47 protein-coding genes, 1 other RNA gene and 1 pseudogene (1 of these 49 running past the window's edge) are annotated in these 57,671 nt (G+C 53.2%); 34 read left to right on the top strand and 15 right to left on the bottom strand.

Features of this window, described 5'->3' with window-relative positions:
- The 10 genes from NP589_RS05710 to NP589_RS05665 all read left to right on the top strand — a co-directional run.
- A protein-coding gene (locus tag NP589_RS05710; protein WP_256606121.1) for an ATP-binding protein crosses the window boundary here: on the top strand, nt 1-925 show its 3' portion. 335 nt of this gene lie to the left of the window's left edge; only the last 925 of its 1,260 coding nucleotides appear in the window; its start codon lies beyond the left edge, outside the window; it ends in the stop codon at nt 923-925.
- A gap of 3 nt (nt 926-928) precedes the next feature.
- Nucleotides 929-4,969 (top strand): NACHT domain-containing protein, encoded by a 4,041-nt coding sequence (locus NP589_RS05705; protein WP_256606120.1) that lies wholly within the window; start codon nt 929-931, stop codon nt 4,967-4,969.
- A gap of 537 nt (nt 4,970-5,506) precedes the next feature.
- Entirely contained in the window at nt 5,507-5,824 is a 318-nt protein-coding gene (locus tag NP589_RS05700) for a hypothetical protein (RefSeq protein ID WP_256606119.1), read from the top strand.
- Between the two features lie 162 nt (nt 5,825-5,986).
- Nucleotides 5,987-6,673: a molybdate ABC transporter permease subunit gene (modB, locus tag NP589_RS05695; protein WP_064036162.1), complete on the top strand. Its 687-nt coding sequence runs from the start codon at nt 5,987-5,989 to the stop codon at nt 6,671-6,673.
- Nucleotides 6,670-7,761, top strand: coding sequence for a molybdenum ABC transporter ATP-binding protein (gene modC / locus NP589_RS05690; RefSeq protein ID WP_256606118.1), 1,092 nt, complete (start codon nt 6,670-6,672; stop codon nt 7,759-7,761). The genes modB and modC overlap by 4 nt, the downstream gene beginning before the upstream one ends.
- A gap of 253 nt (nt 7,762-8,014) precedes the next feature.
- Nucleotides 8,015-10,051 (top strand): TonB-dependent receptor plug domain-containing protein, encoded by a 2,037-nt coding sequence (locus tag NP589_RS05685; RefSeq protein WP_256606117.1) that lies wholly within the window; start codon nt 8,015-8,017, stop codon nt 10,049-10,051.
- Nucleotides 10,052-10,078: 27 nt separating this feature from the next.
- Nucleotides 10,079-11,167, top strand: coding sequence for a lipocalin-like domain-containing protein (locus NP589_RS05680; RefSeq protein WP_256606116.1), 1,089 nt, complete (start codon nt 10,079-10,081; stop codon nt 11,165-11,167).
- A gap of 528 nt (nt 11,168-11,695) precedes the next feature.
- Complete coding sequence (locus tag NP589_RS05675; protein WP_256606115.1) at nt 11,696-12,361, top strand: YfiR family protein; 666 nt, start codon at nt 11,696-11,698, stop codon at nt 12,359-12,361.
- A gap of 4 nt (nt 12,362-12,365) precedes the next feature.
- Nucleotides 12,366-15,398: a hybrid sensor histidine kinase/response regulator gene (locus NP589_RS05670; RefSeq protein ID WP_256606114.1), complete on the top strand. Its 3,033-nt coding sequence runs from the start codon at nt 12,366-12,368 to the stop codon at nt 15,396-15,398.
- A 2-nt stretch (nt 15,399-15,400) separates the two neighbouring features.
- Nucleotides 15,401-16,324 carry a diguanylate cyclase domain-containing protein gene (locus tag NP589_RS05665; RefSeq protein WP_256606113.1) on the top strand — a complete coding sequence of 308 codons (924 nt, stop codon included), beginning with the start codon at nt 15,401-15,403 and terminating at the stop codon, nt 16,322-16,324.
- A 39-nt stretch (nt 16,325-16,363) separates the two neighbouring features.
- Here the strand turns inward: NP589_RS05665 and NP589_RS05660 are convergent, their stop codons facing one another.
- Nucleotides 16,364-17,218, bottom strand: coding sequence for an SIR2 family protein (locus NP589_RS05660; RefSeq protein ID WP_256606112.1), 855 nt, complete (start codon nt 17,216-17,218; stop codon nt 16,364-16,366).
- Nucleotides 17,219-17,690: 472 nt separating this feature from the next.
- Between NP589_RS05660 and NP589_RS05655 the strand changes: the two genes are divergently transcribed.
- Both NP589_RS05655 and NP589_RS05650 read left to right on the top strand, forming a co-directional pair.
- Nucleotides 17,691-18,875, top strand: coding sequence for a WD40/YVTN/BNR-like repeat-containing protein (locus NP589_RS05655; RefSeq protein WP_256606111.1), 1,185 nt, complete (start codon nt 17,691-17,693; stop codon nt 18,873-18,875).
- 5 nt (nt 18,876-18,880) lie between these two features.
- The gene (locus NP589_RS05650) at nt 18,881-19,159 is read left to right on the top strand and encodes a ubiquitin family protein (protein WP_256606110.1); all 279 of its coding nucleotides are present in this window, start codon (nt 18,881-18,883) and stop codon (nt 19,157-19,159) included.
- Between the two features lie 39 nt (nt 19,160-19,198).
- Here NP589_RS05650 and NP589_RS05645 read toward each other — a convergent pair whose 3' ends face one another.
- Nucleotides 19,199-19,750 (bottom strand): hypothetical protein, encoded by a 552-nt coding sequence (locus tag NP589_RS05645; RefSeq protein WP_256606109.1) that lies wholly within the window; start codon nt 19,748-19,750, stop codon nt 19,199-19,201.
- A gap of 159 nt (nt 19,751-19,909) precedes the next feature.
- On the opposite strand from NP589_RS05645, the gene NP589_RS05640 reads away from it, so the two are divergent.
- Complete coding sequence (locus NP589_RS05640) at nt 19,910-20,392, top strand: YajQ family cyclic di-GMP-binding protein (RefSeq protein WP_256606108.1); 483 nt, start codon at nt 19,910-19,912, stop codon at nt 20,390-20,392.
- Nucleotides 20,393-20,584: 192 nt separating this feature from the next.
- Nucleotides 20,585-21,241, top strand: a complete 657-nt coding sequence (locus NP589_RS05635; RefSeq protein ID WP_256606107.1) for a thioredoxin domain-containing protein — start codon at nt 20,585-20,587, stop codon at nt 21,239-21,241.
- 233 nt (nt 21,242-21,474) lie between these two features.
- Here NP589_RS05635 and NP589_RS05630 read toward each other — a convergent pair whose 3' ends face one another.
- Complete coding sequence (locus NP589_RS05630; RefSeq protein ID WP_256606106.1) at nt 21,475-22,215, bottom strand: hypothetical protein; 741 nt, start codon at nt 22,213-22,215, stop codon at nt 21,475-21,477.
- Between the two features lie 491 nt (nt 22,216-22,706).
- On the opposite strand from NP589_RS05630, the gene NP589_RS05625 reads away from it, so the two are divergent.
- The 5 genes from NP589_RS05625 (at nt 22,707) to NP589_RS05605 (ending at nt 27,466) form a co-directional block, all read left to right on the top strand.
- Nucleotides 22,707-24,215, top strand: coding sequence for a helicase HerA-like domain-containing protein (locus tag NP589_RS05625; protein ID WP_256606105.1), 1,509 nt, complete (start codon nt 22,707-22,709; stop codon nt 24,213-24,215).
- An 82-nt stretch (nt 24,216-24,297) separates the two neighbouring features.
- Nucleotides 24,298-24,672: a VOC family protein gene (locus tag NP589_RS05620; RefSeq protein WP_256606104.1), complete on the top strand. Its 375-nt coding sequence runs from the start codon at nt 24,298-24,300 to the stop codon at nt 24,670-24,672.
- A 49-nt stretch (nt 24,673-24,721) separates the two neighbouring features.
- On the top strand, nt 24,722-25,408 hold the full coding sequence (locus NP589_RS05615) for a helix-turn-helix transcriptional regulator (RefSeq protein WP_256606103.1): 687 nt from the start codon (nt 24,722-24,724) through the stop codon (nt 25,406-25,408).
- A gap of 119 nt (nt 25,409-25,527) precedes the next feature.
- Nucleotides 25,528-26,946, top strand: coding sequence for a phosphomannomutase (locus NP589_RS05610; RefSeq protein WP_256606102.1), 1,419 nt, complete (start codon nt 25,528-25,530; stop codon nt 26,944-26,946).
- Between the two features lie 73 nt (nt 26,947-27,019).
- Entirely contained in the window at nt 27,020-27,466 is a 447-nt protein-coding gene (locus NP589_RS05605; RefSeq protein WP_256606101.1) for a hypothetical protein, read from the top strand.
- Nucleotides 27,467-27,541: 75 nt separating this feature from the next.
- On the opposite strand, the gene cysN is transcribed toward NP589_RS05605, so the two are convergent.
- The 5 genes from cysN to cysD all read right to left on the bottom strand — a co-directional run bounded on the left by cysN (nt 27,542) and on the right by cysD (nt 31,179).
- Nucleotides 27,542-29,167: a sulfate adenylyltransferase subunit CysN gene (cysN, locus tag NP589_RS05600; protein ID WP_256606100.1), complete on the bottom strand. Its 1,626-nt coding sequence runs from the start codon at nt 29,165-29,167 to the stop codon at nt 27,542-27,544.
- A 56-nt stretch (nt 29,168-29,223) separates the two neighbouring features.
- Nucleotides 29,224-29,448 carry a type II toxin-antitoxin system death-on-curing family toxin gene (locus tag NP589_RS05595; RefSeq protein WP_305890940.1) on the bottom strand — a complete coding sequence of 75 codons (225 nt, stop codon included), beginning with the start codon at nt 29,446-29,448 and terminating at the stop codon, nt 29,224-29,226.
- A gap of 135 nt (nt 29,449-29,583) precedes the next feature.
- A complete protein-coding gene (locus NP589_RS05590) occupies nt 29,584-29,787 on the bottom strand; it encodes a hypothetical protein (RefSeq protein WP_256606099.1) in 204 nt (67 codons plus the stop codon).
- 18 nt (nt 29,788-29,805) lie between these two features.
- The gene (locus tag NP589_RS05585) at nt 29,806-30,237 is read right to left on the bottom strand and encodes a DUF4124 domain-containing protein (RefSeq protein WP_256606098.1); all 432 of its coding nucleotides are present in this window, start codon (nt 30,235-30,237) and stop codon (nt 29,806-29,808) included.
- Nucleotides 30,238-30,270: 33 nt separating this feature from the next.
- Nucleotides 30,271-31,179, bottom strand: a complete 909-nt coding sequence (gene cysD / locus NP589_RS05580; protein ID WP_036277398.1) for a sulfate adenylyltransferase subunit CysD — start codon at nt 31,177-31,179, stop codon at nt 30,271-30,273.
- Between the two features lie 90 nt (nt 31,180-31,269).
- On the opposite strand from cysD, the gene NP589_RS05575 reads away from it, so the two are divergent.
- Together NP589_RS05575 and NP589_RS05570 are read left to right on the top strand one after the other, a co-directional pair.
- Nucleotides 31,270-31,692, top strand: a complete 423-nt coding sequence (locus tag NP589_RS05575) for a hypothetical protein (RefSeq protein ID WP_256606097.1) — start codon at nt 31,270-31,272, stop codon at nt 31,690-31,692.
- A gap of 115 nt (nt 31,693-31,807) precedes the next feature.
- Entirely contained in the window at nt 31,808-33,178 is a 1,371-nt protein-coding gene (locus NP589_RS05570; protein WP_256606096.1) for an O-linked N-acetylglucosamine transferase, SPINDLY family protein, read from the top strand.
- Here NP589_RS05570 and trxC read toward each other — a convergent pair.
- The 4 genes from trxC to NP589_RS05550 all read right to left on the bottom strand — a co-directional run bounded on the left by trxC (nt 33,173) and on the right by NP589_RS05550 (nt 35,882).
- Nucleotides 33,173-33,607, bottom strand: a complete 435-nt coding sequence (trxC, locus tag NP589_RS05565; protein WP_256606095.1) for a thioredoxin TrxC — start codon at nt 33,605-33,607, stop codon at nt 33,173-33,175. The two genes, NP589_RS05570 and trxC, sit on opposite strands and share 6 nt — an antisense overlap.
- Nucleotides 33,608-33,668: 61 nt before the next feature.
- Nucleotides 33,669-34,622, bottom strand: a complete 954-nt coding sequence (locus NP589_RS05560) for a zinc metalloprotease HtpX (RefSeq protein WP_371929642.1) — start codon at nt 34,620-34,622, stop codon at nt 33,669-33,671.
- A gap of 3 nt (nt 34,623-34,625) precedes the next feature.
- Nucleotides 34,626-34,934, bottom strand: coding sequence for a chaperone modulator CbpM (locus NP589_RS05555; protein WP_256606094.1), 309 nt, complete (start codon nt 34,932-34,934; stop codon nt 34,626-34,628).
- Nucleotides 34,935-34,937: 3 nt separating this feature from the next.
- Complete coding sequence (locus NP589_RS05550; protein WP_256606093.1) at nt 34,938-35,882, bottom strand: DnaJ C-terminal domain-containing protein; 945 nt, start codon at nt 35,880-35,882, stop codon at nt 34,938-34,940.
- A 258-nt stretch (nt 35,883-36,140) separates the two neighbouring features.
- Between NP589_RS05550 and ssrA the strand changes: the two genes are divergently transcribed.
- The 13 genes and pseudogenes from ssrA (at nt 36,141) to NP589_RS05485 (ending at nt 54,510) form a co-directional block, all read left to right on the top strand.
- Nucleotides 36,141-36,521: a transfer-messenger RNA gene (gene ssrA, locus NP589_RS05545) on the top strand.
- A gap of 162 nt (nt 36,522-36,683) precedes the next feature.
- The gene (locus tag NP589_RS05540; protein ID WP_256606092.1) at nt 36,684-36,992 is read left to right on the top strand and encodes a nucleotidyltransferase domain-containing protein; all 309 of its coding nucleotides are present in this window, start codon (nt 36,684-36,686) and stop codon (nt 36,990-36,992) included.
- Nucleotides 36,989-37,447, top strand: a complete 459-nt coding sequence (locus NP589_RS05535; RefSeq protein ID WP_256606091.1) for a hypothetical protein — start codon at nt 36,989-36,991, stop codon at nt 37,445-37,447. The genes NP589_RS05540 and NP589_RS05535 overlap by 4 nt, the downstream gene beginning before the upstream one ends.
- 56 nt (nt 37,448-37,503) lie before the next feature.
- Nucleotides 37,504-38,475, top strand: a complete 972-nt coding sequence (locus NP589_RS05530; RefSeq protein WP_256606090.1) for a class I SAM-dependent DNA methyltransferase — start codon at nt 37,504-37,506, stop codon at nt 38,473-38,475.
- A 270-nt stretch (nt 38,476-38,745) separates the two neighbouring features.
- Nucleotides 38,746-39,249, top strand: a pseudogene (locus tag NP589_RS05525) (N-6 DNA methylase); the annotation flags it as partial.
- 30 nt (nt 39,250-39,279) lie between these two features.
- Entirely contained in the window at nt 39,280-39,963 is a 684-nt protein-coding gene (locus tag NP589_RS05520; RefSeq protein ID WP_256606138.1) for an endonuclease domain-containing protein, read from the top strand.
- Nucleotides 39,953-41,392 carry a restriction endonuclease subunit S gene (locus NP589_RS05515; RefSeq protein WP_256606089.1) on the top strand — a complete coding sequence of 480 codons (1,440 nt, stop codon included), beginning with the start codon at nt 39,953-39,955 and terminating at the stop codon, nt 41,390-41,392. Before NP589_RS05520 ends, NP589_RS05515 begins: the two co-directional genes overlap by 11 nt.
- A gap of 311 nt (nt 41,393-41,703) precedes the next feature.
- A complete protein-coding gene (locus NP589_RS05510) occupies nt 41,704-41,997 on the top strand; it encodes a helix-turn-helix domain-containing protein (protein ID WP_256606088.1) in 294 nt (97 codons plus the stop codon).
- A complete protein-coding gene (locus NP589_RS05505) occupies nt 41,987-43,279 on the top strand; it encodes a type II toxin-antitoxin system HipA family toxin (RefSeq protein ID WP_256606087.1) in 1,293 nt (430 codons plus the stop codon). Before NP589_RS05510 ends, NP589_RS05505 begins: the two co-directional genes overlap by 11 nt.
- Nucleotides 43,280-43,304: 25 nt before the next feature.
- A complete protein-coding gene (locus NP589_RS05500; protein WP_256606086.1) occupies nt 43,305-46,463 on the top strand; it encodes a type I restriction endonuclease subunit R in 3,159 nt (1,052 codons plus the stop codon).
- 386 nt (nt 46,464-46,849) lie between these two features.
- Complete coding sequence (locus NP589_RS05495) at nt 46,850-48,022, top strand: methyl-accepting chemotaxis protein (RefSeq protein WP_256606085.1); 1,173 nt, start codon at nt 46,850-46,852, stop codon at nt 48,020-48,022.
- Between the two features lie 21 nt (nt 48,023-48,043).
- Nucleotides 48,044-49,024 carry a nitrate- and nitrite sensing domain-containing protein gene (locus NP589_RS05490; RefSeq protein WP_256606084.1) on the top strand — a complete coding sequence of 327 codons (981 nt, stop codon included), beginning with the start codon at nt 48,044-48,046 and terminating at the stop codon, nt 49,022-49,024.
- 323 nt (nt 49,025-49,347) lie between these two features.
- The gene (locus NP589_RS05485; RefSeq protein ID WP_256606083.1) at nt 49,348-54,510 is read left to right on the top strand and encodes a RecQ family ATP-dependent DNA helicase; all 5,163 of its coding nucleotides are present in this window, start codon (nt 49,348-49,350) and stop codon (nt 54,508-54,510) included.
- 116 nt (nt 54,511-54,626) lie between these two features.
- Here the strand turns inward: NP589_RS05485 and gatB are convergent, their stop codons facing one another.
- The 3 genes from gatB to NP589_RS05470 form a co-directional block, all read right to left on the bottom strand.
- On the bottom strand, nt 54,627-56,066 hold the full coding sequence (gene gatB, locus NP589_RS05480) for an Asp-tRNA(Asn)/Glu-tRNA(Gln) amidotransferase subunit GatB (RefSeq protein ID WP_256606082.1): 1,440 nt from the start codon (nt 56,064-56,066) through the stop codon (nt 54,627-54,629).
- An 18-nt stretch (nt 56,067-56,084) separates the two neighbouring features.
- Nucleotides 56,085-56,687 (bottom strand): Uma2 family endonuclease, encoded by a 603-nt coding sequence (locus NP589_RS05475; protein WP_256606081.1) that lies wholly within the window; start codon nt 56,685-56,687, stop codon nt 56,085-56,087.
- 12 nt (nt 56,688-56,699) lie between these two features.
- On the bottom strand, nt 56,700-57,671 hold a 972-nt coding region (locus tag NP589_RS05470; protein WP_256606080.1), incomplete at its 5' end, for an amidase family protein.

The following is a 57,671-nucleotide window of genomic DNA, read 5'->3' as shown; positions in this document are numbered from 1 at the left end:
AATCCAAAAAATCGAACATTGGTCCGACATCGTCAAAGGCCTATGGGATGCCGACCGTGCCAACGGCATACCCATGCATGTGGTGTTGCTGGGTTCCGCGCCGCTGTTGATGCAAAAAGGCTTGTCGGAAAGTCTGGCCGGACGTTACGAAACCTTGCCGGTCAGTCACTGGGGCTTTGCCGAAATGCAAGAAGCCTTTGGGTTGACGCTGGAACAATACGTCTATTTCGGCGGTTATCCCGGCAGCGCCTGGCTGATAAAAGACGAAACTCGCTGGCGTCGTTACGTGCGAGATAGCTTGATTCAACCTAATATTGAAAAAGACATCCTGCAAATGGTGCGCATCAAAAATCCGATGCTATTGAAGCAGTTGTTCGAACTGGGTTGCCACTATTCCGGGCAAGAACTGTCGTTAACCAAAATGATAGAAAGCATTATCGAAGCCAAACACACCGAAACCCTGGCCGACTACCTGCATCTACTGAGCGAAACCAAGTTATTGGCCGGTCTGCATAAATACGCGGGCCAAGAAGTCCGCAAGCGCAATTCCGCACCCAAGCTGCATGTATTCAACACCGCCTTGATGTCGGCACTGCAGGATTACAGCTTCGCTGAGGCGCAAGCCGACCGAAGTTATTGGGGGCGTTTGGTGGAAAGCAGCGTCGGTGCTCACCTGCTCAATACCATCGACGAAGACACCAAGCTCTACTACTGGCGCGAAGGCAATCAGGAAGTCGATTTCGTGTTGGCCAAAGGCAAGAAGCTGGCGGCGATAGAAGTCAAGAGCGCGCCCAAGCCGGTGGTATCGGCGGGGTTGAGCCTGTTTGCCGAAAAATATCCCCACGCCAAAAGAATTCTGGTGGGAACTGGCGGCGTGCCGCTGGCGGAATTCCTGTCTCAACCGGCCGACGATTGGCTGGAATAGTTCATGCTGTTTCGCGTCCCCCGCACCGTCACCGAAAAAACCACGGAAGACGTTTCCGCCGAAAGCCGTCCCATCGCCGACTACAGAGGTCGGCCAGTCTATGTGTTGCTGGGCGAACCGGGTGCCGGCAAATCCACGTTGTTCGAAGAAGAAGCAGGCAACACCGGAAACGGCTATTACATTTCCGCCAGAGACTTTATCGATTTGGATAATGACGAATGGCGGGAGAAAACCTTGTTCATCGATGGCTTGGACGAAGCCCGAGCCGGCAAAGACGATGCCCGAACGCCACTGGGCGCCATTCGCGGCAAACTCAATAAACTGGGTTGCAAACGGTTCCGCATTTCCTGCCGCGAAGCCGATTGGTTGGGGGCGCTGGATAACAAGGATTTAGCCAAAGTCAGCCCCTCCCAAGAAATTACCCAATTATATTTAGACTCGTTAAACAGCGGTGACGTAAAGACGATACTCGCCAACGACGGCCGTGTCGGCGATGCCGATAGTTTCATCGCAAAGGCGGAAAGCTTCGGCCTGTCCGGTTTGCTGGACAATCCGCAAACCCTGGATATGTTGATCGACGGTGCCAAGGGCGGTCGGGAATGGCCGTCCACCAAACAACAGGTTTTCCAGTTGGCTTCGGAGCAATTGGCGGTGGAATTTAACGACGAACACCGGGTTGCGGAAAAATCCCCAGTTAATATTCCAACCTTGCTCGAAGCAGCCGGTTTGCTGTGCGCGATTCAACTGCTTGCCAACCTGTCAGGCTTCAGCGAAGGTTGCTCTCAACCGGGCCGCATCAGCCTTGATTCCATCGACCTTCCACCGTCGGCGTGTACCGCCTTAAAAACCCGCCTGTTCAGAAAGGAGGGAGACGAATACAGCTATGTGCATCGTAGCGTTGCGGAATATCTGGCGGCGCAATTCATCGCCGGCAAGATCAAGAATGGCTTATTGGTCAATCGAGTATTGGCGCTAACGACCGGCGTGGACGGCGGCATCGTCGCCGCATTGCGCGGCTTGATGGCTTGGTTGGCGGTATTGTCGGAGCCTGCGCGTGATAGGTTGATTGAAATCGATCCGTTGGGTTTGGTGGTGTATGGGGATGTGCAGTTGTTTTCGACGCAAACGAAATCCAGGTTATTGCAAGCCTTGATCCGGGAAGCGCAAACCAGCGGTTTTCCCAACCGCGATTGGCATACCACGGCGTTTTCCGCATTGTGTACAAAGGATATGGCGGGCGATTTAATGCAAGTGCTCGTCAGTCCAGGGCGTGGCGATGGCGAGCAATATTTGCTGTATTGCCTATTGCAAGGGCTTAGCTATTCAGAATGCGCTCCGGATATCAAGTTTCAATTACTCGCAATTGTCAGGGATAACACGTATTGGGAAGCCACTAGAAATTACGCCTTGAATGCTTTTTGCCAACTATATTCAGATGATTACGAAAGTTTATTGCGCTTGGCGGAGGAAATTCATAATAAAGTCGTTATGGATGCACGTAATGATTTATTAGAAGTTTTATTAAGAAAACTGTATGTATCAAAAATAAAACCTGTGGATATCATTCGATTCATAGGCAGGCAGAATGATGGCAACAGAATCTCTTGTATTCGCTTTTGGAAAAATCAATTTTTGCACAGTATAACTGACGGTGAATTGCCTGAGGTTTTAGACAGGCTATTTTGCATTGGAACAGAGAGGATATATGCCATATTAGATGATTTGTTTAGTGTGGCTGGTGACTTATTGGTTCGAGGATTGACTCTGCATGGCCTATCTGTTTCTGATGAAAGGCTTTATTATTGGTTATCGATCGGTATTGACGAATACGATGAATGCAAGTTGCCGCAAGAATACAAAGCGAAAATATCGGCATGGCTGGAAGCAAACCCTGAAAAATTTTTTAATCTGATCTTGGAAGGTTTGAAACGAATAGAGAACAAGGAAAATATAGAATATTCGATTTCTTTGATATTTAAGCGTTTCCGAAATGCTGCTCCGCCGAAAAATTTGGGTGCCTGGTGGTTAAGCACGGCATTGACCGAAATCGATCCAGACAAAAGAATCTCTTATTTCAAACTGGCATTCTCGACACTCAATAAGCAAGACAGCGTTTTGACTCTTGACGACTTAACCGATTGGGTCTCTCAGCATCCTGAGTTCATTCAGGTTTTTAATGAGCAAAAGTTTCGCCCCATTCCTGAATGGTGGAAAAAACGAGTCGAATCCAAAGCTAAGTGGCAAGGTCAACGCGAACAACAGTTGGCTGAGAAATTAAGTTTTTTTTATAAAAATTTGGATGACATTGCTGCTGGCAAGGCTGAACCTTTTGTTTACGACCAAATTTCACAATATTTCGATCATCGAGTTAGTGTAGGCGGGAAAACCAATGAGCAGCGATTAGCGGAGTATCTAAATCACAACGAGGTTTTGATTTCGGCAGCGAAAAGCGGATTGCGAAGAATGTTGGATAGAACTGATATTCCTGATGCGGAAGAAATATTGGCAGCTGATGTAAAAAATAAATATCACCATATCAGGCGACCGTTCCTAATATGCATTGAAATTTTGTATTTGGAGGACAATAACTTTTTAGAAGGCTTAAGCGATGACTTAATCAATAGCGCGCTTGCATTTTGCTTCACACAGGGTACGTTTGAAGATGAATGGTTCAAGGCATTATGCCATTCTCGGCCTGATTTTGTTGCTAAAGCCTATACGGATTATATTGCGACCTTTCTAAATGCCAAGGCTAAATATATTCATGGCATTTCTTATCTTACCGGTGCCGCACATCTCTTGCCTATAGCAAATCGAATAGTCTTACCGTTGCTCGAAAAATATCCGATACGCGGTTACAAAGATCACATTCACCATCTTAAATACTTATTGAAAGCCGCTATTGCCGAGGCCGATAGGATTGAATTACATGCACTTATTGAGAAAAAACTGGCTTGCAAAGGCATGGATTTGGCGCAACGCATTTATTGGCTTGCCACGGGTTTAATCATTGAGCCAAGTATTTACGATACGAAGATCAAACTGGAGGTGACCGGCAGCACCACCCGGATCAATCATTTGTCTTCGTTCTTGTTACCGATGCATGGCAATGAACCCTATTTCAACATCGATCTGGTTTCGACTCAACGCATGTTGATAGAGTTATTGGCACCGCGTTGTCAGCCAAATTGGCCTAGAGGTGGCGGATGGGTTACGCGAGCAATGGAAGAGCGGGATTACGTTCGCTCCTTGTTAAACAACTTGGCGGCGAACCCCGGCGAAGACGCCGCAAAGGTTCTGGCCGATTTGCTCGAACAACCGAAACTAGCCGCCTGGCACCCATTAATCCGCGACGCCCAACAAACCCAACAAATCAGCCGCCGCGAAGCCTTGTATAAACATCCCGACGCTTGCCAAGTCATCGAAACGTTGAATGACCAAAAGCCGGCCAATGTCGCCGATCTGGCCGTGCTGGCGATGGATTGTTTGCGGCAATTGGCGGAGGAAATGCATGGCGGCAGTACTAACCGCTACCAACATTTTTGGAATTTAAAGGGCAAGGAAACTTTAGCCCCAAAAGAGCCTTACCCCGCGGAAGACCCTAGATACGAAGAGGTTGGCCGCAATTATTTGGTTGATCTCCTAAAACCGATGCTGACGAAATACGGTGTCGCCGTCGAACCGGAAGCGCTACAAGCCAATGAGAAGCGCGCCGACATCAAATTGTGCTTCATCCATGATGGCCGAACATATTACCTGCCCATCGAAATCAAGCGCGATTACCACCGCGAACTATGGAAAACCATTCATCAGCAATTAATACCGCGCTACACCATCTCCCCGGAAACCGAAGGCCGTGGCTTGTATTTGGTGTTGTGGTTTAACTTTAAAAGGCTGCCGACACATCCCCAAGGCCTGCCGCCGCCCAAGTCAGCCGCTGAACTGGAAGAACGGCTGAAGGCCACATTGACACCGGCGGAGAGAAAATTAATCGACGTCTTCGTGCTTGACGTTTCTGCAACAACACCATCAAAACCGAGCTAAAACTGCCTACAACCGATTTCAAACCAATACTGATGTTTAGCTAATCCAAGGACTTTCAGGGTTTGTGTCCAAGCATGCGCAAATCTCGTAGACGGTCGGACGATGTTTTTGGATTTTGGCTTTCATTGGTGTCACAAGCTACTGGGAGTGCGGTTGTGTAACAGCCATTAAAATTCTGGACGACCGTTTGGCGTAGAATTCGAATCACTTCCTTTATGCTGACCTAGGTCTGGTTTTCACCGGAACAGCTGGCGGTTTTAAATTGGAACAGGTGGCTGAACTGCGGTGGAATATACAGTCGAATCACTAACAATTTTCCCTGGTTGTTGTGCGGTTGTCGCAATCCTGTCTCAAAACAATACACGCAAACTGTGATACATCCTTGAAATTCCTGGTATTCCGGGGCTTGCGGGCGTTGCTTTCCATGGCATTGATATTGCTGTGGGTCAATTGAAAACCATTGGGATTTTCAAGAGGGCAGCAGGCGCATGCCAAAGCCTGTCGCCGATTTTTTGGCAATGTCATTAAGGTGATGAGATGAGCGAAGTTCTATGGGTGGGTTTGATTATGTTGATTGTGGCGGCCTGTGCGTTCGCGCCCTTGGGTTGCATGTTGTCGGCTTATGCAAAGTCGAGTAAATCCGCCGGTGCCAGTAAAGCCGTGGCAGGCGATGCCGGCGATGCCGGGAGGGGCGTGCCTGAGGATTCCATCCTCAAACGGCATTTTTTGACGCAATTGCAAAGCGAGATTGAAGCAACCTTGTTTCCCCGGCCAACCGATTCGATGCTGCAGCGGCATTACGATTCATTGGTGGCGGCCAAGGTAGAACACCGTTTGCAGCTTATCGGAAAATAACCCTCTTTCCGTCGGTGTAGGTGCGGATAATTTCGCACCTATCTTCCGGTTTTTTCTGCGCCATCGTGTATTTCGCTGGCATTCTCCTCGTCCGATTAGCGAAAATAGACCGCAGATGTGTCGCCTTGCGGCGATTCCCCCGTCACTTAATCCAGGCTTTGCATGCTAAACGCCGCCGATCTCGACACCTTGTTTTTGACCTTTCGCGTCGCCAGTCTGGCTACCTTACTGTTGCTGTTGTTGGGCACGCCGCTGGCTTGGAAGCTGGCGCGCAGCCGCTCGCGCTGGAAAGGCGTGATCAATAGCGTGGTGGCGTTGCCTTTGGTGTTGCCGCCGACGGTATTGGGTTTTTATTTATTGGTGTTGATGGGGCCGGCCGGGGTGGTGGGGAAATTTACCCTGTGGTTGGGTATCGGCACCTTGCCGTTCAGTTTCGGCGGCTTGGTGGTGGCATCGGTATTGTATTCGCTGCCGTTCGTGGTGCAGCCTTTGCAAAATGCCTTTGTGGCGATGGGCGAGGCGCCTCTGGAAGCGGCCGCAACCTTGGGGGCGGGGCCGCTGGATCGGTTTTTCAGTGTGGCCCTGCCTTTGGCGAAACCGGGGTTTTTAACCGCCGGCGTGTTGGGATTTACCCATACCGTCGGCGAATTCGGCGTGGTATTGATGGTTGGGGGCAATATCCCCGATAAAACCCGCGTGGTTTCCGTACAAATTTATAACCATGTCGAAGCACTGGAATACGGGCAAGCGCACTGGCTGGCCGGCGGTTTACTGATCTTCTCCTTTTTGGTGTTACTGCTGCTCTACAACAGCCAACAAACCCAAACGCTGACACAATCCTTGAAATGACAATGGCCCCAGTTCAAAGCATTCAGGCCCGCTTGCGTCTGGCTTACGACCAATTCGATTTAGATGTCGATTTAAACCTACCTGCCAGCGGTGTGACGGTGTTATTCGGTCATTCCGGCTCCGGTAAGACCACGTTGCTGCGTTGTATCGCCGGCTTGGAGCGGCCAACGCAGGGCTTTTTGAAAATCGGCGACACCCTTTGGCAAGACAGCGATAGCGATTTTTTCCAGCCTACCCATCAGCGTAATTTGGCCTACGTATTTCAAGAAGCCAATCTGTTTCCGCATTTATCGGTGCGCGGCAATCTGGACTATGCCGTGCGGCGCTTGCGCGCCAAGGATCGGGTGTTTTCATTAGAACAGGCCATCGAATTGTTGGCGATAGGGCCATTGCTTGAGCGTTTGCCGGCCCGACTATCCGGCGGTGAGCGGCAGCGCGTAGCGATTGCCAGAGCCTTGGCCGCCAGTCCGGATGTGTTGTTGATGGACGAGCCGCTGGCTTCGCTAGACGAACAACGCAAGCAGGACATCCTGCCTTACCTGACCGGCTTGCATCAGAATCTGCAAATACCGATTCTGTACGTCACGCATTCTTTGCAGGAGGTCAATCAACTGGCAGACCACCTGCTGGTGATGGCCGCCGGTAAAGCACTGGCCTGCGGTCCGCTGGCGGAAACCCTGACTCGGCTGGATGGGCCCATGGCTTTGGATCGGCAAGCGGCCAGCGTCTGGCAGGGCAAGTTGATCAGCCACGAAGCCGAATATCACCTCAGCCATGCCGAATTCGCTGGCGGCAGCTTGAGTTTGCCGTATTTGGACATGCCGGTCGGCAGTCCGGTCAGAATCAGAATTTATGCCCGCGATGTCAGCATTACCTTGCAACCGCCGGAAGCGTCCAGCATCTTGAATATTCTGCCGGCCCGGGTGCTGGCGCTCAGCGAAATGGGGCAGGGCCAAACTGTCGTACAGTTGGCGGTGGGCGATGAGGTTTTATTGGCGCATATCACCCAAAAATCGGCGATGTTGTTAGGTGTGCAGCCCGGCATGGCCGTATACGTACAAATCAAAGGTACTTCCATAGTACGGTAAGCAATACCGCTCATTTTTACGGTTTGGCAGTTAGCTTGCCGAGTCTATTTCTTGTCGCTAGGGCGCATTTCTGCCGTATGAAATGTGATAGCCCTCAAAAAACGCAATGAATTTTTCGATGTTGGAGGGTTGCGAACGCCTTATCGGCATTTAGCGACTATCTTGTAAACGGTTTGCCGGAGAGGGTATCGCCGAATGGATAGCCGACGGCCCCCCGCGTCAAAATAGTTGTCACCTCAAAATAATAAAAAAAATGAAAGCAAAGATATGGCTTTATGGTCGGTATCAAATTCAAGCGACGAATCGATTAAACCTATTTCTGTTAGGTATGGCGCTTAACGTCACTATTCCGGGTAGCGCTGTGGCCGAAACCGCACCGGATATCGAAGATTTTTCCATCAACGAACTGATGCAAATGGAAGTGTCGTCGGCTTCCAGAAAGTCGCAGACTGTATCCGATACCGCCGCCGCGGCGTTCGTGATTAGTCAGGACGACATTCGCCGCTCAGGCGCCACGAGTATTCCCGATGCACTTCGCCTGGCGCCCGGCCTTGAGGTGGCGCAAATTAACGCCAGCGTCTGGGCGGTTACCGCGCGGGGCTTCAATGGCCGTTACGCCAATAAATTGCTGGTACTGATGGACGGCCGCAGCGTTTACACGCCGTTATTTTCCGGGGTGTTCTGGGATTTACAGGATACTTTGATGGAAGACATCGAGCGTATCGAAGTGATCCGCGGTCCGGGCGCGGTGATGTGGGGCGCCAACGCGGTAAACGGTGTGATCAATATCATCACCAAGAAAGCCAAGGACACCCAAGGCAATCTGTTTGTGGCTGGCGGCGGCAACCAGGAGCGCGGCTTCGCCGGATACCGGCATGGTGGCCGAATCGGCGACGACGGCAGTTATCGGGTGTATGCCAAAACCTTTGAACGCGACACCTTTGTTAACTCAGCCGGAGAAGGACTGCACGACGATTGGCGCTCGGTGCAGGGCGGTTTTCGTATCGATGACCGCATCTCCAACGACAGCCGCTACACGGTGCAAGGCGATGTGTACCGCAAGACCATAGGCAACACCGTGGTGCCGCAAACCGTACTGCCGCCGTTTAACCGCGAGTTCAACGTCGACGAGCATGCCGATGGTGCCAACCTGTTGGCGCGCTGGGAGGGCAATTTCAGTGACGGCTCCGAATTTATGCTGCAAGGCTACTATGACCGGGTCAATTTCAACGCTGCGGCGCTGTCGGACAATCAAGATATGCTGGACATCGATTTTCAGCATCGCTTGCATCCCAATGCCGATCACGATTTGATGTGGGGCGCCAGTTACCGCTTTATTCACAGCACCACCGTCAATACATCGGCCATCGCCTTTACCCCCAACAGCTTGGGTTATCACAACGGCAGCGTGTTCGTGCAAGACGACATCACGCTGATAGACGATACCTTGCGCTTGACGCTAGGCACCAAGCTGGAAGAAAGCCATTTCGGTAACACGCAGGTACAGCCCAACGCCCGTTTAATGTGGACGCCGGATCAAGTGCATTCGGTGTGGGCTTCGGTTTCCAGGGCGTCGCGCACGCCGGCGCGCGGCGAAGCGCAGGCAAACGTAGCGTTGGGCGGTGTACCGACCGGTTTGCCGGCGCCGTTCGATCAGGTTCAAGTCATCGCCCAGCCCAACCCCAATCTACGCGCCGAAAAAATCTTTGCCGCCGAAATCGGTTACCGCGCTCAGTGGACCGAAAAATTCTCCACCGACATCACCGCCTTCAGCAATCACTACAGCGATTTGGTGCTATTCCGCAGGGGGGAGTTGGTAGGGCTTACCCAGTCCTTGGTCTGGAGCAACGCCCAGCAAGACTTCACCACGCGCGGTATCGAGATCGCCAGTGAGTGGCACGTGTTGGATTGGATGCGCTTCAGCGGCAATTACAGCCACCTGAAAATGGAAATACCCCAGGATCCGCTCAATCCGGATATCGCCGGGCTGAGTCCACGCCATCGCGGTTCCTTGCGTTGGCAGATGGACTTGCCGGAAAAAATAAAGCTCGACTTTACGCTACGCCATGTCGGCCGCTTGCATTCCACCAGTCAGGCCGTGCCGGCCTACACTACGTTTGACGCCAGACTGGCTTACGAGCCCTATAGCGGCGTGGAGTTTGCCGTCATCGCTCAAAATCTGTTCTCGCCCAGCCATCCTGAATATAAAGATTCATCCGCGCTGTCCTTGCCCAGTAGCGCCGTGGAAGTGCCGCGCTCTATCTACGGCAAACTCAGCTGGCGCTTTTGATTTTTCAACCCGTAAAGAGTATCGACCATGCGTAAGCTCTGGAAAAAATTACCCTGGATTATTGCCGGGATTGTGCTGATTGTCGGCCTGCTGAAGCCATCGTTATTGCCTTGGCTATTGTTAGTGTTAACCGTGGCCGCGTGTTTGTTCCTGCCGCGCCGTGGCTTGATAGGTCCGGTCGAATTGCCGGCCGACGATGCCTTTTTACCCAGCGAACAAGTGCAATGGTGGTATTGGACCGGGCATTTATTCACCGACGACGGCCGCCGCTTTGGCTTTGAAATCGTGTTTTTCTCGTTCGACAGTTTGGTGATTTTTCGCGATCAGCTGGTGCAGGCGGCAGTTACCGATGTGAATGGTCAGCGGTTTTCGTTCGAAGAATTCGTTGAGTTTCATCTACCCAAGCGCACACCCAATGGCTTCAATCTGACTTCCGGTTCAGACAATAAAGTCACGGCGACCGGTGGCGACGGCCATGATCGTTTGCACGCGCAAGTCGGCGACTATGTGCTGGATCTGGAACTCAATGCCACCCAGCCTCCGGCACTGCATTACGGCGGCGATCCTCATCCTTACCGGTTCGGCGGCTACACTTACTACTACTCTCGGCCGAAAATGGCGACCACCGGGACTATCAGTATCGGCGGCCAGACTTTTCAGGTCACCGGCAATAGTTGGTTCGATAGACAATACGGGGAACTCTACCAAGCCATTCTGCAAGGCTGGCAATGGTTTGCGATCGAATTGGCGGACAACCGGCAAATCATGCTGTTCGACTTTAAGGGCAGCGACACGTCGGTAGAAAAGTCCGGCTCGATTACCGATGCCCAAGGGCAAACCGTCACGCTGGCGGCGCACGAATTCACAGTAAGCGTGCTGGGCGAATGGACCAGTCCCAACACCGGCTGTACGTATCCTTCCGGCTGGGAAGTCGAGGTACGAGGGGAGAAATTTACCGTGCAGCCTTTGGTGCAGGATCAGGAATTGCGCGCGCAGCATTCTCTTTGGGTTGGGCCTACATATTGGGAAGGCGCGTGCAGCGTGGCCGGTGCAGCTGCCGGTAATGCCTACGTGGAGTTGAACGGTTTTTGCCGTTGCCCCAGTAGAGGCGGTTGAGTATTGAGGTTTCTAAAAATCAAAGAAATTCCATTCTCCCTGTGGTACGGAGGGAAAATGGACTGTTTCGCTATGACGCCACCCTAGAGGCATAGGAAGTTTTTAGATGTTCCGTTATTAATTCTACTTTGTCAGATTAGAAGGAAGTCTGTCATACCCGCCGGGATACCCACAGGGCGCAAGAGCGGGTATCCATGCCGGAATGACGACCTTCGGCAATGTGATGCCCGGAATCTGACAAAGTAGAATTAAGCAGGCCCTTAAATTCCCTGAATTCGTCATACCCGCGAAGGCGGGAGCCGTTAGACTGCGCAGCGAATCCAGGGTAGCCGCTGAGCTCCCGCCTTCGCGGGAGCGGCGATATTTAAGGGCCGGGGCAATAAATGATTTACGCTTCGCCTAGAGACGCAAGCCTGTCCCGGGCAAAGTTGCTGGGCTTGTGTCTCTGTACATTAACAAGCATGATTGCGGGTACGCTCCAATCAAAAATATCGCAAATCTACCCGGACGTTTCTTGACCAACACCTGATGCAAAAAGGACCACGCATATATTACGAAACGACCAACGTGAAAAGTCTGCGCTGCGCACCTGGCGTAATGCTGGGTATGGTCAAAAGCTATCTGCGCAAGCGTTTTTTTGCGCCGCAATCCAGACGCTATTCTACGTATAAATGGGTTCTCGCCTGTTTTTGCCTGCTGGTGCCTGGCTGGCAGGTATTGCCGGCCGCCAGTCTGTCGGAAGCGCAGATCAAAGCCGCCTATCTATACAATTTTGCCAAATTCGTGGAATGGCCCGCCGACGTATTGCCGCCCGGTGCGGACATTTTGCTATGTGTGGTCGGCAATAGCGTGCTGGACGGTGAATTGCAAGCTCTGGACGGACGCAAGGCCGGCGAACGCACCTTGCGGTTTGTCCAGCATAACTATACCGATGCCGACCTGAATAATTGCCATCTGTTGTTCCTCGGCAGCTCCGAGAAAGCGCACTTTGTGGTGACCTTAAAAGCGCTGCGCGATGCGCCGGTGTTGACCTTATCCGACATCGACGATTTTGCCGAAAAAGGCGGCGGCATCAGCTTGCTGTTTCGCGACAACAAGGTGGTATTTGAAGTTAATCTGGAACCGATTCGTAACGCACGGCTGCATTTACCCGGCCAACTGTTGAATATTGCCGCCATTGTTTACGGGAGATAGTTTGATGCGCGTTTTGCCCAATTTTGCCAACTGGTCCCTGCGGCGCAAACTGGTGTCCATCATCATGTTTAGTTGCGCGGTATGCCTGTTTGTCAGTCTATCGGTAATGGTGGTTAGCTCGGTGGTAAGTCGCTATCGGGGCGTGTTGCACGAATTGTCGAGTTTGGCCGACGTGTTAGCCGAAAACGGCCAGGCCGCGCTGGTGTTTGCCGATAAAGCCGAAGCCAGCAGGTTGTTGGAGTCGTTGAAAGACCGGCCGGAGCTATATGCAGCCTGGATGGTGTCCGCTGATGGCGGGGTGCTCGCGTCATGGAGCCGGGGAACGGCGGATATTGGCATACCCAGCGACTACCGCCGACCCTTCCGCGAACTGCGCACCAACTTCTGGAGCAGGCGCGCCGAGCTGTTCACGCCGGTGATCAAAAATACCGAACTGATTGGCTATGTGTTATTGCAAGCCGATTTCACCGCACAATGGAACGATCAACTGGCCGACTTGGGCAAGAGTTTGGGGGCCGCGGGGCTGGCGCTGATATTGGTCTATCTGTTGGCAATACGCTTGCAACGCATCATTTCCAAGCCGATAGAGGAGTTGGCTACGGCCGCGCGGCTTATCGCCGAGGATAAAAATTACGCGTTACGCGTGGCGCAGCGCGACCGGGACGAGATTGGCGATTTGGTGCAGGCCTTTAATACCATGTTGGGCGAGATCCAATTGCGCGACGAAACCCTTACCGGCCATCGCGACCGTCTGGAAGCAGAAGTGGCGCAACGCACCGAAGAATTATTGCAAGCCAAAGAGGAAGCAGAAGCCGCCTCGCGCTCCAAGGGCATGTTCCTGGCGAATATGAGCCATGAAATCCGTACACCGATGAACGCGATCATCGGGCTGTCGGATTTGGCGTTGAACAGCGATCTGTCGCCCAAGCTGCGGGATTATCTAAGGAAAATCCACACCTCATCGCTGGCCTTGTTGGGGATTACCAACGATATTCTCGATTACTCCAAAGTCGAAGCCGGCCGCATGGAATTGCAGACCGAAGCGTTTAGTTTGGAGGATGTGTTGGAAAATGTGCTGAATCTGTTCATCGTCCGCGCCGAGGAAAAAGGCCTGGAACTGGTGCTGGAACTGGATTCAGCTTTGCCGCCGCGCTTGATTGGCGACGCGTTGCGCTTGGGGCAGATATTGAACAATCTGGTCGGCAATGCTGTGAAGTTTACCGAGGCCGGGGAAATTCATATCAAGGTTTCGCAGTTGGCAAAAACCCACGGCTACTCCACCTTGAGTTTTTCGGTGCGCGATACCGGTATTGGGATGTCGGCTGAACAGCTTGAGCATTTGTTTCATGCCTTTACCCAGGCCGACGGTTCGATTACCCGCCGCTTTGGCGGTACCGGGCTGGGATTGACCATCAGCAAGCGGCTGGTGGAAATGATGGGCGGTAATTTAGCGGTGCAGAGTCAGCTTGGCGAAGGCAGCTTATTTGAGTTTACGCTGTTGCTGCCGTTTCCATCCGAGCAGAAAGCGCGACCAATTCCCGGCCATCTGCAAAGTATGCGGGTGTTGATCGTCGATGATTTGGACATCTCCCGGCAGATGTTGCGCGATATTTTGCTGGCCTGGGGCTTTCAGGTCGAGGAAGCCGCGGCCGGGGCCGAAGCCTTGGATGCGCTACGCGCCGCCAACGATGCCAATCGGGATTTCGAGTTGGTGTTGCTGGATTGGAAAATGCCCGGTCTGGATGGCGTGCAGGTTACCCGGGAAATTCGCGAGATGGTGCGCCGTACCGAGATTCGTAGCGCCCCGGTCGTAATTATGGTGACCGCCTTCAGCCGCGAGAAATTATTAAGCGCGGCGGGCGATGCGATACCCGACGATATTTTGGTCAAGCCGGTGATGCCTTCGACCTTACTCGAGGCCTTGACGCGTTTGCAGGGCGGCAATACCGAGCAGGACATTGAAAAAAGCCGGCCGCTGCTGGCTGGCATGGCGGCCTCAATACGCGGCGCCCGCATCCTGTTGGTGGAGGACAACGAGGTTAACCAAATGGTCGCCAGGGAATATCTGGAAAGCTCCGGCTTGCACGTCACCGTGGTTAATAACGGCCGGGAAGGGGTCGAAGCGGTCAGGAAAACCCGCTACGACGCGGTGTTGATGGACTTACAAATGCCGGAGATGAGCGGTATCGAAGCCACCCGGCTGATCCGCCAGGATGCGCGCTTTGCCGAATTGCCCATCATTGCCATGACGGCGGCGGTGCAGGAGCGCGAGCGCAACGACTGTTACGCCGCCGGCATGAACGACCATATCGGCAAGCCGGTGTTGCCGCAGACTTTGATGGCCGCCTTGTTGCGCTGGATAAAACCGTTGGGACGCAGCGCATCTGTCGAGCCGGCGCCGCCGAAGTCAGAGTCTATGGTCTCCGGCTTATCCAGTGAATTGCCTGGATTCGATATGGAGTATATTCGGCTTATGATCGGCGAGGACAGTCGTAAATTACAGCTTTTGTTCGAGTGTTTTAGAGATAAGTTTGCCGATACAATGCAACGCCTAAGAGCGTTGCACAGCGCCGAAAAAACCGAGCAGGCGGTGGATTTGCTGCACAATTTAAAGGGAGCCGCCGGCGTGCTGGGCGCTGTCGAACTGAGCCGGGCCGCGGCGAATCTGGAGGATGCTTTGCATGCCGGTATGCCGTTCGACGCCGGCCTCAGCGCTTGCGAGACCAGTCTGGCGGCAACCCTGCGCACGATTGCTGATTTCACCGCGACGGTCGCCGTTGCCGACGCGCGGAATGAAGCTGCGGATTGGGTGGCGGCAAACGAGTTGGCCGGCCAGTTGCGCGGCTTGTTGGAGGGTAGCGATTTTGTACCCAATGACTTGATCGAGCAATTGAAGAGTGCGCTGCCTTGCCCGGAAACTCGGTTACTGATAAAAAAAATAGAAAAACAGGTCGGCAATATCGACTATGGTCAGGCTAGAGTGACGTTGGCCGAGTTGCAAACCTGGATAGCGTCACAGCGACAAAACAGAGGATAGTCATGACTACCGAGATCTCCAAGCCCTTGATTTTGATCGTAGACGATACGCCGACCAACATTCAGGTATTGGCGGAAAATTTGATCGACGAGTATCGAATCAAGGTCGCGGTCAGCGGCGAAGCGGCGCTGGAGGCCATCGAGCGGCAAGGCCCGCCCGATCTGATCCTGCTCGACGTGATGATACCCGGCATGGACGGATATGAAGTCTGCCGGCGTCTGAAAAGCGACCCACAAACAGCGGCTATTCCGGTGATATTTGTGACGGCGATGAATGCGGCCACCAACGAAGAATACGGCCTGAATCTCGGCGCGATGGACTACATTACCAAGCCGTTTTATTTGCCGGTGGTTAAGGCGCGGATCCGTAATCATATTCGCCTGAAACGGATGACGGATATGTTGGAAGCGATGGCCTGGATGGACGGCCTGACCGGCATACCCAATCGGCGGCGCTTTGATCAGGTCTTGGAAAACGAATGGAAGCGGGCGCAGCGCAATCAGTTGCCGTTGGCCTTAGTCATGGTGGATGTCGATTACTTTAAAGCCTATAACGACTGTCATGGTCATGGCGCGGGCGATATTTGCTTGCGGCAGGTGGCAACGATATTGGCGGCCTCGGTGAGTCGCTCCGGCGATTTGGTGGCGCGTTACGGTGGAGAAGAGTTTGTGATGCTGATGCCGGAAACCGACGCCGAAGGCGCCCAACGCGTATCCGAATTGCTATGCCGGCGCGTTGAAGCGCAGCAAATTCCGCATACCGGCTCCAGCGCTTCGCCTTGGGTGACGATTAGCGCCGGTTTTGCGGTAGTAGTGCCGGCTCTGCAACAGTTGCCGTCCGAATTGTTGGACGAGGCTGATCGGCAGTTGTATTTGGCTAAAGAAAGCGGCAGAAATGGTGCGTGCGGACACTATTCGACCGTTTAGCCCGGCCGCGTGTTCGCCGGCCGAGCTATGCGGGATTTTTTAAGCGGCAACAGCCGAAGCCTGCACCGATTGCAGGAAGTCCTGGCAGTCGGCGTTAATCAGCTCAAAGCCCATTTTCGCGCTGAAGCGTTTTTCCTTGTCGGTAGGGTTTTTTCTTAAAAACCAGCCTCTATGTTCGTCGGCACCGTAGGTGATGTCGCTCATGACCATCCGTTCGGAATCGCGATTGAGCGGCAGACCCAGCAACAGGTATTTTTTGCCTTTGCGGTAGTCCTTTAAAAAGTCCGGAATCGCGAAACCGCCCATCAGCTCGGTGATGTAATCGACATAGTCTGCATCGGAGGCGATGTAATTGGATTCGGGTTTTGGCGTGCCCATCGGTTTAAACAAGATCGGCAGATTTTTATCGACTTGTTCCTGCGGAATTTCGAAATAGTTGCTGCCGTCGTAATGATAAATTTTGAAACGAAAGGCGGTAGCGACGATGCGTGCGACGCCGACGATCAATGTGTGTTCTTCGTCGGCATAGCTGTCTTGCAACTGGGTGTCGCGATTAACGTCGACTACATACTTGGGCCGCCATTCTTTTAACCAATCGTGCATGGAGGCGCGGGTGTATTGAATTTGTCCGTAGGTCTTGTCGAGAAACTGCGATACATAGTTGCGGCCGCGCTTCAGTTCCTGGTTCATTGCCGCGCGCGGAAACTCGTACATCAATTTCGGTGCCATGGGTTTGCCGCCATTCATCGCCAAAATCAGGCTGTTGCTGTCGGCGGGCATCGGCTCTTGCGTCAGTTTGCTTTTGGCATCGAACACCGCGCCCGGCCCCAGATAGGGAATGACTTGATTATCGTACAAACCGCTTAGAATTTCGGAAAATACCGTATTTGACATAGTTGGCCCCAGCTAAATGAAAAGTAATGCTTAACTAATGCAAAATTCAATCCAGTTTGTTTAACTGCTTACAGGCCTTGTGCTGTATGGGTTGCGGTTTTTTGCGGCGCGGGTGGAAAGGCAACAACCGTATAAACTTAGGTGAAATTGTCGTAACTGCGACAAATTCGCAGAGCGATGGACGACACACGGCTGCGCTTGAAGTATTCGTTCGAATTAAAAACATGTATTGCAAAGAGACCGGCCGTTGTTCGCGGTTTGGATTTGCCGGCCCAGAATAGCGGCTCAAGTCGTTTGCTCGAAAACAAATCACTTTGGCCTGACAATGCATAATAATCGGGCTAAAGTTTTGCGAAAGCGCATCAGGCTTTGACCGTACCGTGTTCAATTAGACCCGGACGGGCCGTATTGACACGCTGATTTTTCCGATCAGTGCGCCTGCTTTTCCATAGTTGCCAAGAGAGGTATAGCCATGTCCGACATGCTTATTCTGGGTACCCGCAAGGGCACGGTAATATTTGAGCGGACGAACGGCGCTTGGCGTCCGCGTCCCATCGCTCATGCCGGCATACCGGTCTGCTACGCCGCACGCGATCCGCGCGACGGTACCTTATGGGTTTCGCTGGATCACGGTCATTGGGGGCCGAAGCTGTCGCGGTCGCGCGATGACGGCAAGACCTGGGAAGACACGTCGTCATTGAAGTATCCGGAAGGGGCGCGCTACATCGCCAAATATCTACCAACGCCGGATTTCGATCCTGAAGCCCCGGTTGGACAACCCGAATACCAGGATGCTACGGTGTTCAAGATCTGGCATCTGGCCTTCGGCAGTGCCGAACAAGCCGGCAGGATTTACGCCGGCACCATCCCCGGCGGACTGTTTGTCAGTGACGACGGTGGTGATAGTTGGACGCTAAACCGGCCGTTGTGGAATCACGAGAGCCGGGGTGGCGACTTGTTTGCCGGCGAGGCGACCAGCGAGAATCGCTGGGGCGGCACCCCGGCCAGTATTGATTACGGCGTATTCGAACCTGGCATTCATTCCGTCGTTGTCGATCCCCGCGATCCGAATCGGATCCATGTCGCCGTATCGTCGGCTGGCGTACTGGAAACCGCGGACGGCGGCCAGACTTGGCAAGGTCGAAATAACGGCTTATTAATGGACTATCTACCGAATCCGGCGGCGGATTGGGGTCATGATCCGCACTTCATGACCAACTGCACCGGGCAACCGGACCATCTTTGGCAGCAAAATCATTGCGGCGTGTTCTACAGCGACGACGGCGCGCGGCACTGGCGCAAGGTCAGTCTGCCGGATGCCGGCGTACATTTTGGTTTTCCGATTGCTGTCGATGCGCGTGACGGCCGGACTGCGTGGGTCGTGCCTGCTCGAGCGGATTCGGAACGGATGGCGATTGGTGGCGGTTTGTGCGTGGCTCGGACGACGGACGGCGGGCAGACTTGGCAAGCGTTTCGCGCCGGCCTGCCGCAGGAGCATGCTTACGATATTATCCTGAGGCATGGGCTTGATATTGCCGGCGATTGCCTGTGTTTTGGCAGTACCACCGGCAACGTCTATATGTCGGAAGATCGGGGCGAGACCTGGCAGTGTCTGGGTAACCATTTTCCGCCGGTCTATTCGGTGCGCTTCGGTTAAGCGACATGCCCACAGTAAAAATGACGTCGCATCTTTACCGGTTCTTTCCGGCGCTAGAGGACCGCGCAATTACGGTGCCGGCCGGTTCGGTGGCGGAAGTTTTGCAAGCCGTCAACCAGCTTGCCCCCGGTTTTACCGATTACATACTGGATGAACGCGGGGCGCTGCGCCGACATGTTTATCTTAGCGTTGACGATACCATCGTGGTCGATAGGAAGGCGCTTTCGGATCGCGTCCCGGAGCATGGGGTTGTCTATATTTTTCAGGCACTGAGCGGCGGATAAATGCTTTTGCCGGAAACTATCCGATTGTCCAAGCACAGGCTAATGCCAGCCACCGTATTGCGTTGTCGGGTCGCCGCGAAAACCGGATGTGGTCTTGTTGGCATCGGGCACATGCGCAGTACTTTCCGCTGCCTGCACCATATTGTTGTGGGTGTAGCCGCCCATGGCCTTGGCTTGTTTAGCGATGGCAGTGGTCGTGGGGTTGATGTCGTATTTGCTGGCGTCGGGATGGATCACCACACTGATTAATTGCGCGTCTTTCGGCGCGTTGGGGCCGGGCGTGTAACTTAGAATGACCGGTAAATCGGTGCCGGCGGGTACTTGAATTTCATAGCGCTGGCTGTTGTTGAGTTCGGTGCTGGCAAGCGTTTTCCCGCTTTCGGAGAGTAAGCTAACGGTGCCGGTTTTGAGCGGTCCGGCGTTGTCGCTGACAGCGCCGAGCAGCGCTGTGGTGCGCAGGGTTTGTTTGACGGCGGCTTTGCTGGGGGCGCTTATTTTTGCTTGGTCCTCGCCGCAACCGGTCATTATTCCGCAGCTCAGCAGGGTAAGACCGGCGATCAGAGCAAGTGTGAATGTAGTCGGGTTTTTCATCTGTATCTCCGTTGACATCAGTTTAAGATACCCGCTAAATCGGCCTGCGACAAGTAGGGTTTGCGTGCCAGGAATCGGCGTTGGGCGCTCAGATAGCAGTTGAATAAAGCCGCCAAGGCCGTTATAGTTGCCCAACTTTTATACTTGTAAATCAATGCTATGCCATCATTCGACATCGTTTCAGAACTCGACAGCCACGAAGTGACCAACGCAGTGGACCAAGCCAATAAAGAAGTTTCTACCCGTTTTGATTTCAAAGGCTCCAATGCCTGTTTCGAACAGCAGGAAGACAGCATCCTGATGAAAGCAGAATCGACCTTTCAATTGCAACAAATGTTGCCGATTTTGTATGCCAAAATGGGTAAACGCGGCATCGATATTTCCAGTTTGGAAAGCGGCAAGATACAGGACACCGGCAAAACCGCTCAGCAACCTATAACCTTAAAGCAGGGTGTGGGTACCGATCTGGCGAAAAAAATCGTCAAGCTGATCAAGGATAAGAAACTAAAAGTCCAGGCCGCGATCAACGGCGATAAGGTGCGCGTGACCGGCAAAAAACGTGACGACTTGCAGGAAGTGATTCAAATGTTGCGCACGGAAGACTTGGAGCAACCGTTGCAGTTTAACAATTTTCGCGACTAGCTTAGCTTCCGAAGTCTAAGCTACTAACTAAAGGGATTGTCGTGGCGGGCCCGCGGACGTCGATTCTTCAGGACTTCAGCTAGCTGACCATGGACGCCAGTTATAAAGATTGATCCCGTTAGCGTCGGACTGGCGTAGTAAACATCAGCAACTTGTTCGAAGATTTCGTTAAAACTATCGGGGGAGAGCGATATGCGAACGGTAATGATCGGTCAAAAAGTGCCACCCCTATCGGTTTCCGAATGGGTGGAGGGACAGTCTGTCAATTTCGAACAATTGCTTGGACAAGTTGTGTTGGTGGCGGTGTTTCAAGTCAACTGTCCCGGCTGTTTCTTGTCTTGTTTGCCGCAGGTCTTGGCGTTAAAACAACGTTATGCCGAGAGCGGTTTGACCGTGCTGGGGCTGGCCACCGCGTTTGAGGACTTCGATAAAAATAATCTGCAAAATTTAAAACGTTTGGTCGAAACTGGCGAAGTGATCGGCGAAACCTTTAAAGTGTTAAATGGGCGAGGTCTGTTGCAGGACGGCAAGTTACCGTATCGCATCGATTTTCCGGTAGCAATGGATAGATTGACCAAGCGCGAATTCGGCAGTATCGAAAGCGAAATTGACGCTTTTATCAGCCAACGCTTGAGTGATTTGGAGCAAGACATCGGTTTGCGGCAACCGCATGTGCGAGCGCAGGTAAAACAATATCTACAAACCCTGGATTATCACGCCGAAACTTTCGAGTTTTTCCAGTTACAGGGTACCCCATCCTATATTCTGGTTGATAGAGCGGGCTCGCTGGTCCAATGTAAGTTTGGCGCATATCCCGATCTGGAAACCGATATTCTCAAGCTGTTGTAACTCCTGTTCGGGTGCTCCAGGTTAATGCTGTTTCACTGCAAAGTTATTGAATGCGGCCGGTGAATGTCAAACTTGCCCTCGCAGGGATGATTTAAGCGAAGCAGTTACAAAGCCAGCGATTGCTTGTGGTGAAATCTTAAGGCGACATCCGTGTCTAGTGTTAACGTTTTTTAGCAAGCCAAACCCGCCGTTTCCGGATAAGTCAGGCTGGGGTATAGCAATACAACTTGGTCTTAAGCGCTTACTTTGCGGCGCAAACCAATCAGGCCAGCCAAAGCTGAGCCAAACAACCAGACAGCACCAGGAACAGGCACTGCGGTTGATCCGCCTTCAACAAACGGTGTAAAGACCAGACTTTGTGACGACTGTTTTTTCTCGATCAATGCGGAATCACCGACATTGAAAGATTCAGCGGTTAAGTCGTTTTGGATTCTGACGCGAACATCGGCATTACCCCAAGCAACAGGCGTGTTCAGCGTAGCCGAGGCCGACCAAGTGCTTAGCGGGCAGCCGGACGATGTGGCGCAGGAGTCTGTCAATGGCCCGGCGGAAAAGTTGGTCGCGATATGGTCCACCCCATTCCACAGATTGGTTAAACGCAATTGGCCGGAAGCATCGACCGAAGGTGCCAAGGTGATGCTGCCGGAGCGATTGACTAGGCGGTAGTCGCCGTTTTCCACCAGGCTCACGCCACTCAAACTCAGATTTGCATCGGGTCGAATGTCAAACTGCACATTGCTGTTGGTGAACACCGTGCCTTGAGTACCGGTTGCTTGGGCTTTAAAGTTCAACGGCGAGAATAAAACGCTATTGCCGTCACCCGATAAAGTCGGGGCGCCAAACAAGCCTAAATTGGTGTCGTCATAGACGGCTGTGAAGCCGTTGCCGTCCAGCGAAATTAATGCCGCCGAGGCATGTCCGCTAAATATTGAAATTACCCCGGCAAATGCCAGGAGCCACGAGTTAATTTTCATAAAAGTCCCTAATAACTATAAAAAGGCAAGTTGACTTCGAGTAGCACCAGTCGCTTTCTCTAAAGGTCTGTCGAAGTCGGTTAAAGTGCGCTGGCCGCATTGTGTTTGGAACTTTTTAATGCGTTGCCGCTTCCATTGCCAGCTACCTACGATCAGCCCTTTGTCGAGAAAATCTCGAGTAAAAACAAAGTCGTCGGTATTCTTCCTAGAAATGCTGTCTTTGCGACCTAACAGAGTTCCGGTCGGTGCGCAATCGTACGAATTGTCCAAGTCAAAACGGTTACCGATCCGTGAAGGTTTGAAGAAATGTATTACAAAGGTATTCTGCCCATTGCATGGATGGCTGTACTGAAAGCCCACGGCGAGTCTTTGAATGTTTGAGACAAAGCAGCACGAGCGGCGGTCAATAATGCCAATCTATACCTAACAATTCAGGTCATGGTATGGTTGCGCGACTTTTTTTATCCTTGTCGCTTTTTCAGGAAACGCCCATGACCGAACCCTTGCTGATCGCTAAAGCCCAACTTGCCGAACTTTGTCTACTGCCGGCCATGGCTAACCGCCACGGCTTGATTGCCGGCGCGACCGGTACCGGCAAAACGATCACGCTGCAAACCTTGGCCGAGGCGTTTTCGCAAATCGGCGTGCCGGTATTCATGGCCGATGTGAAAGGCGATTTGTCCGGCATCAGTCGGACCGGCGGCGGCAATGCCAAAGTTGAAGCGCGGCTGGCTGAGTTGGGGATAGCCGCCGACTATGCGGCGGTGCCGACCCTGTTTTGGGATGTGCTCGGTAAAAAAGGTCACCCCTTGCGGTCGACCGTGTCGGAGATGGGGCCGTTACTGCTGGCAAGGATGTTGGATTTGAACGAGGTGCAAAGCGGCGTGCTGACCGCAGCGTTTAAGATTGCCGACGACAATGGCTGGCTGTTGTTGGATTTGAAAGACCTGCGGGCCTTGCTGCAATATGCTTCCGAAAATGCAGCGGAGTTGTCTAGCGAATACGGCAGCATCTCGGCGGCTAGCGTCGGCGCGATCCAGCGCGGCTTGTTGCAACTGGAGCACGAAGGCGGCGAAAACCTGTTCGGCGAGCCGGCTTTGGATTTCAACGATTTTCTGCAAACCGACGGCGGGCGGGGCGTGATCAATATTCTGGCCGCCGACACGCTGTATAACTCGCCGCGCGTTTATGCCACTTTGCTGTTGTGGCTGTTGTCCGAATTGTTCGAAAATCTGCCGGAAGCCGGCGATCTGGATAAGCCTAAATTGGTATTCTTCTTTGACGAAGCGCATTTATTGTTCAACGATGCGCCGTCGGCTTTGCTGCAAAAAATCGAACAAGTGGTGCGCTTGATTCGGTCCAAAGGCGTGGGCGTATATTTTGTCAGTCAGAATCCTTTGGACATTCCTGATGTAATTCTCGGCCAGCTGGGCAATCGCGTGCAACATGCCTTGCGGGCGTTTACCCCGCGCGACCAAAAAGCCGTTAAAGCAGCGGCGGAAACTTTTCGGGCCAATCCGGACGTGGATGTCGAAACCGCGATCACCGAGCTGGGCGTCGGCGAAGCCTTGGTATCTTTCCTGGACGAAAAAGGCACGCCAATGCCAGTGCAACGGGCGATGATCAAGCCGCCAAGCTCGCACGTCGGCGCGGTCAGTGACGCCGAACGCCAGGAGTCTATCAGCACGTCAGTGATTGCCGGCCATTACGAAAAACAGGTCGATCGCGAATCGGCCTACGAAATTCTGAAAGGCCGTGCGGAAAAAATTGCGCCCCCTGAGCCGGCCGGCGACAGCGGCGATTCCGGATCAGGTTTCAATTGGGGCGAAGTGCTAATGGGCGGCGTCGGCGCAGCTACCAAGTCCCGACGTGGCCGCAGCAGCGGGGGGCAAAGTGTGCTGGAAGCGGCCGCGAAAAGCGCCGCTCGCAGCATCGGTCAGGAAGTGGGCAAGCAAATCATTCGCGGTGTGTTGGGATCGTTATTGGGTGGTCGGCGCTAAGGCCTAAAACATTGCTGACATAACGCTGTCAGGAGGGCTGTTTTAGGATGACGGCTCTTTTAACCACAACGAGGACAACATCATGATCAACAACTTAGCAACTTGGTTTGAATTACCCGTCATCGATATGCCGCGCGCGCAGGGTTTTTATCGCGGGGTTTTGAATGCATCGTTCAAGGATGAGGAAATGGGCGGTTATCAACTAGGAATTTTCGATGCCGAGGAAGGTGCCGTCAGCGGTATGCTGGTGTTGGGCGAACATTATCAGCCAAGCGCAAGCGGCGCGGTGGTGTATTTCAACGGCGGCGCAGATTTGAATGAGCCGCTGGCCAAGGTGGAGGCAAACGGCGGCAGCGTGTTGATGCCAAAAACCCCCATCCACGATGGCGAATGTGGCTATTTCGCGATGTTGCTCGATAGCGAAGGTAACCGTGTTGGCCTGTATTCCCAAGCTTAATGGCAAATAAAACGGCGGGCAGCCTTAATTATGGCTGCCCGATCTGCTGATGCGCCGCGCTGATCGTTTATTCCAAATCGTGCAAATCCTGCGTAACCGCCGGCTGGTTACCGCCAAGGTGCTCGCCGAGCGTCTGGAGGTTTCCGAACGTACCATCTATAGAGACATTCAGGTACTAAGCCTGTCCGGCATTCCTATCGAAGGCGAGGCCGGCGTCGGTTATATGCTGCGCCACAGTCTGGATATTCCGCCCATCATGTTCAGCGCCGCCGAACTGGAAGCCTTGGTAATCGGCGCGCGCATGGTGAAAACCTGGGCCGGCAAGGAACTGGGCCATTCGGCGCAGTCGGTGCTGGATAAGGTGACGGCGGTGGTGCCTGCTGAATTGCGCGAACAACTGGAGCGCAGCAAATTATTCGCGCTACGTTTTTCGCCGCGCGAAGATTTGGATGTGACCATGGATATTTGCCGCAAGGCACTGGACGGCAAGCGTTTGCTGTCCATGGATTACCGCCGAGCGGACGGCACATTCAGCCAGCGGCGGATCAGGCCGCTGGGTTTGTATTTTTGGGGCAACGTCTGGACTTTAGTGGGTTGGTGCGAACTGCGCGGCGACTTTCGCAATTTCCGACTGGATCGTATCCTGCGGGCGCTGGTGCTGGACGAAGTATTTACCGACGACGCCGGCCAAACCTTGCAGGATTTTATTCGGCGGATGCAGTGTGTGCCGCAGTGAGATTGTCCAGTTAACGCAAAGATTCGGGTTGCCGAACGCCAGGTTTTCTCTATCATGTCCGTTTAAGCTGGCGTTCTTGCCGGTGTTTTCATTTAATTGACTCTCAACTGATCCTGCTCATGACAACAATCAACATTCAACAAATGATGGCCGACAGCGGCGTGGCGTTCGGCACTAGCGGCGCGCGCGGCCTGGTTAGGCAAATGACCGGCGAAGTCTGTGCCGCGTATACACTGGCGTTTATCCAAGGTTTGAATTTGGCGCGGCCCGGCCAAAAAATTGCATTGGGTATGGACCTCAGGCCGTCCAGCCCGGAAATTGCCCAAGCCTGTGTAGCCGGAATTCGTCAAGCCGGCTGCGAAGTGGATTTTTGCGGGGTGTTGCCGACGCCGGCTTTAGCCCTGTATGCGCTGACGCGAGGTCTGCCGGCGATTATGGTTACCGGCAGTCATATTCCGTTCGACCGCAACGGCATCAAATTTTATCGGGCCGATGGCGAAATCAGCAAGGCCGATGAAGCGGCAATGACCGGCGCGACGGTTGATGTGCAAGAGGTGGCGGCTGAGCTGCCTGCTATTAATTTGGCTGCACTCATGCAATTTCGGCAACGTTACACCAGTTTATTCGGTCACGATTTGCTAAACGGCTGGCGGGTGGGTGTTTACGAACATTCCAGCGCCGCGCGCGATGTGCTGAAAGACGTGCTGGCGGAGTTGGGTGCCGAGGTGATTGGCTTGGAGCGCACCGATACTTTCGTGCCAATAGACACCGAAGCGGTCGGCGAGGCGGATCGTCAGCGCGGCCGCAACTGGGCTGCCGAATATAAACTGGATGCACTGATCTCCACCGACGGCGACGGCGACCGGCCCTTGATCGGCGATGAAACCGGCGAATGGCTGCGCGGCGATATCGTCGGCTTGCTGTGCGCGAAATTTCTGGGCGCTGACACGGTGGTGACGCCGGTGAGCTGCAATACCGCCATCGAAGCCTCCGGCTGGTTCAAACAGGTGATTCGCACCCGGATCGGCTCGCCGTATGTCATCGCCGGCATGGAGCAAGTGCCAAGCGGTGGTGTGGCAGGCTTCGAGGCCAACGGCGGCTTCCTGGCTGGAAACGGTTTGTCCGTGAACGGCAAAGCCTTGGCGCCATTGCCGACTCGCGATTCGCTGCTGCCGGCCTTGGCTTTGTTGGCGATGGCGAGTACCCAAGGCGTGACGTTATCGGGACTATTGCAAGGCTTGCCGCAGCGTTACACCGCCAGCGACCGTATTCAAGAGTTTCCGGTCGTCAATAGTCGTGCTCTTCTGGAACGCTTGCAAGCCGATGAAACCGCCTATCGTGGATTGTGGGGCGACAAATTGGGCGCGCCGGTCAGTAGCGATACTACGGACGGCTTACGCTTGACCTTCGCCAACGGCGAGATCGTGCATTTGCGTCCGTCCGGCAACGCGCCGGAATTGCGTTGTTATGCCGAGGCCGACGCTATGGTGCGCGCGGAAGATTTGGTAGCTGAAACGCTAAAGCGGATTGCCGGCTAAGCGGTTAATCCGCCGTTAAGCTTCTGTGTTGTATTGTCTAATCTCGATAATAACTAAATACGAGGGTAACACCATGCAACATAAAGCAATTTTATTCAGTTCTTTAGTCTTTGTTTCCGGCGCTGCGTTTGCTCAGTCGGCGGTATTGGAAGGTGTGGCTAAACAAGCGGCGAAAGACACGGCAACATCGGTAGCCCCTGGCGCGGTGAGGGGTGTCGAACAGGCCGGTCAGGCTGTGAATCAGGTGCAACAAGTTCAGCAGGGCGTGCAAAGCGCTCCCGCCGTTCTAAAAGACCAAGCCCAAGACGCAGTTAAAGATGCCGCCCAACAAAAACTGGAGCAAGCAGTACCGGCGGAAGTCAAACAAGGCGCGGAAACTCTGAATGCCAACAAGGAGAAGGTCACGGAATTGAAAGGTAAGGTAGACGCGGCGCCTAAATCAACCGGCGAAGCAGTCAAAGCGGTGAAAGGCAAAGCCAAGCAAAAAGCGGCGGCAAAAGCGCTGGATTTGTTGAACTAAGCGATAAGAAAAAGGGCGGCGAACTGCACCGCCCTTCCTAAGTTTCGCCAAGACCGGTGCTTGGCGAATACCTCACTAACGAATCAATTCCCGATTCTTCAACGCCACGTAAATATCATCGACGTTGTATTGGTCACAATCGAAACTTAGATCGGCCACAGCCGGTTTTTCATCCAGACACAAGCACAACAAACCGGCGTTTTTAATCGCGGTGGCCAGCGCATTGTTGGCTTGTTCCAATACCGTGGTGGCGTGGCCGGTGTCGAACAGTTTGCGTTCCAGCTGATAAGCCACTTGCTGGGCATTGTCCCCGCTTAAGGCGATGATGCTGGCTGTTTGGCTGAAGCGAATTGCCCGCTCTGCGGCAGACACCGGTGACCAGTCTTCCGCGCTCGCGTCGCCGGTGATCATGCCGGCGCCGACCGTGACGTTGGTCAGACGGTCGATGACGATGAACGAGCCGGTAGTTTTGTTGCGTTTATACGGATCGAACACCACTGGCGCATTGACCGCAACGGTGCAGGAGCCAATTTCGTTCAGTTTTAACTCCATCGCATCGTGGTGTTCCAGCGTGTTGACGTCGATGCGGTGATGAATCATCGATATTGAGCCGGACACGCTACGCGTCGCAAGTTTGATCACGTATTGTCGCCCAGGCACCATGGCTTGTTCGGTCATCCAGACGATAGTGGCTTTGAATTTATCGGCGATGCTGGGCGCGGCTTGTTGCTTGCCTAGGATAATGTCCCCACGGCTGACATCGATTTCGTCTTCCAGGGTTAAAGTGACCGCCATGGCCGCAAAAGCCTCGTCCAACTCGCCGTCGAAGGTGACGATGGATTTGATTTTGCTGGTTTTGCCTGATGGCAATGCCGTGATTTGATCACCTTTTTTGAATATGCCGGAGGCAACGGTGCCGCAGAAGCCGCGAAAATCCAGGTTGGGACGGTTGACGTATTGCACTGGGAAACGGGCGTCGTCGAAGTTGTGGTCGCTGGCGATTTCGATGCTGTTCAGCAGTTCCATCATCGGCATGCCGGTAAACCAGGGCATGTTGGCGCTGGGGTTGACCACGTTATCGCCATCCAAAGCCGACATCGGAATGAAATGTACGTCGTGCAGATCCAGGGTTTTGATAAATGCCAGATAGTCGTCCTGAATCTTGCGGTAAGTCTCTTCGCTATAGCCCACCAAATCCATTTTGTTGATGGCGACGATGATGTGTTTCAAGCCCAACAACGAAGCGATGAAACTGTGCCGTTTGGTCTGGGTTTGCACGCCGTAACGAGCGTCGATCAAAATCACCGCCAAATCGCAGGTCGACGCGCCGGTCGCCATGTTGCGAGTGTATTGCTCGTGGCCGGGGGTGTCGGCGATGATGAATTTGCGGGTGGAGGTGGAGAAATACCTGTAAGCCACGTCGATGGTAATGCCTTGTTCGCGCTCGGCTTGCAAGCCGTCGACCAGCAAAGCCAAGTCGATCTTGCCGGCACCGGTGGTGCCGGATTTGACGCTGTCGGCCTGTACAGCGGCCAATTGGTCTTCGTAAATCATTTTCGAGTCGTGCAGCAGGCGGCCGATCAAGGTGCTTTTGCCGTCGTCGACGTTGCCGCAAGTTAAAAACCGCAATAACTCTTTACGTTCGTGTTGAGCCAGGTAGGCGTTAATGTCGGTGCTGATTAAGTCGGATTGGTGGGACATGGGATTCCTAAGTGCCTTATTTGTTATAAAAGGTGCCGCGCTTTTTTGTAAAGCGCTTACTTGCAATGCTGTTTTAAAAAGTTAGCTAAATCATCACGGCTCAATTGCCGGGTTGCCACATTGATCACCCATTCGTAAAGCTGGGCGTTATCCATCGCCGGCTGTTTATGATTGGCAGCCAGAAAAACCAGCATACAGGCAGCAGCGGTTCGCTTGTTACCATCCAGAAAAGGGTGGTTATTGGCCACGGTTTGAAAAATGTTGCCGCTGTGTAATGCCAGGTTTGTTGGGCTGCGCCGAGCGCCGATTCCAACAATACTTCATCCCTTATTCCCTGTGTGCCGCCGAAGCGTTCTATTTGTTGCCGATGTATCGTTAATGCCAATGTTTTTGAGATAAAAAACAAGTCGGGCATGTTACTGCGCTAACTTTGCAAAGGCGTCTGCATATTGATCCATCAATTGTTGATGAATTTGCAGGGCTTCTTCTTTGCTTACTGTCTGATCTGGCTGTCGCTTCTTTTGTTTTTCTTCCAGGAACAGGACGAAATCGAGTACCTCAGCTTGTAGGCCGGGTTCAAGATTTACGAGATGTTGTTGTATTTGTTCATGTAATTGCATGAGCCACCTGTAAAAAACTTATCGACACCACTGCTTTTCGCAGGGAATGCCGTCATTGTTGCCATCCATTTTGGTGTCCGGACAGTTATTGATGAAAAAAGTCGCTTCTTCGCAGGAAGTCATTTGTGAGCAATAGGTGCGACCGTCGCATACGTATTTTTGCGAGCGGTTCTCTACGGCACCGGCAGTTGGTGGGCCATCCGCTTGTTCCGAATTTGAGTCGCTATGGAAAAGGCTCTTAATCTTGTCGGTTATTTTGGACAAAGGCGGTTGCTCGGCTTTAACTTCTGCAAGCGGTTTCAAATTGGCGGCTTTACGATCAACTTTGGTATCGCATGCGGTGTCTGAATAGACAACGCGGCCGTTCGCATCGGTACATTTATAAACCGCGCCTAAGCTATCTGCTGCATAAAGCAAGATAGACACCAGCAATAAATTTCTGATTGCCATAATCGCTGCCGCCTTTCGCGTACTGCCGGATTGTTAGAAGTAACCTTCCCGCTTTTTCTGCTCCATAGACCCAGCCTGATCGTGGTCAATCAAACGGCCCTGGCGCTCAGAGGTGGTGGTCAGCAGCATTTCCTGGATAATTTCCGGCAGCGTGGTGGCAGTCGATTCAACCGCGCCGGTCAAGGGATAACACCCCAGTGTGCGGAAACGCACCATTTTCATCTCAACTTTGTCATTCGGTCCGATTGGCATGCGCTCGTCGTCGACCATGATCAGCATGCCGTCTTTTTCGACGACCGGCCGCTCCTTGGCAAAGTACAAAGGCACGATGGGGATATTCTCCAGGTGAATGTATTGCCAAATATCGAGTTCGGTCCAGTTGGACAGCGGGAAGACGCGGATGGACTCGCCCTTATCGACTTTGCCGTTATAGATGTTCCAGAGTTCCGGGCGTTGGTTTTTCGGGTCCCAGCGGTGATTTTTATCGCGGAACGAATACACCCGTTCCTTGGCGCGGGACTTTTCCTCGTCGCGGCGCGCACCGCCGAAGGCCGCGTCGAATTGGTATTTGTTCAGGGCTTGTTTCAAACCGTCGGTTTTCATCACGTCGGTATGTTTTTTACTGCCATGGGTGAAGGGGCCTATGCCTTGGGCGACGCCTTCTTCGTTGATATGTACGATTAAATCCCAGCCCAGATCTTTCGCCATGTTGTTACGAAACTCGATCATTTCTCGGAATTTCCAGGTGGTATCAACATGCAATAAGGGGAAGGGCGGTTTGCCGGGGAAAAAGGCTTTGCGTGTCAAATGCAGCATGACGGCAGAATCCTTGCCGATGGAATACAGCATGACCGGCTTTTCAAATTCTGCCGCCACTTCGCGAATGATATGGATGCTTTCTGCTTCGAGCTGTTTCAGATGGGTTAATTTATAATCGGTCATCAAATATCCGGGGCGCACGGCCATGTTTGCTGTGAAGTGTAAGCCCGCTATTTTAAAGGCAAACCCCCATCGACGCTATCGGCAAAGCTTATGAGACAGATACACGGACTGGAAAAACTGGTTGAACAACAACCTGGTCGGTTAAATACGCAAAAACTGGCCGAGTTGTTGCTGACTGATTTGCAGCATTGCCGTTGCAGTATTTACGGCACGATTGGCGACGATGACAAAGTATTATTGGCGGAGCTGGACTTATTGCCGGACAGCCTGGAATACGAGATGTTCGATCAGCGTATCGATTTGATCGTCGCCGGCCCGATCTTGCGCAACGATTGCGTGCCGTTAATTTATCGTCTGCAAGGCGAGCATTTTGCGCTTAGCGGCCGCTGCTCCATGATCGCCAGGGTCTGCGGCGTGGATTTATATTTGCAGCGCAGTTATACCGGTGTAGTTGGCGACGTCGCCCGGCAGAAATTCGCCGTTCCCCTAAAACCACTATTGCAAATGCTGTAGTGCTTTAGTCCTTACCCCGATAAATCCGGCATCGCGGCGGATTTGGGGTACCATGAGGTTCAGGTCCCGCGCATCTGCGCGGGCCATTGGGCAGGATGGCGACGGAGTCAGGCAGATGAAATTCTATGATCGCAGTCGTAGCCTTTGCGAGTGGGAGCGGGTTGAGGAATGGCGCGAGAAAATGCGCGTTAGCCTGGCGGCTCAGGAAAGCAATAAAGTATCGCCCTTTCATTTGTTGTCGATACCGGGTGTGTCGGCTGCCGAACAACGGTTGTGCGCCGATCTGTGGTTGAAAGATCGCATCGATGCCAGCGCTGTTGAGCGGGCCGATCTGGCCTTTAGCTATGCTACCAGCAGCCGGCCCAAAATTCGTCTGGGTTATTTATCCTGCGATTTTCATGAACATGCCACGGCTTTTTTGTTGGCGGAACTGTTCGAAGCGCATGATAGAGAGCAATTCGAGGTGTATGCCTATTCTTATGGTCCGGACGACGGCCTAGGCATGCGCCAGCGGCTGTGTGAGTTTTTCGACAGCTTTGTCGATCTGCAAGCCCTGTCACTATCTGAAGCCGCGCAAGCCATACATGACGACAACATCGACATTCTGATCGATTTAAAAGGCTACACGCGCGGCACCCGCACCGAGATTCTCAGCTACCGGCCTGCACCGATCCAAGTCAATTATCTCGGTTATCCCGGTACCTTGGGAGGCGACTTTTGCGACTACATCATCACCGATCCTTACCTGACCCCTGCTGCCAGCGCCGCTGACTACAGCGAAGCCTTTGCCTACCTGCCCGACAGCTATCAACCGCACGGTCGGCATGCGCCGATCGGTAAGTCCACCAAGCGCGCGCAACACGGTTTGGACCAGCACAGCTTTGTGTTTTGTTGCTTTAATCAGGCTTACAAAATCACCCCTGACGTATTCGATATCTGGTGCCGGCTGTTGTATAGCGTGCCTGGCAGCGTATTGTGGCTGCTTAAAAACTCCAAAGCCAAAGGTAGGCTCAGAAACGAAGCTTATCAACGCGGCATTGCCCCGGATCGATTGGTATTTGCGGATGATCTGCCGCAGTTAGAACATTTGGGCCGTTTGGCTTTGGCTGATCTGGTGTTGGATACCCAGCCTTACAATGCGCATACCACCGCCAGCGATGCCTTATGGGTGGGGGTGCCCATAGTGACCTGCGTCGGCGATACGTTTGCATCCAGAGTAGCAGGCAGTTTGCTGCACGCGATTGGTTTGCCGGAATTGATCGCCGAGGATTTGGAAGGCTATTACGATCTAGCCCTAGAATTGGCGACTAATCCGGCGCGCTTAAGCGAGGTTAGGCAAAAACTGGCAGATAATCGCCTCAGTACCCCGCTATTCGACATCAAGGCCTATACCCGGCATTTGGAAGCTTTGTATCAAACCATGTGGCAGCGGCACGTCGCCGGCGATCTGCCGATAGCGATCGGCCAAACCGAGCCGCGCTTATAGCTGGCTATTGACCCAGCGCACAATGTCTTGCGCGCTCAGCGCGCCGGCTTGTCTGGTCAGTTCTTTTCCTCCCTTGAATAGAATCAGCGTTGGAATGCTGCGAATATTGTATCGGGCGCTGAGCTGTTGCTCGGCTTCCGTGTCGACTTTGCCCAAACGAACACGCGGTTCCAAAATTTGCGCGGCTTGGGCAAAAGCCGGCGCCATCATTTTGCATGGTCCGCACCAGTCCGCCCAAAAATCCACCAGTAACGGAATGTCGTTGCGCGCCAGATGGGTTTCAAAGCTTTTCGAAGTCAGCGCCAACGGATGGCCGCTGAACAAGGCTTGATGGCATTGTCCGCACTTGGGGCCTTGCGACAGACGAGTGGCGGGTACGCGGTTGACGGCTTGGCAATGCGGGCAGACTAAATGCAGGGATTCGCTCATAAATTATCTCGGCGTTGATGCTGGATTGTAGGGGCGAATTCATTCGCCCAAGGAATACCGATTATCGCCACAAACCGCCGATGCGCCAACGCGCCGGACGAATAATCACCCGGTTAGCGTAGCCCGGAGCGGCGAACGGCTCTTGCCAAAACGTTTGCTGCCGGCTGGGGCTTAAGGCTTGCAGACGTCGGATGCGTTCCGCTGTGGGCGGATGGGTGCGCAGCCAGGATGGTTCCGGGTTGCCCCAGCCCGGCAGTAAAATCGACAACCAACCGCCGCTGATTTTCTCGATATGCGCCAATGCCGATGCCAAACCTAAAGGATCACCGGTCAGCGCCGCGGCATTCAAGTCGGCATCGTACTCGCGGATGCGCGATAAGCCCAATTGCATCAGCAAGGCCAAATGCGGCGAGAACAATAGCAGCAGTAAGCCCGGCCAATTGATTTGAAAGCTGATCTCGCCAAACACCAGTAAAGGCAGCGACAGCAGCAAAAACAACTGACCGGTTGCGGCGAACAATGCGGTAATTCGGCTAATCGCGTCGGCCAAACCCATCACCCGCAAATCGTTATTGGCGATATGCGCCATTTCGTGCGCCAACACGCCGGCCAGTTCCCGCGAATTTAGTTGGTTGAATAAGCCATCGGTCAAGGCGATGGCCGATTGCTTGCGGCTACCGACTGCAAAGGCATTGATTAGTGGGCTGGGGATGTAATACGGCGTCGGCACGCTGGGCAATTCGGCGCGCTCGGCTAACACCTGCAAGATTTGCCATAGAGCCGGCGCTTCCTGCGGATAAATCGGCCGGGCTCGGTAAAGGCTCAACGTCAAGCGCCAAGCAGCCGCCGGCTCTAAGATCAGTGCAAACACGCCGGTTGCCAATGCCATCCAGATGCCTTCTTCCCCGAATAATAAACTGCCGGCCAAGGTGCAGATTGCCAGTAGCGCCAGCATCAGCAGCACTGTTTGCAGCCGGTTGAGCCAGCTATGACGATGCCAGGCTATGCTTTGCATGGGCTACTCCAGGCCGGCCCGGCGCAAACGGCGGCGCAATTCGTCGATCTCTTCCTGCATGTCGGCAACCAGCGCAGCCAGCTCCGGCACCGCTTCGAAATTGCGCTCCAAACTGACGATGCGCCGTACCCGCACCAGATGCGCGCTGGAAAAACGCCATTCGCTTTGCTGCTGCGGCAGCGGGTTAAGCAAGCCGTCTTCAATATGCCGGGTAACCCATTCCGGCTCCACCGCACAGATAGTGGCCAGCTGCTGCAAAGTCAGGCCGCTGTCTTCCAGAACGGCGTCTATCAAGTTCTCGGCTGATGGCATGCTTTAACTCCTGTAGTTTGTGCGCGGGTCAAAAGCCAGTTCGCGCGCCATGGTTTCGTAAAGTTCTCGGGCTTTAGGCGATTTAGCAGGCGGCAATACCACCTGAATATCCAGCAGCAAATCGCCGGGCGTCGCGCTGGGAATACCCTTGCCGCGCAGCCGCAGTTGCTGACCGCTTTGCGTGCCTTCCGGGATGCGCACCTTTAAACCGGTATCAAATAAATTCACCGGCACCATCGCCCCCAGCGCCGCTTCCCAGGGCGTTAGCGGTAGATTCATATGCAGATTGCTGCCGTCTACCCGCAAACGCGGATGTGGATTGAAATGCACTTCCAGCAACAAGTCGCCGGGTTTGCCACTGCCCATGCCCGGCGCGCCCTGGCCGGCCAAACGGATGATCTGGCCTTCATACACGCCTTTGGGGATTTTTACGTTCAAGGTCCGGGTATCAAGAATAACGTGGCCGCCGGCGTCCATGCGCGGTACCCGCAAACTGATTTGCCGTGCTGCGCCGCTAAAGGCATCGCCTATATCCAGCAACACTTTGGCGTGATGGTCCTCGCCTTGGGTGTGAAAGCCGGTCTGGCTCTCGAACGGCCCGCCCCGCGCCCGGCCCGCGCCCATCTTGCCGAATAATTGACTGAAAAAGTCGCCGAAATCCGCCGCGTCAGTGCTGGAGAATTCGAAACCGGCGTCCCAATTTGGCGGTGGATGGAACTCCTGTCCTGGCCGGTAGCCGCGGCCGAGTTGATCGTAAGCCGCGCGTTTTTCCGTGTCGGATAGCACCGCATAGGCTTCGTTGATCTCTTTCATATGCTGCTCGGCATCCTTTTCCTTGGAAATGTCCGGGTGGTATTTGCGCGCCAGCTTGCGGTAAGCCTTTTTGATGTCAGCTATTGCCGCATCGCGGTTGACGCCGAGAATCTGGTAATAATCTTTATATTGCACGCAGTGGCTCCTGTCGGTAGTGTGTCTGGCGCTAGGCGAACTGTTTTGCGTTGATTTATAGCGGATAGCATGGGCTGGGACAACTTATAAAATAAGGTAGAGTAGTATGAACGCAATAGGCCGCAAACTGTCCCGTCAAGTAACTTAGGTTACGGCGGAGAGGTTTAGGCGAAAGGGAAACAGTGTCTCTTGAAATAATTGATTTAAAACCCATATTGCTGACAATTATTTTATCGATTTGATAGAATGAGAACTCTTGGGGGTGACATGGCTTCGACGTGGGTAGCAAAACCTCAGGTGCATGCCGAGCACAGTACAGCTCGTAAAACCTACTGAAAACAAGTATTCGCAAACGACGAAAACTACTCAGTGGCCTTAGCAGCTTAAAACCTGCACCACTTCTCTGACCAGATGTACTTATGCGTCTGGAGTCTCTTTCGGGAGGCGCTCAGGGATCATATTACATAAGCTCGCGCCAAGGCTTAGTTCGGAGCCCGAAGCGCTAAATCCAATCGAAATCGCTGTTGATCCTCTTGGCCCGACGGGTAGTCAACAGTTAAATCAAAAGCGCGGGATAAGCATGTAGAGCTTGTGGCGGAGTGCTTGCGGACGGGGGTTCAATTCCCCCCACCTCCACCAAGAATGTGTATTAAACGTCCTAAGATGTACCGAACCCTGCGAGTTTCAAGACTTCGCGGGGTTTTTTATGTCTGGTAAAGTCTACTAAAATCTCAGTACCCGTTCGTTTACCTGAGTATATGGCTGAAAGGCTTGCAAATGCTGTTGAAGGAGCAATAAACCATGCGGTTGTCACAATCTCAAGCCCAAACAATACGTGAAAGCGTCTTAAGCAACTTCGGTGAAGATGCCCATGTGTGGTTGTTCGGCTCAAGAGTCCGGGATGACGAGAAAGGTGGCGACATCGACCTTTATATCGAGGTCCAAGCGCAATCGGCAGCGGACTTAATCACTAGTAAATTGAAATTTCTACGTGATTTACACAAAAGACTCGGGGATCAAAAAATCGACGTCGTGTTGCGTAAGGCCAATGGCTCGGTTGAGTTACCGATTTATCAAATTGCCAAACAGACCGGGATTCAGTTGCAATGATTACAGCCATTCAAGAGATACTAAAAATCTGTGACCGTCATGCCGATAGGTTGCGGTGGGCTGTCAGTCAACTGCAATGTCATGCCCCATTTGACGAACATGGTTTAAGTCGTTTGACCGATACTGAGATTGCCGTCCTGGATCAGTTTTCTGTCCGATTTGGGAAATTGCAGGATGCAATGGGCGCCAAGCTGTTTCCGGCGGTGTTAGAGCTGACAAAAGAACCCGGCGAGTTAAAAGCATTTATAGACAAGTTGAATCGCCTTGAAAAAATTGGTGCGATTCCATCGGCGGATGATTGGTTGTTGCTGCGTGAAGTCAGAAACACCTTTGCACACGATTACCCTGATGATCCTGAACTCAAAGCGGAAATCATCAACAAGGCGCTTGATCTAACAGCCTCCCTCATCGATGTGTTGGATTCAGTAAAACGTTTCGTCCAACCTTATTTGTAGTGATTGGCAGACGCCGATAAATCCCACTAGACGCCAGAATTAATTTAAAAAACCTAATGCCCATGGTCAATGACGACGAACAACAGTTTTTAAACAAGCTCGATAAAAAACTCTGGACCAGCGCCGACAAGCTGCGCTCCACGCTGGATGCCGCGCAATACAAACACACGGTACTGGGCTTGATCTTTTTAAAATACGTCAGCGACTCGTTTGATATTCGCCGCGCCGAGCTAACCGAGCAATTTAAAAACCCGGACCACGAATACTACCTGGACCCCGCCGACTTTGGCGGCGAGGACAGCCCCGACTACCAAGCCGAAATCAACGCCGAGCTCGAACAACGCGACTACTATGCCGAAACCAACGTGTTTTGGGTGCCGAAAGTGGCGCGCTGGGAGTTTTTGCAAAACCAGAACAAAGTGGTGATTAACAGTGTGATTTGGCTGAGCAAAGCCGGTGACGTGCTGACTCAAGCGCCGGAAGACGACGCCGAAAAACGCCTGTGCACCCGCATCAGCTCGGTCGGGCAGTTAATCGACCATGCGCTGGAAGCCATCGAACAAGACAACGCCAAACTCAAAGGCATTCTCAACAAACGCTATACCAGTCTGCAAATCGACCCCGCTAAACTGGGCGAGCTGATTGACTTAATCGCCACCATCCCATTCAAACACGCCAGCCTCAGCAGCAAAGACATCCTCGGCCATGTCTACGAATATTTTCTCGGCCAGTTTGCTCTGGCTGAAGGCAAAAAAGGCGGGCAGTTCTACACGCCCAAATCCATTGTCAGCCTGATTGTGCAAATGCTGGAACCGTTTAAAGGCCGCGTCTACGACCCGGCGATGGGCAGCGGCGGCTTTTTTGTGCAATCGGAAAGCTTTATCCGCGAGCATCAAGGCCGAATTGGGGATGTGTCGATTTATGGTCAGGAATACAACCACACTACTTGGCAACTGGCCGCGATGAACATGGTGATTCGCGGCATCGATTTTAACTTTCGCTGCGAGGCCCGGAAAGCAAAGCGCTAGCGAGCGAAGGCCGAGTAGTCCCTGGAAGCCGTAGCGCCGGGCGGTTTTTCGAGTAGAAAAACTGCAAGGCCTCGCGAAACGGCGTCGAGTCATGCGAGAGCCAAGGCTTTGAACCCCTTGCTGGGTCAAAGCCGAGGTGATGCGGACGGCCAGGGCCGCCGCAGGCAATCACCGTGACGGTGGAGTCCCGATTTTCGTCCCATGGATGGGCGAAAATCTTTACGGACGGAAGCCGTCACTCGCTGAGGCAAAGAACCCGCCAACACCTACACCAACGACCAACACCCCGATTTACGCGCCGATTTTGTGATGGCCAATCCGCCGTTCAACATGCGCGAGTGGGATACCGGCGTCAGCGACGACGACCCGCGCTGGGTGTATGGCAAACCGCCCAGCGGCAACGCCAACTTTGCTTGGCTGCAACACATGCTTTACCACCTGGCGCCCAACGGCAGCATGGGTTTATTGCTGGCCAACGGCTCCATGAGTTCCAACACCAATAACGAAGGCGAAATCCGCAAAGCGCTGATCGAAAACGACTTGGTGGAATGCATGGTCGCCTTGCCCGGCCAATTGTTCACCAACACCCAAATCCCCGCCTGCATCTGGTTTTTAACCAAAAACAAAGGCCCGCGCATCGCTGCCAGCGGCAGAGCCTTGCGCGACCGCAAAGGCGAAATCCTGTTTATCGATGCCCGCAATCTGGGTTACATGAAAGACCGCGTATTGCGCGACTTCACCCAAGACGATTTAAACAAAGTCGCCGAGACTTACCACAACTGGCAAACCAATCTCCCTCTCCCTATGGGAGAGGGCCGGGGTGAGGGCGAACATAAAAAACCACCCACACCGCCCAAACTCCTGGAATTCGCCAAAGCACTCAGAAAAAACCAAACCGATGCCGAGCAACTCATTTGGCAATTGCTGCGCAATCGCCAAATCGCCGATGCCAAATTCAGGCGCCAACACCCGATCGGCAACTACATTGCTGATTTTTATTGCCATGAACAGAAATTGGTCATTGAACTGGATGGGGGGCAACATTTAAGCGAGCAGGGATTAAAAAAAGATGCGCAGCGCACACAGTATCTTGAGCAGCAAGGTATTCGGGTGTTGCGCTTTGATAATCGGCAGGTGTTGACTGAGACGGAGGCGGTGTTGGAGGTGATTTATCGGGCGCTCACCCCCACCCTCACCCAAACCCTCTCCCGGGGGGAGAGGGCTTCTTCTGGTACATCTCTTGGGGTTGGGGCTTATTCGGACATCCCCGCCTTCTGTAAATCCGCCACGCTGGCCGAAATCCAGAAACACGATTATGTGCTCACTCCAGGCCGTTATGTCGGCGCGGCGGATGTTGAAGATGATGGTGAAGCGTTTGCCGAGAAAATGGCGCGTTTGACCGCACAGCTTAAAAGTCAGTTTGAGCAGAGTGACAAGCTGGAAGCTGAGATTAAAAAGAACTTGGCGGGGTTGGGTTATGAGTTCTGATTGGCCGCTAATATCCATCGATGAAATAAAAGCTGACAGTAAATCGGCCATAGCAATTGGGCCATTTGGTTCAAATATGAAAAGTGATTGCTATGTCAATGAAGGAGTTCCTGTTATTCGTGGCACAAATATTACTGGTGGACCAACGTTTCAAGGTGAATTTGTTTATATAACCCAAGAATTAGCAGATAAGCTTAAATCAAGTAACGTTAATCAGTACGACCTTGTTTTTCCTCATAGAGGATCAATAGGTGAGGTTGGAATAATTTTAGATGACACGCGCTATGTAATCTCGTCCAGCTTGATGAAACTCACTTGTGATCGTTCTAAAGTTTCCCCTAAATTTCTATATTATTTTTTCAAAAGTAGTTTAGGCCGTCACGAGCTATTGAAGAATGCATCTCAAGTTGGAACGCCAGGGATTGGACAGCCATTAGCATCTCTGAAAAGTATTGAGCTTAAATTACCTCCATTAGAGATTCAAAATAAAATCGAAGCAATTTTGACTTCTCTTGATGAAAAAATCGAACTCAACCGCCAAACTAACCAAACTCTGGAACAAATCGCCCAAGCCATTTTTAAAAGCTGGTTTGTCGATTTTGAGCCGGTGAAAGCCAAAGTCGCCGCTTTAAGTTGGGCTGGGGTGAGGGGCCAAGAACTCGCCGAACAAGCAGCCATCTGCGCCATAAGCGGCAAAACCCCGGAACAACTCGCCCAACTCGACCCGCAAACCCTGCAACAACTCAAAGCCACCGCCGCCTTATTCCCCGATGCCTTGGTAGATTCTGAGTTGGGGGAAATACCGGAGGGCTGGGCAATATCAAAAGTAGAGGAAGTATCATCAAAGATTGGTATGGGGCCATTTGGTTCTAATATAAAGGTTTCTACATTTGTAGAAGCTGGTATACCTGTGATTAGTGGTCAGCACTTAAAAAGCACTTTACTTACCGATGGTGATAATAATTTCATTACTGAAGAACATGCCGAAAAGTTAAAAAGCTCTAATGTTTTTCCAGAAGATATTATTTTCACTCATGCTGGAAATATTGGACAGGTATCTATGATTCCTAGAAGCTCAAGGTATAAAAAATATATTGTTTCTCAGCGACAATTCTTTTTGAGAGTTGATCGAAAAAAAACATCGCCATATTTTATGACGTATTTTTTTAGATCTCCGGAAGGTCAGCATCTATTACTGTCAAACGCTTCTCAGGTAGGTGTGCCTTCAATCGCAAGACCATCTTCTCATCTAAAAGCAATTGAGCTGGTTATACCGAGCTTAGAAATAACAAATGCTTTTGAATTTTTAATTTTCCCAATCCTTGAAACAATTATGAAGAACAGGGAATTAATACAAACCCTAGTATCTTTAAGAGATGGTTTGTTACCAAAACTCCTCTCCGGCGAAATTAATCTGAGCCATTTGTAATTATTCAAAGTTGGTCGGTTTTCATTTCCCCCTCACCCCAACCCTCTCCCGCGGGGAGAGGGAGTTTGCGGCGGCGCTTCCTTCGGCGGGCACGGTCCCCGACTCTCTCCCGCAGGGAGCGTGAGCTAACAATAGGGGGCGACACAGATAATCTCGAAGCTCCCTGGAATAAGGGTAAGGGTTTTGTCCCCTCTCCCTCTGGGAGAGGGTTAGGGTGAGGGTGAAGGACTTCATTGTTGGATACAATAATGTCTCATTTATGCTTATATCACCTATAATGGATACCATTATATCCATAACACTCAAAAGTCATGCGTCGATTGTTATTGTTGGATGAGGCGGAGGTGCAGCAGGCGTTTGCTGCGCATTTGCGCGGCCTGCGTGAACAGGCCAAGCTGTCGCGTGAGGCCTTGGCCGAGCGTAGCGGTGTGCCTGCGGCGACCATCAAGAAGTTTGAACGCACCGGGCAGATTGCTTTTCGGCAATTGCTGCTGCTTTGGCAATCCCTGGATGATTTGCAGCGTTTGTATGCCTTGACGCAGCCCGCAAGCAAGGGCGCGGCAATGCCCAGTTCGATTGCTGAGGTGCTGAAAGATGAATTTTAAGCCCATCCAAAAGCTGGATATTCGCCGCACCTTGTCTACTGGCGATTCGGTGGCGGTGGGGGTGCTGGCGCAAAATCGCCAGGGGGTATTTTTTCAATACGATGCCAAGTACCTTGAACGCTACGGAAACCTGTCGCCGTTTACTTTAACGCCGGATACGCAATTACAGCGGGCACCGGCTGAGCCGCATCAAGGCCTGCATGGGGTGTTTGCCGATTGCCTGCCGGATGGTTGGGGGTTGCTGTTACAAGATCGAGTGTTTAGGCAGCACGGTATTTTGGCTGCGCAAGTGACCGCGATGGACCGGCTGGCGTTTGTGGGGCAACACGGTATGGGGGCGCTGAGTTTTGAGCCGGTAGCGGATTGGCTGCCAGAAACCCGCGAGGCGATTGATTTGGCCAGTTTGGGTCTGGAGGCGCAGGCGCTGTTTGAGGGGGAAACCGAGCAAGTGCTGGCCGAGTTGGTGGCGGTAGGCAGTTCTGGTGGCGCCAGACCCAAGGCGCAACTGTTTCGATCAGCGGATCAGCCGCAGCACTGGCGGACGCGGCCCCAGCCGGGCGATGAGGCGTGGCTGGTAAAGTTCACGTCACAAAGTCTGCCCTTGGGGCATGCAGAGGGTTTATGCGAAGCGGCCTATTTGCAGTTGGCGCAGCGGGCACAGCTTGATCCGCCCGAATGGCAGTTGTTACAGGTGCCTACCCGGAGTGGACAGCGTTCCTGGTTGGCGGTAAAACGCTTTGATTGGCTGGAGCGAGCAGGGCATCAGGCCGGGCGTTATCATTTACACAGCGCTTGCGGTTTGTTGGATGCCGATTTTCGCAACCCCAGCCTGGATTATGCCGATTTGATTAAGGCCAGCCGCCAGTTGTGCAAATCGCCTGTACTGGGGCAACGGCAATTTCGGCGGGCCTTGTTTAATTTATTTGCCTGTAATCAGGACGATCACAGTAAAAACTGGGCCTTTTTGCAGGATGACAGCGACGCTTGGCGTTTGGCACCGTTTTATGATGTGACCTTTAGTCCGCATCCGTATGGCGAACATGCCACGGCATTTGCGGGTTACGGGAAAAATCCTCCGCTGAGCGCCGTGCAGGCGCTGGCCCGCCATGCTGGATTTGCCAACTGGAAACGGGCGCAGCAAGCGATTGCGGAAGTCGTCGAGACGGTTGCCGGTTTTGCGGAGGCTGCCAGGGCGCTGGAGGTTGACAAGCAAACGATAACGTTGATTGCCCGGCAATTAAACGCGGTTTGGCAAGCCAATAAGGCTTTGCTGGCCTCTTGAAACGGATGCGCTGCAAGGACAGTACATGATCTCGGAAGACCAACTGGAACAACTCTGCCTGAATTGGTTTCAAACCATAGGCTACAGCTATGTGAACGGTTATGACCTTGCACCCGATGGCGACCATCCGGAGCGTGTCGATTACCGGCAAGTGGTGTTGTTTGAGCGCTTGCTCAGCCAGCTGCAAAAAATCAATCCGCATATTCCGCTCGAAGTGTTAGAGCGCGTTTCACAGCAAATCGCCAAACCGGAATCGCCGGTGTTAATCAAAAGCAATCATGTGTTTCATCGCCTGTTATTAGAGGGTGTGAAGGTTGATTTTAAAATCGACGGCGAGGAAAAAACCGATTATGTGGCGCTGCTGGATTTTGCCACGCTCAGCAATAACCAGTTCTTGGTGGTGAATCAATACACGCTAGCCGGCAGCAAGGGCCATCGCCGCCCGGATGTGGTGGTGTTTGTGAATGGCTTGCCGCTGGCGGTGTTGGAACTGAAGAATCCGGCAGACCCCAACGCGGATATTTGGGCGGCTTATCAGCAGTTGCAAACTTATAAGGATGAAATCAGCGATTTGTTTATTTTTAACGAGGTATTGGTCGTTAGCGATGGTTTGCATGCGCGGGTGGGTTCGCTGACGGCTAACAAAGAACGATTTTTGCCGTGGCGCACCCTGGCAAATGAAGACGACAAGCCGCTGTTTGAATATCGCCTGGAAACTTTGGTGAAGGGCTTTTTTCAGCCGGAGTTGTTTTTAGATTATCTGCATTACTTTATTTTGTTCGAGCAGGACGACGGCCAGCTGATTAAAAAGATTGCCGGTTATCATCAATTTCATGCGGTGCGCGAGGCGGTAATAGCCACGGTCATTGCCGCGCAACAGCTAGGCGACCGTTCAGCCGAGCCCCGCGCCGATTATGCGCAGCGGGTGATGCCGGGTTCGGGGAAAGCGGGGGTGGTGTGGCATACACAGGGTTCGGGCAAGTCGATTTCGATGGTGTGTTATGCCAGCAAGTTATTGGCGCAACCGGAGATGAATAACCCGACCATCGTGGTGGTGACCGATAGAAACGATCTGGACGGCCAGTTGTTTAATACCTTTAGTATGGCAGTCGAAACGTTGAAACAAACCCCGGTGCAGGCCGGTGACCGCGATGATTTGCGCGAGATGTTGGCCGCGCGCCAAGCGGGCGGGATTATTTTTACCACCATCCAAAAATTTGCCTTGCTGGCCGATGAAACCAGTCATCCGGTATTGAGCAATCGCCATAATATCGTGGTGATCAGCGACGAAGCCCACCGCAGCCAGTACGGCGATAAAGCCAAATTAAATGCCAAAGGCCAATATACCTTTGGCTATTCCAAGCACTTGCGCGATGCCTTGCCCAGCGCCAGTTTTATTGGTTTTACCGGCACGCCGATTGCCGCGCAAGATAAAGACACGCGGGCGGTGTTTGGCGATTATGTGTCGATTTACGATATTCAAGACGCGGTGGATGATGGCGCGACGGTGCCGATTTATTATGAATCGCGCCTGGCCAAGCTGGACATCAACACGGCGGATATCGAAGCTTTGAATGCGGAAGTGGATGAAGTCATCGAAGACGAAGAAGACATCGCCAGCCGCGAAAATACCAAATCCAAATGGGCGGCCTTGGAAAAGCTGGTGGGTAGTGCGCCGCGCGTGGAACAGGTGGCTAAGGATTTGGTGAGTCATTTTGCAACCCGCGTTGCCAGTATGCCGGGCAAAGCCATGATTGTGTGTATGAGCCGGGATATTTGTGTCGAGCTATACAACGCCATTGTGGCGCTGAAGCCGGAATGGCAGGATGCCGACCCCAACAAGGGTGCGATTAAAATTGTGATGACCGGTTCGGCCTCCGACCATGCCCAGCTACAGCCGCATATTTACAGCAAAACCACCAAAAAGCTGTTTGAAAAACGCTTTAAAGACGCTGGCGACCCGCTGCAATTGGTGATTGTCCGCGATATGTGGCTGACGGGGTTTGATGCGCCGTGCTGCCATACCATGTACATCGACAAGCCGATGAAAGGCCATAACTTGATGCAAGCCATTGCGCGGGTGAATCGGGTATTTAAAGACAAGCCCGGCGGCTTGGTGGTGGACTACATCGGCATCGCCAGCGAGTTAAAGCAGGCGCTGAAAACCTACACCGACTCCAAAGGCAAAGGCGCGCCCACACTGGATACCCATGAGGCCTATGCGCTGCTACTGGAAAAACTGGATATTGTGCAAGGCATGATGCAGGGCTTTGATTACAGTGCTTTTGCCTCCCAGGCTTTGCAGTTGTTGCCCGGCGCGATGAATCATATTTTAAGTTTGCAAGGCCGTAATGGTGAGCTAGACGGTAAGAAGCGCTTTTTGGATGTGATGACGGCGTTGAGCAGTGCCTATACCTTGTGCTCGACGCTGGACGAAGTCGAGCCGCTGAAAAAGGAAATCGCGTTTTTCAGTGCGGTCAAAGCGGCGATTAGCAAATTTACCACGGTGGATAAACGCCGCAGCGATGAAGAGAAAAACTCGGCGCTGAAGCAAATCATCGATAACGCGATTGTCGCCGATGGCGTGGACGATATTTTTAGCTTGGTGGGATTGGACAAGCCGAATATTGGCTTGCTGTCGCCCGAGTTTATGGATGATGTCGCAAAGCTGAAGGAAAAAAATCTGGCGGTGGATTTGTTGGAGCGCTTGCTGCGCGATGAAGTGAAAGCCCGCATGAAAACCGATGTGGTCTCCGAGAAAAAATATTCCGAGCGTATTCTGGAATCATTGCGCAAATACCATAACCGCGCCATCGAAACCGCGCAGGTAATCGAAGAGCTGATTGCCATCGCCAAAGACATGCAGGTGGATTTGGCGCAAGCTGAAAAACTGGGTTTAAATCCCGACGAAATCGCCTTTTACCGGGCCTTGATTCAAAATGAATCGGCGGTGCGGGAGTTGGGTGATAACAACCTGCGCGAACTGGCCAAATACATTACCGAGCAATTGCGCAACAGCACCACCGTCGATTGGGCCAAACGCGATAGTGTGCGGGCCAGATTGCGGAATCTGGTCAGACGAGCTTTACGGCGCTGGAAGTATCCGCCCGATAAAGCCGATGAAGCGGTGGAGCTGTGTTTAAAACAAGCCGAGGTACTAAGCGAAGCTTGGAGTGCGGGCTAATGAGACACCGAACGTACTGTGATTTTATTGATAATAGCATCGTAATAAATCGATGGCTTAGATTGATATTTATTTTAAATAGTTAGCGCATAGTTTAAGCCTCCCACTCCCCAAAATAAAAAGGCCCCAATGACCTTAGCGGGGCTTTTTTATTGCCTGTTACTATGTGTTCGTGCGCGGTGTTTTGGTCTTGTGGATTTCGGTATCAGGCGCTAGTCAACTCGCTCTCGATTTTCGAGTCAACTTGGTGCGGATTTTTGTGAACTCCGACAGTAAGTTCGTCCTTTTGGTGCATTTTGTCGCTATTTTGCTTAGGAGGCGTTGAGCAATATTGCTGGCGAGAAAATTGCTGACAATTGGCATGTCTCAACTGAAGGCCCATCACAATGTCCGTATCGCTGATTAACTCGTTTCTCGGTCGCTTCAAGCTAAAAAGTAAGTTTGCGCTGATATTTACACTGATTGTTTTGGCCGGCGTGCTGACTTTAGTCATGCTCGCCGATGCGGGTTTGTCGCTATCCGGGGCGCAATGGTTGGCGATCGGCTCGGCTAATCTGGTTTGGACAGTGGCGTTGTTAGCGCTTTATTCCTCCTTAGCAGCGGGGATTGAGACTCTGATCGGCGCACATAGACAGTTACAGCATGGCAACTTCGATATGCGGCTAAGGGTTGCCGGCCAGGATGAGCTATCGCAGTTATATGGTGGATTTAACGAAGCGGCGAGAGCGTTGGGTCGGCGTATGAGCGATGTGCACGCCTCCATTCAAGAAGTGACTTATGCGGCCGACCAACTCAACCAGGGCGCCGGATTCGTTGCCGAAAAACTCGATAACCAGCGGGAAAGAACCACGATGATGGCGGCGGCCATCGAACAGATGTCGGCCAGTATCATGGGTGTGGCGGGGCAATGCCGGGATGCCGAAAAAATATCGTCGACCACTCAGCAGCTTTCCCGGCAAGGCCATCGCGCCATCGAAAGCTTTATCGCCGATATGAACGCGCTGTTTGGCGAAATTCAGGATCTGGCTCAGCTGATGCGGAATCTGGAATTGCATTCCCAGCAGGTCGCCAGTATCTCGGAAGTGATTAAAGCCATTTCCGATCAGACCAATCTTCTGGCTTTGAATGCCGCGATAGAAGCCGCGCGAGCCGGGGAATACGGTCGCGGTTTTGCCGTGGTGGCCGACGAAGTACGTTCGCTGGCGCAACGGGTGCGACAATCGGCCGAGGAAATAACCGGCACCACCGAAGCCGTCAGGGAAAAAATTTATCTGGCCGTGCAGTCCATCGCCGCCACTCGGGATCAAACGGAACAAGGCATTAACAAAGCCTTCGAGGTTGAGCAATCGCTGGCCGAGATACGACAGTATGCGGATCAAGCCTTAAATAACGTAACGATGATAGCAACCAGCGCCGAACAACAAACCCAGGTAAGCCGGGAAATCGGCCGCAACATCGAGACGATCGCTCACAGCGTCGAACAAAACAGCAACGCGGCCCAGGAGTCGGCGGAAATAGCCAGGCATTTGGCTAAATTGGCACAAATCGTCGCCCATTAAGCAAATATAAGAGGAACTTCCATGCCCGATTTCGTTTCGCTATTGTTATTCTTGGTTGCGTTGTTTGCCTGCGCGACAGCGTATCTGCTCTATAAAAAACGCCAGACGCGCCTTAACCATTTGCTTGGGCAATTGCATAGTCTGGAAATCACCGGCGGCTTGAAAAAATTATTGACGCAGATACAGCAACATCGCGGCATGGCGAGCGCTTATTTGAACGGCGACCTAAGTTTCAAATACAAGATCGCGGCACTGCAATCCGACATCGATCGGCAGTTCGATCAGCTTTCGGGCCAGTTCAAGCGCTTGCCTGAATCGTTGCAGTCGTGCGCCGACATTCGCGATGTCTGGAAGCAGCTGCACCCTTGCGTGCTGCATCTGAGCAAGGAAGACAGTTTTGAACGGCACTGCTTATTGATAGGCGCCGTTCTCAACTTGATCAGGGATACCGCGGAGCACAGTCAATTACATCGGGAAAGTATTTGTCCGTATAGCTTTATAGAAATTCTATGGCATCTGTTGCCGGATACCGCGGAGGCGATAGGTCAGGCGCGTGCCATTGGCACCGGTGTGGCGGCTGCCGGCCGCTGCCGGATCACCGACAGGATCAAGCTGGGTTTTCTGATCACGCGCATCCGTCAGGCCGTCGAACGGGTTGAAGCCGGCATGGGCAACGCTAAAATCGCCATGGTCGCCGATAACGGCTTTCAGCAAGCTTCGGCGGCGGTTCATGTTCACATCGCCCATCTGATTAGCCATATCGAGCAAAAACTGCTGACCGCGGATAAGCCGGCGATCGATCCCGCCGCTTTCTTCGAAACGGCCACCGGGACATTAAACAGTGTTTTTTCCCTTTATGATCAGGGAGAAGTGATTACAAACCATACCTTGCAAAACCAACTTTCAAGCGCCAGACGCAATAGCAAGCAATCGTTCGCCATGATGTTGGCAAGCTTGGTGTTTTTAGCGGCTTCGTTGGTTTTGAAGCATGGGGTTTCTTGACTGACTGGGCCAAGACCCATGCTATCGGTGGCGGCAATTTAGGCTTGTGGGAGGCTGTAGAATAAATTGAGGTGTATTAATTCGAACTTGCTTGGTGAGTATTAAAGAGTTTTGCGCATTTTCTCAGGCAAACAATCTTGGCAAAGATAGGTGTCGGCGCGATGGGCTAAGCCGTGTAGGCTAGGCAAACCCCGCTTGTTGCGCTATGGTTAGCCCCGGTTCCGCTGGCCAGAATAACTTTGTACGGCGGATAGGACTAAATAGTGCTAAGCAATTTCAGTCGTCGCTAACCTAAACATTCAAGTGCATTCCTTTCCAATCTAATGGCTCAACCGCCCGAAAGAACCCGAGCCAAGTGCCTGTGCATAGACATTGAAACCGCCCGTCAGGATAGTTTAAAGCTGCGGGAGATTGGCGCATATCGGCCGGATACCGATGCGCGCTTGCGTATATCCGGCAAAGCTGCCGATTTGCGGCAAAAGCTGGATCAAATCAGTGAAGGCGCGGCGTTTGTGTTGGGGCATAACGTGATTGCCTTTGATCAGCCGGCCTTATCGGTATTACATCCGGATTTGGCGCTGCTCCGCTTGCCCCTGGTCGATACGCTGGAATTGTCGCCGGTGGCTTTTCCGCAAAATCCTTATCACCGCTTGGTGAAGGACTACAAACTCTGCACGACCACCCGTAACGATCCGGTCCGCGACGCGGAACTGGCTTACGAGTTGTTTCTGGATCAGGCCGAGGCGTTGCGGCAGCGGGTGATTGAGCAGCCCGACGAAGCCTTGTGCCTACATTTTTTATTGACGCCGGAAAACGGTAAGGGTGTGGCGAATTTTTTTGCCAGCTTGCGCGCGGCGTTGCGGCCTAGCTTGAATGACGTGCAAGCAGCCTGGCAACGGGCTACCGAGGGTAAGGCTTGCCGCGCCGGGCAGCAACAAATCGTTAATCACTATTTGCCCGATCCGGTTTGGCATAAGTCTTTGGCTTATGTGCTGGCCTGGCTGAGGGTGGCGGGCGGCAACTCGGTGTTGCCGCCCTGGGTGAGTTTGTCCTTCCCGAAAACCCGGGAGCTAATCGCGACCCTGCGCGATGTACCTTGCGGCGATGCCGAATGCGTTTGGTGCCGGGAGCAGCACGACTTGTCGCAACTGCTGCCGCGCTATTTTCCGGGCATCACGCAATTCCGACCGACGCCGACTACCGAGGACAGCAGGTCCTTGCAGCAAGTCATCGTCGAACACTGCTTCTCCGGCACGCCGACCCTGGCGATTCTGCCGACCGGCGGCGGCAAGTCCTTGTGTTATCAAATGCCGGCGCTGGCGCGTTTTTATCGCAACGGCAGCCTGACCGTGATCATCTCGCCGCTACAATCCCTGATGAAGGATCAGGTCGATAACCTGGAAGCACGCGGTATTACTTGTGCCGGTTACATCAACAGTCTGCTGAATCCGTTGGAACGGCAGGTGATGCTGGATAAGTTGCGGCTGGGCGATTTGGGTTTGATCTTTGTCGCGCCGGAACAATTTCGCGGCAGCGCGTTTGCCAAGGCTTTGCAGCATCGGGAAGTCGGGGCCTGGGTGTTCGACGAAGCGCACTGTTTATCCAAATGGGGGCACGATTTTCGCCCGGATTATTTATACGTGTCGCGCTTTATCAAGACCCGGCAAAAGGACAAACCGTCGCCGGTGTTTTGTTTTACCGCTACCGCCAAACCGGACGTGGTGCAAGACATTGTCGAGCATTTTCGTAAGCGCTTAGGCTTTACGCTGACCTGTTTGACTGGCGGCGTCAGTCGCGAAAACCTGCTGTATGAAGTGCATGCGGTGCCGGCCCAAGCCAAATATCCTGAAGTGCTGCGCTTGCTGGAGCAAAGCTTGCGCGACGCCGGCGGCGCCATCGTGTTTTGTGCCCGGCAGAAGACTGTGGAAGAAATGGCCGAATTTTTGAAACAGGCAGGTCTGGATTGCGGTTATTTCCACGGCGGTATGCAGCCCGAACAAAAACGCCAGGTGCAGGAAGCCTTTATCGCCGGCGAGCTGCGGGTGATCGCCGCCACCAATGCTTTTGGCATGGGCGTGGATAAGGCCGACGTGCGGCTGGTGATTCATTTGGATACGCCGGGTTCGCTGGAAAACTATTTGCAGGAAGCGGGCCGGGCCGGCCGCGATCAAGACCCGGCGCGTTGTGTGTTGCTGTATGACGATGCCGATCTGGACGTGCAGTTTCGCTTGCTGCGCAATTCCAAGCTGACACAACATGACATATCCGCGATTTTAAAAGCCTTGCGAGGCATTGAGCGCAAGGATCGCAGCGAAGGTTCGGTGGTGGTCACCAGCGGCGAAATCCTGCTCGAAATTCCGGACAAGCACGGCATCGACCCCGACGTCGCCGATGCCGACACCAAGGTCCGCATCGCGGTGGCCTGGCTGGAAGAAGCGCGTTTGTTGGAGCGCCAGGAAAATCACACCCGGGTGTTTCCGGGCAGTTTGCAGGTTGCCAGTATCGAGGAAGCTCAGGTTTTGCTGCAGAAAAAGCTCGGGCCGAATACGAACATTGAGCCTTATATCGCATTGTTGTCGCAGTTGTTTTACAGCGAAGACGACGAAGGTATTAGCACCGACGACTTGATGCTGGCCACCGGCCGCAACTCTCACGAAGTGCAGAGCATGTTGCGGGAGCTGGACCGCTTTAAACTGGTGTCCAACGATACTGAGATCGGCGTAACGCTGTACCGCGATCCCGACACGGCGGATAGGTTGGAAGACTTACGCAAACTGGAAGACGCCTTGATAGCTAGTCTGCGCGAGGCCGCGCCGGATGCGGATCGCGAGGAGTGGCAGATTCTGAATGTGCGGCGGCTGTGCGACACCTTGCGCCGCGAGGCCGGCGTGGAACTGACGCCGGATAAATTGACCCGCTTGATGAAATCGTTTGCCGAAGCCTTTGGCGATGGCACCGGTCTGCGCGGTTTTTTTGCGTTACGTCCGGCCGGTCAGGATAACCGCTATCTTAAATTGCTGCGCAGCTGGCAGAAGATTGATGACATCCGCAGCAAGCGCATGCGGCTGGCTCAGGCCTTGCTGAATTATTTTCTAGCAAAGCGCCAGGGCAATAATCTGCTGGTCACCTGTAAGCAAGGTGATTTGGAAGCGGCTTTGCAAACCGATTTGACCTTGCAGGATCTGGAGGTGCGCGACTGGAATGTGGCCTTGGCGGCGGCGCTGATTTATCTGGACAGCAACGAAGTATTGCATCTGGCGCGCGGCAAGGCGGTGTTTCGCGCGGCGATGAGCATTCAACTGAATGCCGAAGCCCGGCGCCGGCAGTTTAAAAAATCCGATTACACCGAGCTGGCTTTACATTACAAGGACAAGATCATCCAGGTGCATGTGATGGCGGAATATGCCCGGCTGGCGTTGGGCAAAATTCAGGCGGCGATGGCGTTTATCGTCGATTACTTTGGCATGGACAGGCACGAATTCGTGCGCCGCTATTTTGCCGGCCGCCAGGATATTCTGGAAATGGCCACCACCGAAGCCGCGCATCGGCGCATTCTCACCGATCTGCAAAATCCCGAGCAACAAGCCATCGTCGCCGCGCCGCCGGAAGGTAGCCAATTGGTGCTGGCCGGCCCAGGTTCCGGCAAAACCAAGATCATCGTGCATCGGGTAGCCTGGTTGCTGCGCGAGTGCATGGTGTTGCCGGAAGACATTATGGTGTTGAGTTATAACCGTTCGGCGGCGGTTGAAATCCGCAAACGCTTGTGGGCATTGATCGGTGCCGACGCCGCAGGCGTCACCGTGCAAACTCTGCACGGCTTGGCAATGCGCTTGACCGGCACCAGTTACGCAGTGGCCGTCGAGCATGGTGAGTCGGTCGATTTTTCGGCGGTGATCAAAAATGCCACCGCGCTGTTAAAACAAGCCGAGCAGGGCGACGAGCTGGGACCGGGCATCCAACGTGACCGTTTATTGTCCGGCTTGCGCTATTTGCTGGTGGACGAATATCAAGACATCAACGCGGAACACTACGAATTGATCAGCGCGCTGGCTGGCAGAGCTATCAACAGCGAGGAGGATAAATTGTCCTTGCTGGCCGTGGGTGATGATGATCAGAATATTTACGCGTTCGGCGGCGCGAATGTGCGTTTCATCAACCAGTTTACCGAGGACTATCAGGCCAAGACCTACTATTTGATCGAAAACTATCGCTCCACGGCGCAGATTATTCATTGCGCGAACCTTGTCATTGCGCCGGCGCGGGAGCGGATGAAAACTCAGCACGCAATCCAAATCAATTTCGCGCGCCGCGAAGCGCCGGATGGCGGCGAGTTTGCCGAACTGGATAGTTTGACTCAAGGTAGAGTGCATATCCTGGAAACGCCAGCGGCCTTGGATGGCGAAGGCCAGGTGGCGCTGGCCGAGCTGGTGCGGCTGAACAGCTTGGCAAATGCGGGGCAAGTCAGTCATTGGGGCCGCTTTGCGGTGATCGCCAGGCACTGGGATACGCTGGAACCGCTGGCGGAATTGTGCCGCTTGCAAGGCATTCCGGTGCGCTTGCTGCGCGACGATTATCTGCTGAATTTGCATGCCACTAGGGAAGGCCATAGTTTGCTGGCCTTATTGAATAAGCAAAGGCGAAAAGCCCGCAAACCACGTGTATTGCTGCGCTGGGGATCGTTGTCGCGCTGGTTTAGGCGCCGCTATCGGCAAAATGTGAATGAGCTGATCGAACATCCTTACCGAGCCATGCTGGCGCAATTCATCATTGCCGCCGAAGTCGCCGCGCCGGGTTGCCAGCAGGTGGTCAGTAACCTTGTCGATGCACTCTACGAATTCGGTTCCGTCAGCCAGTCCGGCGAAAACGATAGCCTGCATGCGCCGCTGCTGTTATTGACGGCGCACCGTGCCAAGGGTTTGGAGTTCGATCATGTCCTAATTCTGGACGGCGGCGGCTGGCAGCAAAGCAGTGACGAAGAGCGGCGGCTGTTTTATGTGGCGATGACGCGCGCCCGCAAAACGCTGACTTTGTGCGCCAAGCAGGGCGGGCGGCATGCTTTTATTAAGGATTGCGAGATGCTTTGCGTTAAAACCAAGCCGCAATATACAGTGGATTTTCGGCAATTGGGGCAACGCACATGGCTGGCCGATTTGGGGCAAGTCGTGCTTTCGTGGCCGGGATACTTCTCTGCCGATAAATCGATTCACCGCGCAATTGCCACGCTGGACGTGGGTAGCGAGTTGCTTTTGCGGACCAGAGGTGATGGACAGGCTGGTTGGGAATTAGCGGATTTAAATGGTGTTGCAGTGACCCGGATGGCGCAGGCCTTTACACCGCCAAAAGGCGAGATCGTTAAGGTGCGGGTTGCGGCGATTTCGGTTAGGCATAAAACCGCTGGCAACACCGAAAATCTGCGATGCGAGCGTTGGGAAGTGGTGTTGCCGGAAATTCTATATTTGCCGCGTGCAAACGACGGAACTGCCTAGGCTTTTCGGCGCAGATTTCGCCGCTCCCGCGCAGGCGGGAACCCAGTAAAGTTAAAACTCCGGATCCCCGCATACGCGGGGATGACGATAAATCCAGTGATTGGGAGGTTACAGACCTAGCTTTTCAGCTTAGCAATCAACATCTTGTTCACTTCGCCGGGATTGGCCTTGCCCTGGGTTTCTTTCATGATTTGCCCCACCAGCGCCATCAGCGCTTTGTCCTTCCCGGCCCGGTATTGTTCAACGGGCACGGGGTTGGCGGCGATCACTTTATCGACGATAGCCTCGATGGCGCTCATATCGGTGATTTGCACCAAGCCCTCTTTTTCGATGATCTCGTCGGCGCTGTCGCTGCCGTTCCAGAGTTTGTCGAATACCTGTTTGGCGGTTTTGCCGGAAATAGTGTTGTCGGCGATACGTTTGATCAGGCCGGCCAGACGTTCGGCGTTGACCGGGCAATCGCCGATTTCCAATCCGGCTTTATTCAATGCGCCGAGCACGTCGCCGGTCAGCCAGTTGCCGGCCAGCTTGGCTTCGCCGCCGGATTGCTTGACGACGGTTTCGTAAAAGTCGGCCAGTTCGCGGGATGACGTCAAGGTGGTGGCGCTTTCGTTATCCAGAGCGTATTGATCAATGAAGCGCTGTTTTTTGGCATCCGGCAACTCCGGCAGGGTCGCACGGATTTCGTCCTTCAAACTTTCTTCGATCAACACCGGTAACAGATCGGGGTCGGGGAAGTAACGGTAGTCGTTGGCTTCTTCCTTGCTGCGCATCGAGCGGGTTTCGTCTTTGTTGGCATCGTAAAGCCGAGTTTCCTGGACGACTTTGCCGCCGCTTTCGATGACATCGATTTGCCGCTCAATTTCGTGATTGATGGCTTTTTCGACGAACTTGAAGGAGTTGATGTTTTTGATCTCGGCGCGGGTGCCGAATTCTGCTTGGCCTTTTGGGCGCACAGAAACATTGGCGTCGCAGCGGAACGAGCCTTCCTGCATATTGCCGTCGCAGATTTCCAGATAGCGTACCAGTTCGTGCAATTTGCGCATGTAGGCTACGGCTTCCTTGGCGGAGCGCATGTCCGGTTCGGAGACGATTTCCAGTAGCGGTGTACCGGCGCGGTTCAGGTCGATACCGGTCAGACCGTGGAAGTCTTCATGCAGCGATTTGCCGGCGTCTTCTTCCAGGTGAGCGCGGGTGATGCCGATGCGTTTAGTCTCGCCATCCACTTCGATGTCCAGATGGCCGTTACCGACGATGGGCAGCTCGAATTGGCTGATCTGATAGCCTTTCGGCAAGTCTGGGTAGAAGTAATTCTTCCGGGCAAACACCGAGTGCGGGGCAATTTCCGCATCAATCGCCAAGCCGAAGGTCACGGCCTTGCGCACTGCGTCTTTATTCAACACCGGCAATACACCGGGCAAACCTAAATCCACTGCGCACGCCTGGGTGTTAGGCTCGGCGCCATAAGCGGTGGCGGCGCCGGAGAATATTTTGGACTTGGTAGACAGTTGGGTGTGAATTTCCAAGCCGATGACGGCTTCCCATTGTGAGTTCATTCGTGGTTCCTTTAAAGCTTATTCGGCAAAAACGTCGTTTAGGTCGATTTGCAGGTCGGGGAATAAATGCGGAGTGGCGACTTCGTTGCCGGGGTATAGGCCGCGCAATTGGTATTTGCCTTGCTCGTCCAGCACGAATTGTTGGACGATTTGTTCGTAGGGGAATACTAGCCAATATTCGCTGACGCCGCTTTCTTCATACAAATCGAATTTCAGTCGAACTTCTTTACGGCTATTGCCCTGGGACAAGACTTCGATGATCCAGTCCGGCGCGCCATCGCAGCCTTGCTCTGTCAGTTTGTCCTTATCGCAGATCACGCATAGGTCCGGTTGTACGACGCTAAAGGCTTCGCCATTGTTGAGCAACGATTTGCGGCGGTCGTAAAGTTTCACGTCGAAGGGGGCGATAAACGCCTCGCATGATTTGCGCTTGAAATAATTCCCCAAATGCAGAAACAGATTGCCGGAGATGCTCTGGTGCTTGCGGTTAGGCGCTGGAGACATCGCCATGATCTTGCCTTTAATCAGCTCAACTGAGTCTTCAAGCCGCCAAGTCAAATAATCAGCATAGCTGTAGACGCCATTCATATCCAGTTGCGACAATTCGGTGATCTTAGCCATGACTAATCTCCGTTATTCAAAACCTTTGGGTACTTGAAGATGCCAGTCTGTGACTTGCTGGTAGCGATGGCCGACATTCAGCAATTTCGCTTCACTAAAGTAATTGCCGATGACATGCAAGCCGACCGGTTTGGCGTCAATGAAGCCAGCCGGAATCGACATGGCCGGCAAACCGGCCAGGTTGATGGCGATTGTGTAGATGTCTTCCAGATACATCTGAATCGGATCGCTGGTTTTTTCGCCGATGCGGAAGGCGGTACTGGGCGTGACTGGGCCCATCAGCACATCGACTTCGCTCAACGCGCGCTTGAAGTCGTCACTGATCAGGCGGCGCACTTGTTGGGCTTTTAAATAATAAGCGTCGTAATAACCGGCCGATAATGCGTAAGTCCCCATCAGGATACGGCGTTTCACTTCGGCGCCGAAGGCTTCGCCGCGCGAGCGGGTATAGAGGTCGGTTAGGTCGGCAGGGTTTTGGCAGCGATAACCAAAACGCACGCCGTCGTATCGCGACAGGTTGGACGAGCATTCAGCGGAGGCGATGACGTAATAGGCGGGAATGGCCAAGTTCAGGTTGGGCATATCCACTTCTTTGACTTCTGCGCCCAGCTTTTGATACTCGGCGATGGCGGCGTGAATGGTGGCAGCCATTTGGTTGTCCAGCTCCGCGCTGAAAAACTGTTTTGGTAGGCCGATTTTCAAGCCTTGCAGACTGTCGTTCAGACCAGCGCTGTAGTCGGGTACGGCTTGATCGACGCTGGTGGAATCCTTGGGGTCGAAGCCGGCCATGGTTTGCAGCAACAAAGCAGCATCTTCGGCGCTCCGCGCCATCGGTCCGCCTTGGTCCAAACTCGAAGCGTAGGCGATCATGCCGTAACGGGACACACGGCCGTAAGTCGGCTTAAGTCCAGTGATGCCGCACAGCGCGGCCGGTTGGCGAATCGAGCCACCTGTGTCCGTGCCTGTCACCGCCGGCGCCAGGCG

It is taken from the genome of Methylomonas rosea (genome assembly GCF_024505055.1).
GTDB lineage: Bacteria > Pseudomonadota > Gammaproteobacteria > Methylococcales > Methylomonadaceae > Methylomonas > Methylomonas rosea.
The sequence above is the reverse complement of the archived record's forward strand: the minus strand, read 5'-3'. Positions and strand labels throughout refer to the sequence as shown.

Bases quoted from the DNA above. Each gene is read 5' to 3' on its own strand.
- NP589_RS05705 (WP_256606120.1), top strand. From the start codon at position 929: ATGCTGTTTCGCGTCCCCCGCACCGTCACCGAAAAAACCACGGAAGAC.
- NP589_RS05700 (WP_256606119.1), top strand. From the start codon at position 5,507: ATGAGCGAAGTTCTATGGGTGGGTTTGATTATGTTGATTGTGGCGGCC.
- modB (WP_064036162.1), top strand. From the start codon at position 5,987: ATGCTAAACGCCGCCGATCTCGACACCTTGTTTTTGACCTTTCGCGTC.
- modC (WP_256606118.1), top strand. From the start codon at position 6,670: ATGACAATGGCCCCAGTTCAAAGCATTCAGGCCCGCTTGCGTCTGGCT.
- NP589_RS05685 (WP_256606117.1), top strand. From the start codon at position 8,015: ATGAAAGCAAAGATATGGCTTTATGGTCGGTATCAAATTCAAGCGACG.
- NP589_RS05680 (WP_256606116.1), top strand. From the start codon at position 10,079: ATGCGTAAGCTCTGGAAAAAATTACCCTGGATTATTGCCGGGATTGTG.
- NP589_RS05675 (WP_256606115.1), top strand. From the start codon at position 11,696: ATGCAAAAAGGACCACGCATATATTACGAAACGACCAACGTGAAAAGT.
- NP589_RS05670 (WP_256606114.1), top strand. From the start codon at position 12,366: ATGCGCGTTTTGCCCAATTTTGCCAACTGGTCCCTGCGGCGCAAACTG.
- NP589_RS05665 (WP_256606113.1), top strand. From the start codon at position 15,401: ATGACTACCGAGATCTCCAAGCCCTTGATTTTGATCGTAGACGATACG.
- NP589_RS05660 (WP_256606112.1), bottom strand. From the start codon at position 17,218: ATGTCAAATACGGTATTTTCCGAAATTCTAAGCGGTTTGTACGATAAT.
- NP589_RS05655 (WP_256606111.1), top strand. From the start codon at position 17,691: ATGTCCGACATGCTTATTCTGGGTACCCGCAAGGGCACGGTAATATTT.
- NP589_RS05650 (WP_256606110.1), top strand. From the start codon at position 18,881: ATGCCCACAGTAAAAATGACGTCGCATCTTTACCGGTTCTTTCCGGCG.
- NP589_RS05645 (WP_256606109.1), bottom strand. From the start codon at position 19,750: ATGAAAAACCCGACTACATTCACACTTGCTCTGATCGCCGGTCTTACC.
- NP589_RS05640 (WP_256606108.1), top strand. From the start codon at position 19,910: ATGCCATCATTCGACATCGTTTCAGAACTCGACAGCCACGAAGTGACC.
- NP589_RS05635 (WP_256606107.1), top strand. From the start codon at position 20,585: ATGCGAACGGTAATGATCGGTCAAAAAGTGCCACCCCTATCGGTTTCC.
- NP589_RS05630 (WP_256606106.1), bottom strand. From the start codon at position 22,215: ATGAAAATTAACTCGTGGCTCCTGGCATTTGCCGGGGTAATTTCAATA.
- NP589_RS05625 (WP_256606105.1), top strand. From the start codon at position 22,707: ATGACCGAACCCTTGCTGATCGCTAAAGCCCAACTTGCCGAACTTTGT.
- NP589_RS05620 (WP_256606104.1), top strand. From the start codon at position 24,298: ATGATCAACAACTTAGCAACTTGGTTTGAATTACCCGTCATCGATATG.
- NP589_RS05615 (WP_256606103.1), top strand. From the start codon at position 24,722: ATGCGCCGCGCTGATCGTTTATTCCAAATCGTGCAAATCCTGCGTAAC.
- NP589_RS05610 (WP_256606102.1), top strand. From the start codon at position 25,528: ATGACAACAATCAACATTCAACAAATGATGGCCGACAGCGGCGTGGCG.
- NP589_RS05605 (WP_256606101.1), top strand. From the start codon at position 27,020: ATGCAACATAAAGCAATTTTATTCAGTTCTTTAGTCTTTGTTTCCGGC.
- cysN (WP_256606100.1), bottom strand. From the start codon at position 29,167: ATGTCCCACCAATCCGACTTAATCAGCACCGACATTAACGCCTACCTG.
- NP589_RS05590 (WP_256606099.1), bottom strand. From the start codon at position 29,787: ATGCAATTACATGAACAAATACAACAACATCTCGTAAATCTTGAACCC.
- NP589_RS05585 (WP_256606098.1), bottom strand. From the start codon at position 30,237: ATGGCAATCAGAAATTTATTGCTGGTGTCTATCTTGCTTTATGCAGCA.
- cysD (WP_036277398.1), bottom strand. From the start codon at position 31,179: ATGACCGATTATAAATTAACCCATCTGAAACAGCTCGAAGCAGAAAGC.
- NP589_RS05575 (WP_256606097.1), top strand. From the start codon at position 31,270: ATGAGACAGATACACGGACTGGAAAAACTGGTTGAACAACAACCTGGT.
- NP589_RS05570 (WP_256606096.1), top strand. From the start codon at position 31,808: ATGAAATTCTATGATCGCAGTCGTAGCCTTTGCGAGTGGGAGCGGGTT.
- trxC (WP_256606095.1), bottom strand. From the start codon at position 33,607: ATGAGCGAATCCCTGCATTTAGTCTGCCCGCATTGCCAAGCCGTCAAC.
- NP589_RS05560 (WP_371929642.1), bottom strand. From the start codon at position 34,622: ATGCAAAGCATAGCCTGGCATCGTCATAGCTGGCTCAACCGGCTGCAA.
- NP589_RS05555 (WP_256606094.1), bottom strand. From the start codon at position 34,934: ATGCCATCAGCCGAGAACTTGATAGACGCCGTTCTGGAAGACAGCGGC.
- NP589_RS05540 (WP_256606092.1), top strand. From the start codon at position 36,684: ATGCGGTTGTCACAATCTCAAGCCCAAACAATACGTGAAAGCGTCTTA.
- NP589_RS05535 (WP_256606091.1), top strand. From the start codon at position 36,989: ATGATTACAGCCATTCAAGAGATACTAAAAATCTGTGACCGTCATGCC.
- NP589_RS05530 (WP_256606090.1), top strand. From the start codon at position 37,504: ATGCCCATGGTCAATGACGACGAACAACAGTTTTTAAACAAGCTCGAT.
- NP589_RS05520 (WP_256606138.1), top strand. From the start codon at position 39,280: ATGGGAGAGGGCCGGGGTGAGGGCGAACATAAAAAACCACCCACACCG.
- NP589_RS05515 (WP_256606089.1), top strand. From the start codon at position 39,953: ATGAGTTCTGATTGGCCGCTAATATCCATCGATGAAATAAAAGCTGAC.
- NP589_RS05510 (WP_256606088.1), top strand. From the start codon at position 41,704: ATGCGTCGATTGTTATTGTTGGATGAGGCGGAGGTGCAGCAGGCGTTT.
- NP589_RS05505 (WP_256606087.1), top strand. From the start codon at position 41,987: ATGAATTTTAAGCCCATCCAAAAGCTGGATATTCGCCGCACCTTGTCT.
- NP589_RS05500 (WP_256606086.1), top strand. From the start codon at position 43,305: ATGATCTCGGAAGACCAACTGGAACAACTCTGCCTGAATTGGTTTCAA.
- NP589_RS05495 (WP_256606085.1), top strand. From the start codon at position 46,850: ATGTCCGTATCGCTGATTAACTCGTTTCTCGGTCGCTTCAAGCTAAAA.
- NP589_RS05490 (WP_256606084.1), top strand. From the start codon at position 48,044: ATGCCCGATTTCGTTTCGCTATTGTTATTCTTGGTTGCGTTGTTTGCC.
- NP589_RS05485 (WP_256606083.1), top strand. From the start codon at position 49,348: ATGGCTCAACCGCCCGAAAGAACCCGAGCCAAGTGCCTGTGCATAGAC.
- gatB (WP_256606082.1), bottom strand. From the start codon at position 56,066: ATGAACTCACAATGGGAAGCCGTCATCGGCTTGGAAATTCACACCCAA.
- NP589_RS05475 (WP_256606081.1), bottom strand. From the start codon at position 56,687: ATGGCTAAGATCACCGAATTGTCGCAACTGGATATGAATGGCGTCTAC.